38 protein-coding genes (1 of these 38 running past the window's edge) are annotated in these 57,671 nt (G+C 69.9%); 27 read left to right on the forward strand and 11 right to left on the reverse strand.

Annotation, left to right across the window (positions count from 1 at the left end; all coding sequences use genetic code 11):
- Nucleotides 1-1,301: adenosylhomocysteinase (gene ahcY, locus BM199_RS28865; RefSeq protein WP_091678194.1), on the forward strand; the 1,301-nt coding region annotated here is incomplete at its 5' end.
- A gap of 212 nt (nucleotides 1,302-1,513) precedes the next feature.
- Nucleotides 1,514-2,431 carry a methylenetetrahydrofolate reductase gene (locus BM199_RS28870; RefSeq protein WP_177242844.1) on the forward strand — a complete coding sequence of 306 codons (918 nt, stop codon included), beginning with the start codon at nucleotides 1,514-1,516 and terminating at the stop codon, nucleotides 2,429-2,431.
- Nucleotides 2,432-2,449: 18 nt separating this feature from the next.
- On the opposite strand, the gene BM199_RS28875 is transcribed toward BM199_RS28870, so the two are convergent.
- The gene (locus BM199_RS28875; protein ID WP_091678196.1) at nucleotides 2,450-3,463 is read right to left on the reverse strand and encodes a LacI family DNA-binding transcriptional regulator; all 1,014 of its coding nucleotides are present in this window, start codon (nucleotides 3,461-3,463) and stop codon (nucleotides 2,450-2,452) included.
- Nucleotides 3,464-3,775: 312 nt separating this feature from the next.
- Here BM199_RS28875 and BM199_RS28880 point away from each other — a divergent pair, with 312 nt between their 5' ends.
- From BM199_RS28880 to BM199_RS28925, 10 genes are all read left to right on the forward strand, one after another.
- Nucleotides 3,776-5,305 carry a sugar ABC transporter ATP-binding protein gene (locus tag BM199_RS28880; RefSeq protein ID WP_091678199.1) on the forward strand — a complete coding sequence of 510 codons (1,530 nt, stop codon included), beginning with the start codon at nucleotides 3,776-3,778 and terminating at the stop codon, nucleotides 5,303-5,305.
- Nucleotides 5,302-6,354 carry an ABC transporter permease gene (locus tag BM199_RS28885; protein ID WP_091678201.1) on the forward strand — a complete coding sequence of 351 codons (1,053 nt, stop codon included), beginning with the start codon at nucleotides 5,302-5,304 and terminating at the stop codon, nucleotides 6,352-6,354. The genes BM199_RS28880 and BM199_RS28885 overlap by 4 nt, the downstream gene beginning before the upstream one ends.
- Nucleotides 6,347-7,399 carry an ABC transporter permease gene (locus BM199_RS28890; RefSeq protein ID WP_091678203.1) on the forward strand — a complete coding sequence of 351 codons (1,053 nt, stop codon included), beginning with the start codon at nucleotides 6,347-6,349 and terminating at the stop codon, nucleotides 7,397-7,399. The genes BM199_RS28885 and BM199_RS28890 overlap by 8 nt, the downstream gene beginning before the upstream one ends.
- Nucleotides 7,396-8,484, forward strand: a complete 1,089-nt coding sequence (gene rhaS / locus BM199_RS28895) for a rhamnose ABC transporter substrate-binding protein (protein ID WP_091678205.1) — start codon at nucleotides 7,396-7,398, stop codon at nucleotides 8,482-8,484. Before BM199_RS28890 ends, rhaS begins: the two co-directional genes overlap by 4 nt.
- A 316-nt stretch (nucleotides 8,485-8,800) precedes the next feature.
- Complete coding sequence (locus tag BM199_RS28905; RefSeq protein ID WP_281245768.1) at nucleotides 8,801-9,139, forward strand: L-rhamnose mutarotase; 339 nt, start codon at nucleotides 8,801-8,803, stop codon at nucleotides 9,137-9,139.
- A 25-nt stretch (nucleotides 9,140-9,164) separates the two neighbouring features.
- Entirely contained in the window at nucleotides 9,165-10,331 is a 1,167-nt protein-coding gene (gene rhaI, locus BM199_RS28910) for an L-rhamnose isomerase (RefSeq protein WP_091678213.1), read from the forward strand.
- A 1-nt stretch (nucleotide 10,332) separates the two neighbouring features.
- Nucleotides 10,333-10,494, forward strand: a complete 162-nt coding sequence (locus BM199_RS34050; protein WP_177242843.1) for a hypothetical protein — start codon at nucleotides 10,333-10,335, stop codon at nucleotides 10,492-10,494.
- A gap of 94 nt (nucleotides 10,495-10,588) precedes the next feature.
- Nucleotides 10,589-12,634, forward strand: a complete 2,046-nt coding sequence (locus BM199_RS28915; RefSeq protein ID WP_091678216.1) for a bifunctional aldolase/short-chain dehydrogenase — start codon at nucleotides 10,589-10,591, stop codon at nucleotides 12,632-12,634.
- A gap of 50 nt (nucleotides 12,635-12,684) precedes the next feature.
- Nucleotides 12,685-14,091 carry an L-fucose/L-arabinose isomerase family protein gene (locus tag BM199_RS28920; RefSeq protein WP_091678219.1) on the forward strand — a complete coding sequence of 469 codons (1,407 nt, stop codon included), beginning with the start codon at nucleotides 12,685-12,687 and terminating at the stop codon, nucleotides 14,089-14,091.
- A gap of 1 nt (nucleotide 14,092) precedes the next feature.
- Nucleotides 14,093-15,496, forward strand: coding sequence for a rhamnulokinase (locus BM199_RS28925; protein ID WP_091678221.1), 1,404 nt, complete (start codon nucleotides 14,093-14,095; stop codon nucleotides 15,494-15,496).
- Nucleotides 15,497-15,629: 133 nt separating this feature from the next.
- Here BM199_RS28925 and BM199_RS28930 read toward each other — a convergent pair whose 3' ends face one another.
- The 4 genes from BM199_RS28930 to BM199_RS28945 all read right to left on the reverse strand — a co-directional run bounded on the left by BM199_RS28930 (nucleotide 15,630) and on the right by BM199_RS28945 (nucleotide 19,520).
- A complete protein-coding gene (locus BM199_RS28930; protein WP_091678224.1) occupies nucleotides 15,630-16,658 on the reverse strand; it encodes a S1C family serine protease in 1,029 nt (342 codons plus the stop codon).
- Nucleotides 16,659-16,705: 47 nt separating this feature from the next.
- The gene (locus BM199_RS28935; protein ID WP_091678227.1) at nucleotides 16,706-17,068 is read right to left on the reverse strand and encodes a DUF2203 domain-containing protein; all 363 of its coding nucleotides are present in this window, start codon (nucleotides 17,066-17,068) and stop codon (nucleotides 16,706-16,708) included.
- 82 nt (nucleotides 17,069-17,150) lie between these two features.
- Nucleotides 17,151-18,116: a penicillin-insensitive murein endopeptidase gene (locus tag BM199_RS28940; protein WP_091678229.1), complete on the reverse strand. Its 966-nt coding sequence runs from the start codon at nucleotides 18,114-18,116 to the stop codon at nucleotides 17,151-17,153.
- A gap of 183 nt (nucleotides 18,117-18,299) precedes the next feature.
- Nucleotides 18,300-19,520, reverse strand: coding sequence for a PucR family transcriptional regulator (locus tag BM199_RS28945; protein WP_091678232.1), 1,221 nt, complete (start codon nucleotides 19,518-19,520; stop codon nucleotides 18,300-18,302).
- A 207-nt stretch (nucleotides 19,521-19,727) separates the two neighbouring features.
- On the opposite strand from BM199_RS28945, the gene BM199_RS28950 reads away from it, so the two are divergent.
- The 5 genes from BM199_RS28950 to BM199_RS28970 are packed head-to-tail and all read left to right on the forward strand — an operon-like array spanning nucleotide 19,728 to nucleotide 24,691.
- Nucleotides 19,728-20,561, forward strand: a complete 834-nt coding sequence (locus tag BM199_RS28950) for an ABC transporter ATP-binding protein (protein ID WP_425425612.1) — start codon at nucleotides 19,728-19,730, stop codon at nucleotides 20,559-20,561.
- Nucleotides 20,554-21,321, forward strand: a complete 768-nt coding sequence (locus BM199_RS28955) for an ABC transporter ATP-binding protein (RefSeq protein ID WP_091678237.1) — start codon at nucleotides 20,554-20,556, stop codon at nucleotides 21,319-21,321. The genes BM199_RS28950 and BM199_RS28955 overlap by 8 nt, the downstream gene beginning before the upstream one ends.
- Before the next feature lie 51 nt (nucleotides 21,322-21,372).
- Nucleotides 21,373-22,251, forward strand: a complete 879-nt coding sequence (locus BM199_RS28960) for a branched-chain amino acid ABC transporter permease (RefSeq protein WP_091678240.1) — start codon at nucleotides 21,373-21,375, stop codon at nucleotides 22,249-22,251.
- The gene (locus tag BM199_RS28965) at nucleotides 22,251-23,354 is read left to right on the forward strand and encodes a branched-chain amino acid ABC transporter permease (protein WP_091678243.1); all 1,104 of its coding nucleotides are present in this window, start codon (nucleotides 22,251-22,253) and stop codon (nucleotides 23,352-23,354) included. Before BM199_RS28960 ends, BM199_RS28965 begins: the two co-directional genes overlap by 1 nt.
- Nucleotides 23,351-24,691: an ABC transporter substrate-binding protein gene (locus tag BM199_RS28970; RefSeq protein ID WP_091678246.1), complete on the forward strand. Its 1,341-nt coding sequence runs from the start codon at nucleotides 23,351-23,353 to the stop codon at nucleotides 24,689-24,691. The genes BM199_RS28965 and BM199_RS28970 overlap by 4 nt, the downstream gene beginning before the upstream one ends.
- Before the next feature lie 76 nt (nucleotides 24,692-24,767).
- On the opposite strand, the gene BM199_RS28975 is transcribed toward BM199_RS28970, so the two are convergent.
- A complete protein-coding gene (locus BM199_RS28975; protein ID WP_091678248.1) occupies nucleotides 24,768-25,949 on the reverse strand; it encodes a saccharopine dehydrogenase family protein in 1,182 nt (393 codons plus the stop codon).
- 72 nt (nucleotides 25,950-26,021) lie between these two features.
- Nucleotides 26,022-26,843: a PP2C family protein-serine/threonine phosphatase gene (locus tag BM199_RS28980; protein ID WP_091678251.1), complete on the reverse strand. Its 822-nt coding sequence runs from the start codon at nucleotides 26,841-26,843 to the stop codon at nucleotides 26,022-26,024.
- 84 nt (nucleotides 26,844-26,927) lie between these two features.
- On the opposite strand from BM199_RS28980, the gene BM199_RS28985 reads away from it, so the two are divergent.
- Together BM199_RS28985 and BM199_RS28990 are read left to right on the forward strand one after the other, a co-directional pair.
- Nucleotides 26,928-28,703, forward strand: a complete 1,776-nt coding sequence (locus BM199_RS28985; protein WP_091678253.1) for an N-6 DNA methylase — start codon at nucleotides 26,928-26,930, stop codon at nucleotides 28,701-28,703.
- A 37-nt stretch (nucleotides 28,704-28,740) separates the two neighbouring features.
- Nucleotides 28,741-29,649: a serine/threonine-protein kinase gene (locus BM199_RS28990; RefSeq protein WP_091678303.1), complete on the forward strand. Its 909-nt coding sequence runs from the start codon at nucleotides 28,741-28,743 to the stop codon at nucleotides 29,647-29,649.
- A 44-nt stretch (nucleotides 29,650-29,693) separates the two neighbouring features.
- Here BM199_RS28990 and BM199_RS28995 read toward each other — a convergent pair whose 3' ends face one another.
- The gene (locus BM199_RS28995) at nucleotides 29,694-30,323 is read right to left on the reverse strand and encodes a class I SAM-dependent methyltransferase (protein ID WP_245788865.1); all 630 of its coding nucleotides are present in this window, start codon (nucleotides 30,321-30,323) and stop codon (nucleotides 29,694-29,696) included.
- Nucleotides 30,324-30,459: 136 nt separating this feature from the next.
- The gene (locus tag BM199_RS29000) at nucleotides 30,460-31,413 is read right to left on the reverse strand and encodes a methionyl-tRNA formyltransferase (protein WP_091678256.1); all 954 of its coding nucleotides are present in this window, start codon (nucleotides 31,411-31,413) and stop codon (nucleotides 30,460-30,462) included.
- A gap of 244 nt (nucleotides 31,414-31,657) precedes the next feature.
- Between BM199_RS29000 and BM199_RS29005 the strand changes: the two genes are divergently transcribed.
- The 4 genes from BM199_RS29005 to BM199_RS29020 all read left to right on the forward strand — a co-directional run bounded on the left by BM199_RS29005 (nucleotide 31,658) and on the right by BM199_RS29020 (nucleotide 50,003).
- A complete protein-coding gene (locus BM199_RS29005; RefSeq protein WP_091678258.1) occupies nucleotides 31,658-33,046 on the forward strand; it encodes a lysine N(6)-hydroxylase/L-ornithine N(5)-oxygenase family protein in 1,389 nt (462 codons plus the stop codon).
- Between the two features lie 91 nt (nucleotides 33,047-33,137).
- Complete coding sequence (locus BM199_RS29010) at nucleotides 33,138-34,160, forward strand: iron-siderophore ABC transporter substrate-binding protein (RefSeq protein ID WP_091678260.1); 1,023 nt, start codon at nucleotides 33,138-33,140, stop codon at nucleotides 34,158-34,160.
- A 112-nt stretch (nucleotides 34,161-34,272) separates the two neighbouring features.
- On the forward strand, nucleotides 34,273-49,812 hold the full coding sequence (locus BM199_RS29015) for a non-ribosomal peptide synthetase (protein WP_218160462.1): 15,540 nt from the start codon (nucleotides 34,273-34,275) through the stop codon (nucleotides 49,810-49,812).
- A complete protein-coding gene (locus BM199_RS29020) occupies nucleotides 49,809-50,003 on the forward strand; it encodes an MbtH family protein (protein WP_091678263.1) in 195 nt (64 codons plus the stop codon). Before BM199_RS29015 ends, BM199_RS29020 begins: the two co-directional genes overlap by 4 nt.
- A gap of 124 nt (nucleotides 50,004-50,127) precedes the next feature.
- Here BM199_RS29020 and BM199_RS29025 read toward each other — a convergent pair whose 3' ends face one another.
- On the reverse strand, nucleotides 50,128-51,906 hold the full coding sequence (locus BM199_RS29025; RefSeq protein WP_091678264.1) for an ABC transporter ATP-binding protein: 1,779 nt from the start codon (nucleotides 51,904-51,906) through the stop codon (nucleotides 50,128-50,130).
- 73 nt (nucleotides 51,907-51,979) lie between these two features.
- Nucleotides 51,980-53,680: an ABC transporter ATP-binding protein gene (locus tag BM199_RS29030; protein ID WP_245788867.1), complete on the reverse strand. Its 1,701-nt coding sequence runs from the start codon at nucleotides 53,678-53,680 to the stop codon at nucleotides 51,980-51,982.
- A 154-nt stretch (nucleotides 53,681-53,834) separates the two neighbouring features.
- Between BM199_RS29030 and BM199_RS29035 the strand changes: the two genes are divergently transcribed.
- The 4 genes from BM199_RS29035 to BM199_RS29050 all read left to right on the forward strand — a co-directional run.
- Nucleotides 53,835-55,421 (forward strand): amidohydrolase, encoded by a 1,587-nt coding sequence (locus BM199_RS29035; protein WP_091678267.1) that lies wholly within the window; start codon nucleotides 53,835-53,837, stop codon nucleotides 55,419-55,421.
- A 67-nt stretch (nucleotides 55,422-55,488) separates the two neighbouring features.
- On the forward strand, nucleotides 55,489-56,559 hold the full coding sequence (locus BM199_RS29040; protein ID WP_091678269.1) for a FecCD family ABC transporter permease: 1,071 nt from the start codon (nucleotides 55,489-55,491) through the stop codon (nucleotides 56,557-56,559).
- Nucleotides 56,556-57,626: a FecCD family ABC transporter permease gene (locus BM199_RS29045; RefSeq protein WP_245788869.1), complete on the forward strand. Its 1,071-nt coding sequence runs from the start codon at nucleotides 56,556-56,558 to the stop codon at nucleotides 57,624-57,626. The genes BM199_RS29040 and BM199_RS29045 overlap by 4 nt, the downstream gene beginning before the upstream one ends.
- Nucleotides 57,627-57,657: 31 nt before the next feature.
- A protein-coding gene (locus BM199_RS29050; RefSeq protein WP_091678313.1) for an ABC transporter ATP-binding protein crosses the window boundary here: on the forward strand, nucleotides 57,658-57,671 show its 5' portion. 823 nt of this gene lie beyond the right edge of the window; 14 of the gene's 837 nt are visible here — the first part of the coding sequence; it begins with the start codon at nucleotides 57,658-57,660; the stop codon falls past the right edge of the window.

Raw genomic sequence — 57,671 nt, forward strand, 5'->3', positions numbered from 1 at the left:
AGACGGCGGTGTTGATCGAGACGTTGGTGTCGTTGGGGGCGGAGGTGCGGTGGGCGTCGTGCAATATTTTTTCGACGCAGGATCATGCGGCGGCTGCGGTGGTGGTGGGTCCGCACGGGACGCCGGAGGAGCCGAGGGGGGTTCCGGTGTTCGCGTGGAAGGGGGAGTCGCTGGCGGAGTACTGGTGGTGCACGGAGCGGATGTTGTCGTGGGAGGGCGCGGGCCCGGCTGGGTCTGATGATCGGGCCCTGCGAGCAGGCCCGAATATGATTTTGGATGATGGTGGGGACGCGACGATGCTGGTGCACAAGGGTGCGGAGTTCGAGCGTGCTGGGGTGGTGCCGTCGGCGGAGGATGATGATCCGGAGGAGTGGCAGGTTTTCCTGGAGTTGTTGCGGGCGTCGGTGGCGGCGGAGCCGGGGAAGTGGTCGAAGGTCGGTGCGGGGATTCGTGGGGTGACCGAGGAGACCACGACGGGTGTGTTGCGGTTGTATCAGTTGGCGGCGCAGGGGGAGTTGTTGTTCCCGGCGATCAATGTGAATGATGCGGTGACGAAGTCGAAGTTCGATAATCGGTATGGGATTCGGCATTCGTTGGTTGATGGGATCAACCGGGGTACGGATGTGTTGATCGGTGGCAAGGTCGCTGTGGTGTGTGGGTATGGGGATGTGGGTAAGGGTGCGGCGGATTCGTTGCGGGGGCAGGGTGCCCGGGTGATTGTGACGGAGATCGATCCGATTTGTGCGTTGCAGGCGCAGATGGATGGGTATCAGGTGAAGACGTTGGAGTCGGCGTTGGGTGAGGCCGACATTGTGATCACCACGACGGGGAACAAGGATGTGGTGATGGTCGAGCATATGGCGCGGATGAAGCATCAGACGATCGTGGGTAATATCGGTCATTTTGACAATGAGTTGGATATTGCGGGGTTGGCGCGGTATCCGGGGGTTCGTCGGGTGAACATCAAGCCGCAGGTGGATGAGTGGGTGTTCCCGGATGGGCATTCGATTTTGGTGTTGTCGGAGGGGCGGTTGTTGAATTTGGGGAACGCGACGGGGCATCCGTCGTTTGTGATGTCGAACAGTTTCTCGAATCAGGTGATCGCGCAGGTCGAGTTGTTCACGAAGCACACCGAGTATGACAACGAGGTGTATCGGTTGCCGAAGAAGCTGGATGAGAAGGTCGCGCGGATTCATGTCGAGGCGCTCGGTGGTGAGTTGACGAAGCTGTCGAAGGAGCAGGCCGAGTACATCGATGTCGATGTCGAGGGTCCGTACAAGTCCGACCACTACCGTTACTGACGACACTTTCCCGGGAAAGTGCGATGCGTGCGTGTGCACGTAGGTCACTTTCCCGGGAAAGTGCCGGTCACGGGCGCACGCGCCCTCGCGCACTTTCCCGGGAAAGTGCGCGAGGGCAGACCCGTGGCCCTGGGGCCGGGAGCTTCCGGCCCCGCACTTTCCCGGGAAAGTGCGAGGTATGGGAACCGGATACGAGATCAGGGGAGCTAACTGTGCGCAAGGTCGCCGACAGGCTGACCCGGGAGCATCGGCCGACGTTCTCGGTGGAGTTCTTCCCGCCGCGTGACGCCGCCGACGAGCAGATTCTGTGGCGCTCGATCCGGGAACTGGAGCCGCTGGACCCCGCCTACATGTCGATCACCTACGGCGCGGGCGGGTCAAGTCGTGAAGGCACCATCCGCAATATCGCCAGGGTGGCCAGTGACACGACGTTGGTGCCGATGGCGCACCTCACCGCCGTGGGGCATTCGGTGTCCGAGCTGCGCACCGTCATCGGACACTTCGCGTCGGTCGGTGTGCGCAACATCCTCGCCCTGCGCGGTGATCCGCCCGGTGACCCGCTGGGCCCGTGGTCCCCGCACCCTGAGGGACTGAACTACGCGGAGGAGCTGGTGCGGCTCGTCCGGGAACTCGGAGACTTCTGTGTAGGGGTGGCGGCCTTCCCCTACGGGCACCCGCGATCGGCCGAGCTGGACACGGACACGGCGCACCTCGTCCGCAAACTGCGGGCCGGCGCGGACTTCGCCATCGCGCAGCTCTTCTTCGAGGCCGACGACTTCCTCAGACTGCGTGACCGGATCTCCGCGGCGGGCTGCGACAGTCTGCTGATCCCGGGAATCATGCCGCTGACAACCATGCGCACCCTGCGTAAGACCATCGAGCTGTCCGGCGCCAACCCACCGCAGTGGCTGCTGGACAGGCTGGAGCCGCTGTCCGACGACCCGAAGGCGTTCCGGGCCGAGGGCCTCGACATCGTCACCGAGCTGTGTGAGCGGCTGCTGGCCGAGGGAGTGCCCGAGCTGCATTTCTACACGTTCAACCGGGCCAAGGCGACGCGTGAGCTGGTAAGCAGACTCGGGTTGCGCCCGCCTGCGCTCCTGCCCGCCGTCGAGCCACTGGCGCGTGCATGACGGGGTTGTGTCCGACTCTCAGGGCCTGCCTTCGGTGGACTCACGCACGACGAGTTCGGGTTTGAACACGACCTGCTGATGGGCGTGGGTGTCGGGCTGGTCGCACTCCTCGACGAGGAGTTGTGCCGCCGCGCGGCCTATCTGCTGGGTCGGCTGGCGAACCGAGGTCAGTGGGACGGCCGCGTCGGCGGCGAACTCGATGTCGTCGTAGCCGACGATCGCGATGTCCTCGGGCACCCGGCGGCCGGTGCTCACGGCGCCGCGCAACACACCGAGGGCAAGCAGGTCGTTCGCACAGAACGCCGCTGTCGTCGTTGTGCCTTCGGTGAACCGCCGTATCGCGGCGTCGTATCCGCTCCGTGCGTTGAGTGCGGATGCCTCGACCACCTCGATCACCCGCTCCGGATCGCCTCCGGCCGTGGCGACGGCCTGGCGCAGTCCCGCTAGACGGTCGGCGCACTGGCTCAGCACCAGGGGTCCGCTGACGTACAGAATCCGCTCGTGTCCGCCTGCCAGCAGGTGCGCTCCGGCGAGTTCCCCGCCGGCCACGTCGTCCACCGCGACGGAGCAGCAGTTGACGCGCGGATCGTGGCGGTCGACGAGCACGGCGGGGGTGCCTCGCCTGCGCATGGCGTCGAGCCGCTGTGAACTGACCTCGATCGGTGTGATCAGCACGCCGCGGATCCGCTGCTCCTCCAGTACCTGCAGGTAGCGGTTCTCCCTTGCGGCCTGTTCGTCGGAGTTGCACAGGACCACGGCGTATCCGAGCTCGTCGGCGACGGCCTCGACCCCGCGTGCGACGTCATGGAAGAACGGGTTGGCCAGGTCGAGGACGATCAGCCCGAGTGAGCGGCTGGTGCCTGCCCTGAGCTGGGCCGCGGAGGAGTTACGCACGAAGCCGAGCGCGGAGATCGCCGACAACACCGCTGACCTGGTGTGCTCGGAGACGCGCTCGGGGTGGTTGAGCACGTTGGACACGGTGCCGATCGACACTCCGGCGCGTTCTGCGACGTCCTTGATCCCCGGTGACATACCCTGCCCCTTCACGTCGGACCGCTGGACGAGCGTTTTGCTGAGGCGGCCCTACAACCTTCTGAAACGATTTAACCAGCCGTGGTCGTCTTTGGTGACCCAGGCCACCTTTGGCTCCCCGTGTTGCCGCCAACGTTACCGCACGCCAACTCTCCCCATCGCGCTGTAGTTGCCGGAATTGTTACGTAACCGCACGTGGGTAGCTGCCTTGACGGTCGAGTGTGACCCGGCTAACTTGAGCGCCAATCTTGATGAAACGTTTCACCCATCAATGTTCAGCCGCTCGGCTGGCCTCCAACGAAGGAGGACATCGTGGAAGCACGGGAGCACGGTCCCGTTCCGCTCCTCGAGCTCCGAGACGTCAGCAAGTCGTTCCAGGCCGTACGGGCGTTGCGCGAGGTCTCGCTGGCACTGCGAGCCGGAGAGGTGCACGCGCTCGCCGGGGAGAACGGCGCGGGAAAATCGACCGTGGTGCGGATCATCGGCGGGGAGCACCGGCCGGATTCGGGTGAGGTGCTGCTCGACGGGGCTCCCGTGCGGTTTTCGGCGCCGAGGGAGGCTCAGCAGCGCGGGGTCGCGGTCATCCATCAGGAACCCATCCAGTTTCCGGACCTCTCGGTGGCCGAGAACGTGTACATGGGTCGCCAGCCGCTGCGCCCGGGACGCCGGATCGATCGCAGGGAGATGCATCGGCGGGCCGTGGAACTGTTCGACCGGCTCGGTGTCGCCATCGATCCCGCACGCCCGACCCGTGGACTGTCCATCGCGGACCAGCAGATCATCGAGATCGCGAAGGCGCTCTCGGGCGACGCTCGGATCATCGTCATGGACGAGCCGACGGCCGCGCTGTCCGCTGTGGAGGCGGAACGACTCTTCCGGGTCGCCAGAGGACTCGCCGAACAGGGCGCGGCGCTGCTGTTCATCTCCCACCGCCTCGACGAGATGTACGCACTGTGCGACCGGGTGACCGTGTTGCGCGACGGCGCCTTCGTCGCCACCGAGCGGATGACCGAGATCGACCAGAACACGTTGGTCCGGCGAATGGTCGGCCGGTCGGTCGAACAGCTCTTCCCGCGCAGGGACCACGTGGCCGGGGCGGAGGTGCTCGTGGTCGAGGGGCTCACCAGCGCCGGAGTCTTCAGTGACATCTCGTTCTCCGTACGGCGCGGTGAGATCGTCGGTCTCGCCGGACTCGTCGGCTCAGGAAGGTCCGAGGTGGCCCGTGCCGTGTTCGGAGTGGACGGACGGGATGCGGGCACGGTGTCCGTCGACGGTAGGACCGTACCCCCCGCGGATCCGCGCGCTGCGATCGACAGCGGTATCGCGCTCGTGCCGGAGGACCGCAGGGAACAGGGGTTGGTGCTCGAACTCTCCATCGAACGCAATGCCAGCCTGCCCCGGTTGCGCGCGGTGTCTCCCGCGGGCATCACGAGGAGTGCCCGCGAGCGCGAACTGGCCGTGAGCTGGGGCGAACGCCTTTCGCTGAAGTACGGGCGGCCGGGCGATGCGGTGTCCACCCTGTCCGGTGGGAACCAGCAGAAGGTGGTGCTGGGCAAGTGGCTCGCGACGGAGCCCTCGGTGCTCATCGTGGACGAGCCGACACGGGGCATCGACATCGGCGCCAAGGTCGAGGTCCACACGTTGCTTTCCGATCTCGCCGCCGAAGGAATGGCCATCCTGATGATCTCCTCCGAACTGCCCGAGGTCCTCGGGATGTCCGACCGGGTGCTGGTCATGCACGAGGGACGGCTGGCCGCGGAGTTCGCCGGTGCGGACGCGACGGAGGAGGCGGTGATGCGAGCGGCCACCGGCAGCGACGCGTCCGGGGGGAGTGCCGCATGAATCGGCTGCGCGACCTCCTCTCCGGCAGGGAGATGAGCATCGTCGGGGTGCTGGTCGCGGTGGTCGCCGTGACCACCGCGGTGAACCCCGGGTTCCTGAGTCCGCAGGGCGTGCACGATCTGTTCCTCAACGCCTCGATCATCGCCCTGCTGGTGATCGGGCAGACACTGCTCGTGATCACCCGGAACATCGACCTCTCGGTCGGCTCGGTGATGGGGTTGACCGCGTTCCTCTCCGGTCAGCTGTTCATCTCCAGCCCCGGCACCCCGGTGATCCTGGTGCTGCTCGCGGGGATGGCGCTCGGCGCCGTGTGCGGAGCCTTCAACGGGGCGCTCGTCGCGATCGCGAAGGTGCCCGCGCTCGTGGTGACGCTCGGGACGCTTTACGTGTTCCGTGGGGTCAACTACGGATGGGCCAGTGCGACCGACACCCACCAGGTGAACGCCGACCAGATGTCGCCGGATTTCCTCGCCTTCGGCAGTGGTTCGGTGTTCGGCATCCCGAACCTCTCACTCATCGCGCTGGCGATGCTGGTCCTGGTCGGCTACGCCCTGCACAACTGGCGCAGTGGCCGCGAGTTGTACGCGATCGGGTCGAACCCGCAGGCCGCACGTCTCGCCGGAATCCCGGCGGGCAGGAGGGTCTTCACCGCCTTCGTGATCTCCGGCGCACTCGTCGGGCTCGCCGGGGTGTTGCACGCCTCGTACTTCGGGACCATCAACGCCTCCGTGGGAACCGGTAAGGAACTCGCCGTCGTCGCGGCGGTCGTGGTCGGCGGTGTGGCGATCTTCGGTGGCAGCGGGTCGGTACTCGGTGCGGTGCTCGGCGCCCTGCTGCTCACGACCATCACCAGCGCGCTGCCGATTCTCGGTGTGCCCGCCTTCTGGCAGCGCGCGGTCGACGGCGCCGCGCTGCTGCTGGCCATCTCGATGGACAGGGCGGTGATGCTGCGGATGGCCGAACGGCTGCGCAGGGAGCGAAACGCGAAGGCAGGGCCCCCGCCCGCGGACACACCTTCCGGCTCGGAGAGGAGCGTGCCTCGTGCGTGACAAGATCTTTCGCTGGGAGACGATCCTGCTGGCGCTCGCCGTCGTGGTCTTCGTCTTCGGTGCCACCGGAACGCCGGGCTTCGCCGAGCCCGACAACATCAGCTTCCTGCTGCTCGACTACACCGAGATCGCGCTGCTCGCGCTCGCGCTGCTGCCGATCATCCTCACCGGGGAGATCGACCTCTCCGTCGCCTCGGTGCTCGGGTTCTGTTCCGCACTGACCGGAGCGCTGTGGAACGCGGGGGTGTCGTTCGAGACGATCGTGCCGCTCGTCCTGCTAGCCGGGGCGGTGCTCGGGTCGGTGAACGCGGGCCTGATCGTCAAGTTCGGCCTCCCCGCGCTCGCTGTCACGATCGGCACCCTCGGGCTGTACCGGGGACTGGCCTATGTCGTACTCGGTGACGGGGCGGTGACCGGCTTCCCCGAGGCGTACCGGCCGCTGGCCACCGAGACCGTGGCGGGCACCTTCCTGCCCTACGCGACGGTCCTCGTCCTGGTCGTCGGCGTGATCGTGGCGCTCGTCGTGCATTTCACCCCGGTCGGGCGCTCGCTCTACGCGATCGGCCTCGGCGAGCAGACGGCCCGGTTCTCCGGTATCCGGGTCGACCGGATCAAGATCACCCTCTACATCGTGTCCGGACTGCTCTGCGCGGTCGCCTCGCTCGTGTACACCCTGCGCTACAACAGTGCCAGGGCCGACAACGCGAACGGACTCGAACTGATCGCGGTGGCCGCCGTACTGCTCGGGGGCGTCTCGATCTTCGGTGGCCGCGGCACGGTCATCGGCGTCGCGAGTGCCCTGCTGCTGATGGCGGGTCTGCGCAACGTCCTCTTCCTCAACGACGTGACCAACGAGATCCAGAACGTGATCAGTGGGCTGCTGCTGATCATCTCCGTGCTGGTGCCGGTGGTCGCGGGCCTGCTCCACCGCAGGCGCCGCCATCCGGTCGCCGCCGTCCCCGCGACGCGGGCGCCCGACGAGCCCCTTCCCGACCCCGTGGGTGCGTCCGCAACCCATGGTTCCCCACAGGAGGACCAACGATGATCCGCTCCCGTACACGATGGAACCGGGCCGTGCGTGCGGCCACCGGCGCCGGGCTGGCCCTCGCCCTGATCGCGGGCTGTGGCGGCACCACGAAGGACTCCGCTTCGGAGGACACGGGGAACTCCGGCGGTACCGAGAAGGTCGCCGACCCGAACGCGCCCATCAAGGAGAACCTGAAGGTCGCGTTCCTGCCAAAGGAAATCGACAACCCCTACGAGAACATCGTCGACGAGGGTGGCATCAGCGCGATCGAGGAACTGAAGGGAACGGCCAAGGAGGTCGGCCCCTCGGACGCGTCGGCATCCTCGCAGGTCTCCTACATCAACACACTGATCCAGCAGAACCAGGACGCGATCGTCATCGCGGCAAACGATCCCAACGCCGTCGCCCCCGCGCTGAAGGAGGCGATGGCCAAGGGCATCGCGGTGGTGAGCTACGACTCCGACGCCGCTCCGGACGCGCGCCAGGTTTTCGTCAATCAGGCGAACTCCGAGGACATCGGTCGCTCGCAGATCAAGCTGATCTCCGAACAGATCGGTGGCAAGGGCAAGATCGCGATTCTCTCGGCGACCCCGAACGCGACCAACCAGAACACCTGGATCGAGTTCATGAAGGACGAGCTGACCAAGCCCGAGTACTCCGGCATCGAGCTGGTCACGGTCGCCTACGGGGACGACGACGACCAGAAGTCGTTCCAGGAGACCCAGGCGCTGCTGCAGTCCATTCCGGACCTGAAGGGGATCGTCTCGCCGACAACCGTGGGTATTTCCGCCGCGGCCCGCTACATCTCCTCCTCGCCCTACAAGGGAAAGGTGGCGCTGACCGGTCTCGGCACACCGAACCAGATGCGGCAGTTCATCAAGGACGGCACCGTCAAGGAGTTCGCCCTGTGGGACCCGACGCAGCTCGGCTACCTCGCCGGCTACGCGGCAGCGGCCCTCGCATCAGGACAGATCACCGGCGCCGAGGGTGAGGTGCTCAAGGCCGGTGAGCTCGGCGAGCGGACGATCGGCAAGGACGGCGAGATCATCCTCGGACCGCCCACGACGTTCAACGCCGACAACATCGACGACTACGACTTCTGATGGCAGGAGACGTGAAGCGGAGCTATGTGGCAATGGCGACCCGGAGAACGCGCGCGGCGGAGCCCACGAGCGAGGAGGCGGGGCGTATGACGTCCGGTGGTGCTGTTCGCACTACAGTTCCGAGCCCCGCCCACCCGTCTCCCGCCCACCCGTCTCCCGCCCACCCGTCTCCCGCCCACCCGTCTCCCGCCCACCCGTCTCCCGCCCACCCGTCTCCCGCCCACCCGTCTCCCGCCCCCGCCCAGACGGAGGCGCTTCGCGCCGCTGCCCCCGCCGAGTCGAACGTGACGCGCGTTTGTGACAAACACTGATGGCAGTGGGCGGGAACGGTGGCAAGGAACAGCGGGTGTGTTTCCTCCTCAAGGTCAGACCCGACCGGATGGAGGAGTACCGCAGGCGGCACGCCGAGGTCTGGCCCGAGATGCTGGCCGCGCTGCGGGAGACCGGCTGGCGGAACTACTCGCTGTTCCTCGCACCGGACGGCCTGCTCGTCGGATATCTCGAGACCGACGACTTCGACGCCGCGCTGGCCGGGATGGCGGCCACCGAGGTGAACGCGCGGTGGCAGGCCGAGATGGCGCCGTTCTTCGAGGACCTCGACGGCAGGGCGGACGCGGGAATCGCGCCACTGACCGAGGTCTTCCACCTCGACTGACGAACCCTCAAGGGAGGACCGCACGATGCCCGACCGATCCGCCGTGAAAGGGGTGCTGCGCACGCAGCACATCGAGACCCCCTCGTGGGCCTTCGGCAACTCCGGTACCCGATTCAAAGTGTTCGCACAGGAGGGCATCCCGCGGGACGCTTTCGAGAAGATCGACGACGCCGCGACCGTGCACCGGTTCACCGGTGTGGCGCCGAGCGTGGCAGTGCACATCCCGTGGGACGCGGTGTCCGACTACGCCGAACTCGCCCAGCACGCGAAGAACGCCGGGGTGACCATCGGGGCGGTCAACCCGAACGTGTTCCAGGACGACGACTACCGGCTGGGCAGCCTCTGCAATCCGGACCCGGCCGTCCGCCGAAAGGCGGTCGGCCATTTCCTGGAGTGCATCGACATCATGGATGTGACCGGTTCCCGCGATCTGTCCGTCTGGCTGGCCGACGGCCTGAACTATCCGGGTCAGGACTCGATCTCGGCACGGCAGGAGCGGCTCGAGGAGTCGTTGCGTGTGGTGTACGACCGGCTCGGTGAGCAGCAGCGGATGCTCTTGGAGTACAAGTTCTTCGAGCCGGCTTTCTACGCCACGGACGTGCCCGACTGGGGAACCAGCTACGCACACTGTTTGGAGCTGGGTCCGAAGGCACAGGTACTCGTGGACACCGGGCACCACGCCCCCGGCACGAACATCGAGTTCATCGTCGCCCTGCTGCGGCGCAAGGGCAGGCTCGGCGGCTTCCACTTCAACTCGCGGTTCTACGCCGACGACGACCTGATGGTCGGCGCGGCCGACCCCTACCAGCTGTTCCGGATCATGTCGGAGATCGTGTTCGGCGGCGGACTCGACCCGAACTCGGGCGTGGCGTTCATGCTCGACCAGTGCCACAACATCGAGCCGAAGATCCCGGCGCTGATCCGCTCGGTGATGAACGTGCAGGAGGCCACGGCCAAGGCGCTGCTGGTCGACACCGACGCGCTGCGGACGGCACAGCAGGCCGGTGACGTGCTTGACGCCAACGCCGTGCTCGTCGACGCGTTCGCCACCGACGTGCGGCCACTGCTCGCCGAGCTGCGCGAGGACATGGGGCTCGACCCCGATCCGATCGCCGCGTACCACCGCAGTGGGCACGCCGCGAAGATCCGTGCGGAACGAGTCGGCGGCGCGGCCGCCGGGTGGGGAGCCTGACGTGCGACGGACGCTGTTCCTCGCGATGGTTCTGGCGCTGCTGGACACCTCGGCGCTGTACTCCAGAGTCGCCGTTGACTGTGCGCTGTCCGTGCAGTACCAGCAGGCCTCGAGTGGGACCACGCCCTCGCCCATGCGGGTGGCCGACTTCCGTCTCGGCTGACCTCCCGCGGGCGCGTCCGCCGACGGGCGCGACCTGCGGGCACCACCGGGCCGATACACCGCCGAACATTTCGCGTACTCGGAAGGAGTCTCCAATGACCAGCCAGTCTCATCCGGCCGTGGCCGAGCTGCTCGCCCGCTCGCACGAGCTCGGCGCCGACCGGAGGAACACGAACTTCGCGGGCGGCAACGCCTCCGCGAAGGGCACGGCCGTCGACCCCGTCACCGGTACCGATGTCGAACTGATGTGGGTCAAGGGATCCGGTGGTGACCTCGGCACCCTCACCGAGCCCGGGCTCGCGGTGCTGCGCCTCGACCGAATGCGGGCCCTCGTCGACACCTACCCCGGCGAGGCCCGCGAGGACGAGATGGTGGCCGCGTTCGACTACTGCCTGCACGGCAAGGGCGGTGCCGCGCCGAGTATCGACACCGCGATGCACGGCCTCGTCGACGCCGCGCACGTCGACCACCTGCATCCCGACTCGGGAATCGCGCTGGCCACGGCGATCGACGGCGAAGAACTCACCCGGAAGGTGTTCGGTGACCGGGTGGTGTGGGTGCCGTGGCGGCGGCCGGGCTTCCAGCTGGGACTGGACATCGCCGAGGTGAAATCGGCGAACCCGGAGGCGATCGGCTGCGTTCTCGGTGGCCACGGCATCACCGCATGGGGGGTGGACAGCGAGGGGTGCAAGCGGAACTCGCTGGAGATCATCCGGTCGGCCGAGGCGTATCTGGCCGAACACGGGGCCGCCGAACCGTTCGGGGCGGTGCTTCCGGGTTACGCGCCACTGCCCGAGCGGGAACGCAGGGAGCGGGCGGCCGCACTGTTCCCGGTGCTGCGCGGCCTGGCGTCCACCGGTGACGCTGTGCTCGGGCACTTCACCGACAGCCCCGGGGTACTGGAATTCCTGTCGCGAACCGAGCATCCCCGGCTCGCGGCGCTCGGCACCTCGTGTCCTGATCACTTCCTGCGGACGAAGGTCGCTCCACTGGTGGTGGACCTGCCCGCCGGCACGCCGCTGGAGCGGGTGATCGAGCGCGTGCGGGAGCTGCACGCCGCGTACCGCGAGGAGTACGCCGCCTACTACGCGCGTCACGCCACGCCGGACTCACCGCCGATGCGCGGCGCCGACCCCGCGATCGTGCTCGTGCCGGGCGTGGGCATGTTCAGCTTCGGCAGGAACAAGCAGACAGCGCGGGTCGCGGGTGAGTTCTACGTCAACGCGATCAACGTCATGCGGGGCGCCGAGTCCGTCTCGTCCTATGCCCCCATCCCGGAGTCGGAGAAGTTCCGCATCGAGTACTGGGAACTCGAGGAGGCCAAGCTGCGTCGGATGCCGGCAGCCAAGCCGCTGGCCGGGCGGATCGCGCTGGTGACCGGCGGGGGATCCGGGATCGGCAAGGCGATCGCGCACAGGCTGGCCGCCGAGGGCGCCTGCGTCGCGGTCGCCGACCGCGACGACGAGGCGGCGGCCTCGGTCGCGGCGGAGCTGGGCGGCGCTGACACGGCCATCGCGGTCGCGGCTGACGTCACCGACGAGACGGGTGTCGCGGGTGCGGTCGCCGACTGTGCCCTGGCGTTCGGCGGGTTGGACCTCGTGGTGAACAACGCGGGGCTGTCAGTGTCGAAGCCGCTGCTGGAGACCACCGGCGCGGACTGGGACCTGCAGCACGACGTGATGGCGAAGGGGTCCTTCCTCGTCTCGCGCGAGGCGGCGCGGGCCATGATCGCGCAGGACATGGGCGGTGACATCGTCTACATCGCGAGCAAGAACGCGGTGTTCGCGGGGCCGAACAACGTCGCGTACGGCGCGACCAAGGCCGACCAGGCGCACCAGGTGCGGTTGCTGGCGGCCGAACTCGGTGAGCACGGAATCAGGGTCAACGGGGTGAACCCGGACGGCGTGGTCCGCGGATCCGGCATCTTCGCCTCGGGATGGGGAGCGAAGCGCGCCGCGGTCTACGGCGTGCCGGAGGAGAAGCTCGGCGAGTTCTACGCCCAGCGGACGCTGCTGAAGCGGGAGGTGCTGCCCGAGCATGTCGCGAACGCCGTGTTCGTGCTCACCGCGGGCGAACTGTCCCACACCACAGGGCTGCACGTCCCGGTCGACGCGGGCGTCGCGGCGGCATTCCTGCGGTAGGCGGGGTCGGCAGAAGCGCTGGTCCGCAACGACGAGGAGAGGCAGGATTCATGACCGACACACGGCGCAGGCCGAAGATCGGGCTCGTCGCGGGCGGGCTCGGGGCGTACTGGCCACAGTTCCCGGATCTGCTGCCGACGCTCGAGAAGTCGTCGGCCTATGTCAGCGAGCGGATCTCGGCGTTCGACGCGGACATCGTCGACGTCGGGTTCATCTCCGACGCCCGCGACGGCGCGGCTGCCGCCGAACGGTTGCGTGCGGCGGGTTGCGACCTCATCGTCGGATTCCTCACCACCTACATGACGGCCACCATGCTGATGCCGGTCGCGCAGCGCAGTGGGGCACCGGTGCTGCTGATCAATCTGCAGCCGACGGAGTCGATGGAGCATGCCACAGTGGACACCGGCCAGTGGCTGGCCTACTGCGGGGCCTGCCCGCTGTCGGAAATGGCGAACGCGTTCCGCAGGGCGGGCGTGGAGTTCCGCAGTGTGTCCGGCTACCTGCACGACGAGCGCGCGTGGACGAAGATCGAGCGGTGGATCTCCGCCGCCACCGTCCGGACCGTCCTGCGGCATGGTCGACACGGCCTGATGGGGCACCTCTACCCGGGCATGTACGACGTCTCCACCGACCTGACCATGGTCAGCGCGCAGCTCGGCGGACACGTCGAGGTGCTGGAGTTCGACGACCTGCGGATGCGGGTGGAGCAGGTCACCGACGCCGAGGTCGCGGCCAAGGTCACCGAGGCAGAGTCGGTCTTCGAGCTGGACGAGTCGGTGAACCCCGATTACCTCGTCTGGGGCGCGAAGGTGTCGGTCGGCCTCGACCGGCTCGTCGCCGACTTCGACCTGGACAGTCTCGCGTACTACCACCGGGGTCTTGACGGGGAGATCCACGAACGCCTCGGCGCGGGCATGATCCTCGGCGCGAGCCTGCTCACCGCGCGGGGCATCCCGGCGGCGGGGGAGTACGAACTGCGCACCAGCATGGCGATGCTGATCATGGACGTGCTCGGCGCGGGCGGCTCCTTCACCGAGCTGCAGGCACTCGACTTCGAGCGCGGGCACGTCGAGATGGGCCACGACGGGCCCGCGCACCTTGCGATCAGCGCGAAGAAACCGTTGCTGCGTGGTCTCGGCGTCTATCACGGCAAACGCGGCTGGGGCGTCTCGGTGGAGTTCGACGTCGCGCACGGTCCGGTCACGCTGCTCGGCGTGGGCCAGGACCGCGAGGGGCGGTACTCGCTCATCGTGGCGGAGGGCCAGGTCGTCGACGGTCCGCTCATGCGGATCGGCAACACCACCAGCCGGGTGGACTTCGGGCGGGATCCGGGGGAGTGGACGGACGACTGGTCGGCCAGCGGTGTCGCGCACCACTGGGCGCTCGGTCTCGGGCACCGGGTCGGCGAGCTACGTGCGGTGGCGAGCCTGCTCGACCTCCCGCTGACAGTGGTCTGACATGGACTCGTTCGTCGCCGTCGACCTCGGCGCCTCCAGTGGCAGGGTCATGCTCGGAGAGGTCACCGACGGCAGGATCGCCCTGTCGGAGGTCCGCCGGTTCGCCACCGGACCGCGCGAGCGGCCCGAGGGCGGGTTGCGCTGGGACGTCGGGGAGATGGAGGCCGAGATCCGCGCCGGTCTCGCCGACACCGCCTGCGCCCGCCCCGTGTCGGTCGGGATCGACTCCTGGGCCGTGGACTACGGTCTGCTCGGTCCGGACGGGCAACTTTCCGGGGACGTGCGGTGCTACCGCGACCCGCGGACCGACGGCATGGCCGAACGCCTGCGCGCGACCGTGGACGACGCGACCCTGTACGGGATGACCGGCCTGCAGTATCTACCGTTCAACACGATCTACCAACTGCTCGCCGAGCCGCCGGAACGCCTCGCCGATGCGCGGATGCTGCTCCTGCCGGATCTGCTGGCGTACCGCCTGACCGGGAGGATCGGCGCCGAGGTGACCAACGCGTCGACCACGGGACTGCTCGACGCGTCGACCCGCCGCTGGTCAACGGAGCTGCTCGCCCGAACCCCGATCCCGGCACCACTGCTGCCCCCGCTGCGCGGACCTGGTGAGCGGATCGGGGTCGGTCCTGGCGGTATTCCGGTCGTGGCCGTCGCCTCGCACGACACGGCGTCAGCAGTCGCCGCCGTTCCGGCGTCCGGTTCGGACTTCGGCTACATCTCCTGTGGCACCTGGTCCCTCGTGGGACTCGAACTGCCCTCGCCGGTGCTCGATGAGCGAGCGCGAATGGCGAATTTCACGAACGAGGCCGGGATCGACGGCACGGTTCGCTTCCTGCGCAACACGATGGGCCTGTGGCTACTGAGCGAGTCCCTGCGCGTGTGGAACGGACGGGGCCTCGACGTGGACCTGGCGCAGGTGCTGACCGCGGCCGAGGCGGAGCCCGCCTTCGGGTCCGTTGTGGACCCCGACGATCCGGTGTTCCTCACCCCGGGGGACATGCCGGAACGGATCGCTGATGTCTGCGGACGAACTGGACAGCCCGTGCCGAGGACCCCACCCGCTGTGGTGCGGACGATCCTGGAGTCACTTGCTCTCGCGCACGCCCGTTCACTCGACACCGCCGCCCGCCTTTCGGGACGCCGGATTCGCACCGTGCACCTTGTCGGTGGCGGCGCGCGCAACGAGCTCCTCTGCCAGTTGACCGCGGACGCCTGTGGACTGCCCGTGCACGCGGGGCCCGTTGAGGCGAGCGCTATCGGCAACATCGGTGTTCAGGCCCGTGCCGCGGGCATGCTGCAGGACATCAGGTCCAGCAGCGCGCCCATCGCCACATACTTCCCACGCGGACGGCGGAGTCGCTGGGACGCGGCCGCGCGCCGGGCGGGACTACGATGAGCGGGCCGCGTGTGGCGTTGTTCGCCACCTGCCCCACCGACACGCGGTACTCCCGCCCGGGCCGTCGCGGTCGCCGAGACGGGCATCCCCGAGGTGATCGTCGTGGACGACGACAGCGGCGCGTGACGCGTGCTCAGCCCTCGCGTTTGCCGACGGCTACGGTCAGCTGCTGCGACTCACCCCCGCGCGACACGGTCAGGCCGGTCTCCTCGCCCGGTTCGATATCGCGCAGCGCGGCGAGCACGTCCTCGACCGCGGCGATGTCCTGACCAGCGAACGAGGTGATGACGTCACCGGCCCGGACACCGGCGGAGGTGGCCGGGCCGTTCTCGTCGACCCCGGTGACGAGGGCGCCGCTTTCCGCCTGCACATTGAGCTGTTCACGGATCGCCGGGGTGAGCGGGCGGAGCGAGACCCCGAGGTAGGGATGGGTCGCCGTGCCGTCGGCCAGCAGCTCGTCCGCGGTGTCGACGACGGTGGCCGCGGGGATCGCGAAGCCCAGTGAGACCGCTCCCTGGTTGGGCGGGATGTACGCCTCGTTCACCCCGATGATGCGGCCCTGTCCGTCGATGAGGGCGCCACCGGAGTTGCCGGGGGAGATGGAGGCGTCGGTCTGGATCAGGTCCACCAGTGACTGGGTCTTGGCGGCCGAACCCGGGATCTCCCGGTGCAGCCCGGAGATGATGCCCGCGGTCACGGAGTTCTCGAAGCCGAGCGGGCTGCCTATCGCCAGCGCGGTCTCGCCGGGCCGGGGCAGTTGCGTGCGGTACTCGGGTACCGGCAGATTCTTGCGTTCGGTCCGCACCACGGCGAGGTCGGTGACGGTGTCGGTGGCGAGCACCTCGCCGGGGGACACGGTCCCGTCGGCGTAGGTGAGCTGCACGTCGGTGTGATCGCCGACGACGTGCTGGTTGGTGACGACCACGTCGGGTCGCAGTACCACTCCGCTGCCCACTCCGGAGCCGGTACGCACGGTCACCACGCTCGGCGCCAGCCGTTCGGTGATGTCGGCCAGCGGTGCCGATTCCCCGGGCGGTGCCGTGACGCTGGACTGGTTCTGGTTCTGGTTCTGGGGCTGGGAGTCTCCGCCGGTGCATCCGCCCGCGAGGAGCAGGGCGCAGGCGGCGGCGACTCCGGCCGCTCTTGCTCTCGTGGTCCGCACGGTCGCAGGGGTACCCGGGATGCGGGTCGCCAATCACCCGTCGGGTGTCAGGGGAGCGGCCGCCGCCCCGCGAACCCGAGGTCGGCGCGGTGATACCAGTTCAACCCGGCGTCACCCTCCAGCCAGCACAGCAACACCGGCACGCCGTCGATGTCGGCAGGGAAGTCGACGAGCAGTGGCGCGAATCCCTTGAGTTCGGCGCCGGTCTCCTGCACGATCGCCATCAGTTCGTCCAGCCGCGCCTGGGCGGCCTTGAGTTCGGCGAGTCCACCGAGTGCGCTCGGAGCGCCACCCGGAGTCTGCGCGAATGCGAGTTCGGCCGCATCCGCCCGCAGTGTCACGATCTCGTCCAGTACCGGCCGCAACGCCGTCAGCTCGGCGCGTGCCTCCTCCACCGTGAACAGTCCCATCTCAGCAGCGTCCCATGCCCGGCGGTGCTGCCGGTGACTGGTGGCCGCGGTCGGCGACCCACCAGCACACCGCCGGAGGCTGTCAGCACTGGTACAGGGAGTTCGGGTGGACTCGCTCGCAGTAACGCACGTGCAGGTGATTGTCGTGGTTGGCGTACTGGCTGGTGAGGCCTTCCCTGATCAGGACGGGGTCGTTGAAGAAGATCAGTTTGACGTGCCCAGGCGCGGTGGCCCGGATCTCCTGGACGAGCTTTCGGGTGGCGGCGCGGTCATAGGTCGAGGACTGCCACGTGATCCGGCCCGCGGAGCATTGGGCGGAGTCCGTGCGGATCGGCCACAGGTCCACGTCGAGGCCGAGTTGATGGCTGGAGTGGCCGTTGAGGGAACCGCCGTGTTCTCTGGAGATGTCACCGAGCGGCACCTTGCCGTTGCCGCTCGGAACGAACCGCCGCACCGCCTCCTCGAGTTGACCGACCGTCGCACCGGTGCCCCAGTTCACCGTGCCGTTGTTGTCCGGGTCCTTGTCACACAGACCGCTCGACATCGCCGGATAATCGTAGTGCCACAACAGGTTCTTCCAGGTGGCCGGACCGGTGATCCCGTCGACCCCGATCCCGGCGTGCCGCTGGAAGTTCGTGACGGCGGTGCGGGTGGCGGTGTCATAGGTGCCGGAGACACCGAGCTTCGCGTTGTGCTTCGCGTTGAGTTGCACCTGCAGCGCCCGCACCGCGTCACCGGTGTCGCCCTGGCGAGTGGTCACCGCCAGCCTGGCCCAGGTGTTGGGGCCGATGATGCCGTCCACGTCGAGGGACCGCGCCTTCTGGAAAGCCCGGACGGCGGTGTCCGTGCCGGTGCCGAACACGGAGTCCGCGTCGGCGGACTGCCGGTGATGGCGCAACAGATACTGCGCGGCGAGCACGTCCACGCCGCGATTTCCCTTGCTCTGCGTCGGAAAGAAGGCGCCGGAGTAGGCCTGCGCGGATCCGGCGAGCAGCACCGTGCTCACCAGCATCACCACCGCCATGGCGAACCGAAGGAACGTTCTCATCTGGGGACCTCCTGCGCCGCACGTCGGCGGTGTGAACAACCCGAATTCCGAACAGAAAACAGTGTTCAGAAGATAGGTGCACCGAGCTCTACCCGACCAGCGTTCGGTCGTGCGGGAAAAGTTCCTGACGGCAATTGGGAAAAAGTGAGAAATGCGTATGGTTTCTATTTCCCGTGCACCGGTTCACCGCTGACGGAACGCCATGAGGCCGAGGGTGAGCAGAAGCCGGTCGCGCGGATCGGCGATCTTGCGACCGGTCACCGTCTCGATTCGCTGGAGCCGGTAGATCACCGTGTTGCGATGACAGTAGAGCCGCTGTGCGGCGTGCGTGGGTGACCCGCCACTGTCGATCACCGCGTCCAGAGTCTCCAGCATGGTCTGCCGCTCGGCCTCCGGGAGGTCGAGCAGGTCCCCGAAGGCCACTTGTTCCAGCCGGGGAACCAGATGCGGGCTGCCGACGAGCAGCGCCTCCGGCAGCCGTTCGTCGAGTGCGGCGACGCCCGGTTCGGCCAGTGTCCGGGCCGCGGTCTGTGCCATGCCGTACGCCACCCCGATCTCCGCGAAATCGGTGATCACCGGTGCGGCGCCGACGCGCCCGGCCACCGCGGGGCCGAGCGCCTCCAGCACTTCGGCCGGGGTGCGTTCACCGAGTGCCACAAGGCCGACGATGTCGGCGGGACGGACATGCCACGAGGAGACGATCCCGTGTGAGCCGAGCGCGTCCTGCGGAGAGCGCAGCGGGTCGTCGCGTGGGCTGTCGACCGGGGCGACGATACAGATCAGTGGCCCCGTCGGTGGCAGGCCGAGCGCCGCGGCGGCCTCTGTGGCGAGTGCCGGGTCTCCTCCACGGCCCTCCAGCAGCGCGTTCAGAAAGGCATGTTTGCGGCTGAGCTCGTGACTGCGCAGCCGCGCCTCCTCCAGCCGGTAGGCGTCCACCAGCGCCGAGGAACTCGAGTCGATCACCCGCCAGACATAGCTGGCCGCCTCGAGCAGGTCGTGGTCGTACTTTCCGCCGAAGCGCTCCCTGGAGGTGGACAGCAGTGCCTCCCAGATCACCCGGCCACCCAGGCGATAGGCACGGAGGACGGCCTCCAGCGGAATGCCCTGCCGTACCCGGATGCGGCCGGTCTCCCGTGAGGTGTCCTGTGGATCGTCCCCGTCGGGAACCGCCTCGCCGAGCGACTGGATGCCGCGCTCGAGGTTGTCCCGCAGGCTCAGCCGGAGTTCTTCCGGTGCGGCGACACCCAGTTCGGCGTAGGAGGGTTCGCGCTGCAGGACGACCAGCGTGAGCCGGTCGGCCAGACTGTCCAGTTCGCCCAACAGCACCCGGCTCAAAATGTGCAGTGCGCCCTTCGGCGGCTTCGTCAACTCCGGTTTCGGCTGACCAGGTGCCGGTGCTTGCATCGGCCGACAATCGCACGGCACCTGGTGCGGCGTCCACCAGTCCGGGCGCCGAGCCCAGAAATCGCCTGCATCTTTGGGCGCTCCGCCTATGGCCCAGATTGGGCGCCGCGCATCAGTCTTATGGACCTATCGGGCCGGGGTGTTCCACGACACATCGCACCCCTGGTGTCCGTGCCAAGTGACTCACCAATGGCGGGAGGCGCGGCTGTGACGTTGCCGGATCGATCCGACACGCAGACCTCGACCACGGTGCGGGAATCCCCGCCACTCTTCGAAGCACGTGGGATCAGCGTCCGGTTCGGTGGCCTGACCGCACTCGACGATGTGTCACTCGCCGCCTCGCCCAGCGAGATACACGGCGTGATCGGACCCAACGGCGCGGGAAAGACCACCCTGTTCAACGTCTGTTGCGGCTTCGTCGCGCCGGATTCCGGAACGTTGTACCGCGGTGGGCGGGAGTTGGCCGACCTGCGGCCACACCAGCTCAGCGGGATGGGAATCGCGCGGACCCTGCAGGGGGTCGGGCTGTTCGCCGGGCTCACGGTGCTGGAGAACGTGATGGTCGGCGCGGACCGGTTCCACAGGTCCGGCTTCACCTCCGCGTTGTTCGCCCTGCCCCGCTCCGCCGCTGACGAGCGCGGGCTGCGCGAGTCCGCGCGCGGTGCGATGCGGGAGGTCGGGGTCGAGTCCTACGCCTCCCGGATGCCGTCGAGCCTGCCCTATCCGGTGCAGAAGAAGGTGGCACTGGCCAGGGCGCTCGCCGCGGCGCCCGATCTGCTGCTGCTCGACGAACCGGCCAGCGGGCTCGGCCACGACGAGATCGTCGAGCTCGGCGAGTTCGTCCGCGCACTCACCGACAGGATGGCGGTGATCCTCGTCGACCACCACATGGACCTGGTCATGTCGATCTGCGACCGGATCACGGTGCTCGACTTCGGCAAGGTCGTGGCGCACGGCTCGCCCGACGCGGTTCGCAACGAGCCCGCAGTCATCGATGCCTACCTGGGCGAGCAGGCCCGGCGGGGAGACCAGGATGAGTGAAAACGCGACCGGCACCTGGAACGCGCCCGCGACTTCCGGCAATCAGCACGGCGAACTGGAGATTCGCGACCTCAGCGCTTCCTACGGCCCGGTGGTCGCGCTGAACCACGTGCACATCACAGCCCGCCGCGGGCGCATCACAGCCGTGCTCGGAGCCAACGGCGCGGGTAAGACCACGCTGCTGCGTACCGTGTCCGGGCTGGTCCGCGGCAGCAGCGGCGGTGTGTTCCTCGGCGGCCGTGATCTCACCGGACTGTCCGCGGAGGCCATCGCCATGGCGGGGGTCGCCCATGTCCCGGAAGGGCGGGGAGTGATCACCGAACTCACCGTCGAGGAGAACCTCCGGCTCGGTGAGCTGCTCGGCACCGCGCGGGGGGATGGTGCACACGACCTGGACTCGGTCTACGAGATGTTCCCCGCGCTGGAGCAGCGACGGCGGCGCGAGGCGAACTCGTTGTCCGGCGGGGAGCGGCAGATGCTGGTGATCGGTCGTGCGTTGCTGTCGGCGCCCGAGGTGCTGCTGCTCGACGAGCCCTCACTCGGGCTCGCACCACGGATCGTGGCCCAGATCTTCGGCCTGCTGCGCGATCTGGTCGACCGTGACGGCGTGACGGTTCTGCTGGTCGAGCAGAACGCGCGCAGCGCCCTTTCGATCGCCGACGACGGATTCGTGCTCAACCTCGGCGAGGTGGTCGCGGCGGACGAGGCCTCGACACTCGCCGCCGACGACGACTTGCGCCACGCCTATCTCGGTTTCTAGTGCTCGCCGGCACGGCTCGGTGATGCGAGCTCAAGGAGGACACGGCAGACGATGCAACAGTTCCTGAACGTCACCCTCGGCGGGATCAGCCAGGGCGCGATCTACGCGGCCTTCGCGCTGGCTCTCGTGCTGATCTGGCGCTCGACGAGAATCATCAACTTCGCCCAGGGATCCATGGCGATGTTCACCACCTACCTTGCGCTCACCCTGGTGGAGAACGGGATGTCGTACTGGGTGGGGTTCGCCGTGGCGCTGCTCGGCGGACTGCTGCTCGGCGCCGCGGTGGAACGGGTGATCATGCGGCCGGTCGAGGGCGGTCCCGAACTCAACGCCGTGATCGTCACGCTCGGTTTGTTCGTCGCCTTCCAGGCGCTGGCCGCCATCCTTTTCGGAGCCTCGTTCAAGTCCTTCCCCGCACCGTTCGACCTCCGTGGCTTCACCATCGGTTCGGTCAACATCGCGTTCACGCCCTACAGCATCTTCGTCATCGCCTCGGTGGTCGCCGTGATGGCGGGGCTCGTCGCCCTGTTCCGGTTCACCGATGTCGGTCTGCGTATGCGGGCCTCGGCGTTCAATCAGGAGGTCGCCCGGCTGCTCGGGGTCAAGGTAGGCCGCATGCTCACCCTGGGCTGGGCGCTGGCCGCTGTGGTGGGGTCACTGGCCGGCCTGCTCATCGCAGGCGGGAACCTGGTCTTCCCGGCCTACATGGACGCGGTGATCGTCTACGGTTTCGTCGCCGCGGTGCTCGGCGGTCTGGACAGCCCGGTCGGAGCCGTCGTCGGCGGACTGATCATGGGACTGGCACTGTCCTATGTGAGCGGCTATCTCGGAAGTGAGCTGGTGGCCCTGGCGGCACTGGCGATCCTCGTGGCCGTGCTGCTGGTGCGGCCAAGGGGACTGTTCAGCAGCACGGCAGCGAGGCAGGTGTGATGGGCCCCGTCATCACGGCCGTGCGCCGCCGCCTCCCGTCCTCGGTGCTCGGACGGCACCTGTTGCTGGTGCTCGTCGGTCTGCTCCTCGTGATCGTCGTGCTGGAGACGACCACTCCGTTCCGGAACTCGCAGTTCGCCACGATGTCGTACTACGCCATCGCGGCGGCCGGTCTTACCGTCCTCACCGGACTCAACGGGCAGATCTCACTTGGTCACGGTGCGCTGATGGCAGTGGGCGCTTACACGACCGGGTTGCTGCTGGCCACCGGATCGATCCCGTTCCCCCTGGCGATGTTGCTCGCCACCGCGGCTACCGCGATCGTGGGCATCGTCGTCGGCGCGGCGGCCTCGCGGCTGCACGGTCCCTATCTCGCGGGAGCCACGCTCGCGCTGGCCGTCGGCGTGCCGGGAATCGCGATCTACTTCGACGGGACACTGGGCGGGGAGCAGGGACTGCGCGTCGACGCCCCGCGCACCCCGGACTGGTTCGCCGACGCCGTCTACTTCCTCTCGGCCAACGAAGCGGGCCCGGCGAAGTACCTCGCCTACATCGGCTGGATCACCCTGCTCGTCGTCCTTCTGCTGCTGGCCAACCTGATCGCGAGCAGGTACGGGCGGATGTGGCGCGCGGTGCGCGACGACGAGATCGCCGCCGAACTATCCGGGATCCAACTCGGAAAGGCCAGGGTGCTCGCGTTCGTGGTCAGCGCAGCCTGCGCCGGGCTCGCCGGATCGGTGCTCGGCATGGTGGTCAGGCTGGCCGCGCCGAGCGGATTCACGATCGTGCTCTCGCTGGCCCTGCTCACCGCGGTCGTGGTGGGTGGACTCGGAAGTCTCACCGGAGCGCTGCTCGGCAGCGCGCTGCTGGTCTTCCTGCCTCCCGCGGTGACCGGAATCGGCACCGGCGCCGGGCTCTCGGACGTACAGGCGGCGCAGCTGGCTCCCCTGGTCTACGGCGTCGTGCTGGTGGCGGTCATGGTGCTCGCGCCGGGCGGAGCCGTCGGAATGTTGCGGCGGCTGCGCGGAAAGCCGGCCAGCCGGGGTGGGACAGCCACAACCACTGAACCCGTCGGGGACGTTGAATCAGGAGGTAGCAGATGAGCAGAGTCGTGCGACGTCGTGGCCGGTGGGTGGCGGGCCTGATCACCACAGCCGCGGTGGTCCTCGCGTCCTGTGGCGCGGGCGGCCGCCCCGATGAGGGAACGGGGGGTGGAAGAGAGGCCTCCGACGTCGGCATCACGGCCGAGTCGGTGAAGGTCGGCGCCCACTTCCCGCTGACCGGGGTCGCCGCGCCCGGGTACAGCGAGATCCCGACCGGCGCGAAGGCGTACTTCGACTACGTCAACGCCAACGGTGGTGTCCACGGGCGGACGATCGAGTACGTCTACAAGGACGACGCCTACAACCCGACGAACACCACGCAGGTGACCAACGAGCTCGTGCTGCAGGACGAGATCTTCGCGATGGTCGGCGGCCTCGGCACGCCCACGCACAGCGCGGTGCTCGACTTCCTGAACAGCTCCGGAGTGCCGGACCTCTTCGTCTCGTCGGGTTCGCTGCTGTGGAACCAGCCGCAGGAGAATCCGCAGACGTTCGGCTGGCAGCCGGACTACGAGGTCGAGGGAAAGATCATCGGTCAGTACGTGCGGGAGAATTTGCCCGACGCCAAGGTGGGACTGTTCCTGCAGGACGACGACTTCGGCGACGACGGCGAGAAGGGGGTGCGACGATACATAGACGACCAGATCGTCGCGGCCGAGCGTTACGCGCCGGGAAACACGGACGTCGCACCACAGATCGCGGCACTGCAGGCGGCCGGGGCGGATCTCGTCATCGGCTTCAATGTGCCGTCCTACACCGCACTGAGCCAGCTCACCTCGTTGCGCCTCAACTACGATCCACAGTGGATCTACAGCAACGTCGGTTCGGACCCGGCTCTGGTCGGCTCGCTGCTGAGCAAGTTCTCCGAGGGGAAGGTCACCGACTCCGCAATGCTCGACGGTGCGATCACCACCGAATACCTGTCCGGAGTGGACGCGACGGACGATCCGTGGACCCAGCTCTGGCAGAAGGTATGGGACGCTCACGGCGGAGAGGGTGAACTGACCAACTACCGGATCTACGGAATGGCCGAGGCCTACACGTTCGTGCAGGCGCTGCAGGCGGCCGGAGCCAACCCGACGAGGGAAGGAATCGTCAACGCCGTGGAGCAGGCAGGCGGTGACTTCCAGGGGCCCGGCCTCGCTCCCTTCCGGTACTCGGGGGAGTCCCATGCCGGAATATCGGGTGTGAAGGTCGCGCGGATCAAGGGTGTGACGACCGAGGAGCTCACGCCGGTGCTGGTGACCGGGAACGGTGACGCCGAGATCACCGAGCACACCGCCGAGCACGCGCCGCCGCCGGAGAACGGAATTCCGGACGTGCAGCCGGTGGGCTGACCAGCCAGGGAGGGGCTGTGGCCGGGCCGCTTGCCGGTCACAGCCCCGGCTGCGGGCTTCTTGTTCATAAGTCGGATCAGCGGTTGTCGTGGAGTACGCGGATGCTGAGCCCTGCCTCGGTGAGTCTGCGCAGCAGCGCATCGCCCATCGCTACCGCTGTGGTGACCTGTCCCGCGGTCTCGGGCAGGTCGTCGAAGGCCAGACACAGCGCCGACTCGGCGAGCATCCGTGCGGTCTCGTCATATCCCGGGTCGCCGCCCGAGACTTCGGTGACCACGCGGGTGCCACCTGCCTCCCCGGTGAACCGGACGGAGAACCAGGATCTCGCCCTGCGCTCGGGGCTCGGGCCCGCACCGGGCTTCCGGATTCTCGCGAGAGCGTCCCGCGCAGGCGGGATCTGTGCGAGCAACGCCAGCGCGGCAAGGCCCGCCCCGGCGAGCGCCACCGTCGGCAACCGCTTGACCGAGGCGTACTGGTGGTAGGTGAAGTCGGGGCCGTAGCGTGGCAGCGCCCGAGCCGAGCGAGCGACGATTCGCGGGTCCAAAGAGGACATCGGGACCACCCAGCGGCCCGTCGTGCTGTCACGGTGGAGCTTGCCGAGCGGGGTCCGCACGCGGCGCCGGTCGGGGCGGGGTTCGACGCGCGCCCGTTCCCGTGCCGCCCGAACCATTGCCAGCGGCCGGGAGAACGCGGTCAGCGCGGATGAGTAGGTGCCGCCGGAGAACTCCGCGTTGACCCGCACCTGACCGCTCACGGTGATCGGCACGTCCTGCGGCAGGTAACCGACCGTGAACAGCACGCCGAGGTCGTAGGGGATCGAGTCGAAACCGCAGGCGTGCACGATGCGGGCGCCGCTGCGGCGGGCTGTCGCGTCATGGCGCAGGTACATGCGGTCGACGAACTCCGGCTCCCCGGTGAGATCGACGTAGTCGGTGCCGGCTGCCGCGCAGGCCGCCACCAGTGGCTCGCCGTGGTCCGAGTAGGGACCCACCGTGGTGATGATCACCTTGGCCGCCTCGGCGACCGTCCGGAGTGACGCGGGCTCGCCGGTGTCGGCGTGCAGCAGGGGCAGATCCGCGCATGCGGGATCGATCGCGGTGAGGCGGTCGCGCAGGTGCTCGAGCTTGGTCCTGTTGCGCCCTGCCAGTGCCCAGGCCGCCCCGGCAGGGACCGTGCGGGCGAGGTACTCGGCGGTCAACCCTCCGGTGAACCCCGTGCCACCGAACAGAACCAGATCGTAGGTGCGGTTGTCGGGCATGGAGTACGGCTCCTTGTGTCTCGAGGGCGTCCGCACCCGGATCGTAGGCTGTCGGGGCTTGGCCCCGCATGATCACCGGCCGGGAATGGTCACCTCGGTCACGGCACCGGCCAGCAGCGTGGGACCGGACGCCGAGGGTCCGGCCGTCGCCTCCCGCACATCGGCCACCACGGCGGTGATGTTGTCCGGGCCGCCGAGTTCGTTCGCCCGCTCTATCAACCGCCGCAGTGTGGGCTCCGGCTCCGCGCCCTCGGCCAGCGTGTCCTGGATCGTGTCGTCGGTGAGCACGCAGGTCACCCCGTCGGAACACAGGAGAATGCGATCGCCGGGAACGCAGTCGTGCACCGACACGTCCGGTTCCCCGCCGTCACCCGCGAGCAGTGCCCGCATGAGCATGGACCGCCGGGGATGGTGGGCGGCCTCCTCTGCTGTCACCTGGCCGTCCGCGACCAGCTGTTCGACCAGCGTGTGATCCCTGGTGAGTCGTCGTAGCTCGGCGCCGCGAAGGAGGTATGCGCGGGAGTCGCCGATGTGCGCCAGCACGAATCCCGATCCGTGCCAGAGCAGTGTGGTCATGGTGCAGCCCATCCCGGTGAGGTCCTCGTGCTCGCGCGCGAGGTCGGTGAGGGTGCCCGCGATGCCCGACACCGTCTCGGTGAGCAGCCGCGCCCCCGCGTCGGCGGTGATGCCGTCCGGGATGGACGGAACGGCTCTGCCCGCGAGCTCGGTGATGGCCACAGCGCTGGCGATCTCTCCGTGCGGCTGACCGCCGATACCGTCGGCCACGGCCAGCAGGCGAGGAGTTGCCAGGGCGGAGTCCTCGTTGCGGGACCGCCGTCGCCCAGGGTCGGAGGCGGCGGCGTAGTCGAGCCGGGGAACGCGGGGAGGTGTCATGCATGCAGTAAATCAGTGGTTGATTCTGTTCACAAGCAGAAGTGCTGTGGAAAGTCTGAGACTTGTGAACTAGGCTCCTGTGTCATGGGTCAGGACGGGACAGTGAACGCCGGCGAGATCGCTCGGCTGGTGGACGTGGGGCGGGCGGCGGTGAGCAACTGGCGCCGCAGGCACGAGGATTTCCCGCGGCCCGTCGGGGGCACCGCGTCCAGCCCGCTGTTCTCCCTGACCGAGGTGGAGACCTGGCTGCGGCGCAACGGCAAACCGTTCCAACTCTCGGCCGCGGACCGCGCCTGGCAGGAGATCCGGGCGGCGGGCGACGACCTGCGGCTCGGCGAGCTCGTCGCCGAGGCCGGTGAGCGGCTACGCGCGGGTGCGCCCGGTGCCCGCGTGGACGGCGCGCTGGGGGACCTGTCGGCCGAGCGCGGTCCCGCCATGGCGTTCGAGGAACTGTGCGCGCGCTACTTCCGGGCGCACTCCCGCGGGCTTGACATCACCAGGCACGAGGTGGCCGTGCTGATGGCGCGGCTGGCGTGTGCCGAAGGGGCGACAGTGCTCGACCCGGCCTGCGGTGTCGGCACTCTCCTGCTGGCGGCGGGCCGGATCACCGCGCTGGGTCAGGAAGTCGGCGGAGCGGCCGCGCGCATCGCCGCGACCCGCCTCGAACTCCGTGGGATTCCGGCGCGGATCGTCGACGGGGATTCGCTGCGAGCGGATGCGTTCGCGGGCACGCTCGCCGACGCGGTGCTGTGTGATCCGCCGTTCAACGAGCGGTCCTGGGGATTCGACGATCTCACGGGAGATCCACGCTGGGAGTACGGGATGCCGCCCCGGGGTGAGCCGGAACTGGCGTGGGTGCAGCATTGTCTCGCGAAGGTGCGTCCCGGTGGGACGGTGGCGATCCTGATGCCGACCGCCGCGGCGAGCCGGCGGCCGGGCAGGCGTATCCGGGGCAACCTCCTGCGCGCCGGTGCGCTGCTCGCCGTTCTCGGCCTCGGTGCGAGCGGGCCCGATCTGTGGCTGTTGCGCAGGCCCGAGCCCGGGGCGCCACCGCCCTCGCGGATCCTGCTCGGTGAGTACGACGGAGACCTGCGGGCGGTGGAGCACGCGTGGGTCCGGTTCCGGCAGGATTCCGCGGCGGCGGGTGCGGTGCGGATCATCGATCTGCTGGACGAGGACGTCGATCTGAGCCCCGCGCGCGCGATGAGCACACGACGCGACGGCGAACTCGTGCGGGAGTTCAACACGGCGGCCGACCGGCTCAGGGGAGCGACGCGACCCGCCGTACCGGAACTCGAGCAGCTGCAGGGACCCGGGCCACAGGCCTCGACGACCGTCGCGGACCTCATCGCGGCCGGACACGTGCGAGTCCGGTACGCCCCGCCGGGGACGGCGCCCGTGGCCGGGCATGGTCCGATGCTGACGGCGGGGGACGTGGCCGTGGGATGCGCGGCCAGCGGGCGGACCGGCGCGGGGGACGGCACGGACAGCGATGTTGTCGAGGTTCGCGCCGGGGATGTCGTCGCTTCGCCCTCCGGTGCGGTCCGGGTGGTGTCGGAGGCGGCCGTGCTCGGTCCTTCGCTCGCGCGCTACCGCGTCGATCCCCAGCGGGTCGACCCCGAGTTCCTCGCGGGAGTGTTGCGGACCGCGACGGCGAAGTCGCCAGGTCTGTCGAGCAGGATCGATCCGAGGCGGATTCGGCTGCCCAGCCTTTCGCTGGCGGAGCAGCGAAGGTACGGCGCGGCGATGAGGGAGCTGCAGGTCGTGGCCGACGCGACCCGGGAGGCGGCTGAGGCGGGGCAACGGCTGCTCCGGCTAGGCTGCGAAGGCCTGGTCACCGGACACCTCGGCCCACAATGAGCATGGTGCGGTCCCACCGGCGAGTGAGGTGTTTGTGCTGCTGATCGCCGAGCGATACGAACTCGACGAGCTTCCCCTCGGCAGGGGCGGGATGGGCACGGTGCACCGGGGCCACGACCGGCATCTCGACCGCACCGTCGCGGTGAAGTTCCTCGCGCTGCCCGGTGGACCGGACGGTGACCTGGAGCGGCGGTTCATCCGGGAGGCCCGCATACTTGCCCGCCTCGAGCATCCGGGTGCGCCGGTGCTGCACGACTTCGGGACGTTCGAGGGCAGGCCGTTCCAGGTGCTGCAGTTCATCGAGGGTGTCACCATCGACGATCTGGTGGGGGAGCACGGTCCGGTGCCGGTGGCGTGGTCCGCGGCGATCGCCGCCCAGGCGTGCGCCGTGCTGGCGGCGGCGCACGAACTCGGTATCTGCCACCGCGACCTCAAGCCGACCAACCTGATGCTCTGCCCCGACGGCGGTGTGAAGGTGCTCGACTTCGGTCTCGCGATCCTGCGCGAGGTCGACGTCGCGCGCTTCACCAGGGCGGGACAGATCCTCGGCACGCCTGCCTACATGCCGCCGGAGCAGATCCAGCGTGGTGTCTCCGGCCCCGCGGGTGACCTGTACGCACTCGGCTGTGTGCTGTACGAACTGCTGACCGGCGAGCAGTTGTTCACCGGCCCCACGGCGTTCTCGGTGTTCGAGAAGCAGGTACACGAACCCCCGCCGGACGTCCCGGGGCTGCCCGCCGGGCTCAGTTGCGTGCTGCGCGAGCTCCTGGAGAAGGACCCGGCGAAACGGCCGCGCGATGCCACCGAGCTGTACCGCAGGCTCGCGCCGTTCGCCGTGGAGCTGCCGATGCTGCCCGGCTTCCTGCATCCGGTGGCGCGGCCCAGCCCCGCCCGGATGTACACGCACATGGCGGGCAGGCTGCTCGACCCCGGTCTCGACGGCTGAAGCGGAAACCGTCGACGAGTTTCCTCCGGTGTGACTGCCGTGCTTCACGGTCCCGGTTTGCGGGCGACAAGCCGTTCGACGATGCCGAGCTTGAAGCGCTCCTGGCGTTCCACCGCGAAGCCCTGTGCCGTCACGTCGTTGATCGGCCTGCGCCGGAAGTGCTCCCCGCCGAGTGGAATGGAGACCAGTTCGAGCAGGCGCTGGATCAATCGGACGGGTGCCGAGGTGCTCACCACGTGGTCGGCCAGCACCAGTCGTCCACCAGGGCGCAGGACCCGCCGCATCTCGGCGATCGCGACCCGCTCGTCGGGGATTGCGCACAGCGAGAAGGTGCTCACCACGGTGTCGAAGGAGTCGTCCGGGAACTCGAGCCGCTGTGCGTCACCTTCGTGCAGGTCGACCGGGCGTCCGAGCTCCTCGACCCGCAGGCGGGCCTGCTCCAGCATGGCCGGGCTGAGATCGACACCGGTCACCGTCGCGTCGTCACTGTAGAACGGCAGGTTCAGGCCGGTTCCCACGGCGACTTCGAGCACGCGGCCGTGTGCCTGCCCGCAGACCCACTGCCGGGTGTCGCCGAAGAACTTCCGGTCGGCGAATCCCATCTGCCGGTCATAGTTGCGTGAATGCTTGTCCCAGTAGCGGCGTAAGCGCGCCAGTTGCTTCGCGGAGGACACCCGGCAGCTCCTTTCGGTCGAGAGGAATTCATGCCGATTCTGCTGCCGGACGGTAGTGGGCGCGAGGGGTGAGCGAGCGCCCGGCGACGCCGACCAGCCCTCGCACCCGGAATTGATCGAGACAGACGAATTCCGGTCAGGGGCGGGGGTGGGTGGTGAGGTAGCCGCCCATGGTGGTGAAGTAGTCGGCCGCGGCGTACTCGGTACCGTCCTCCGTGCGGACCCGCTCGATCGCCAGGCCGTGGTTGCGGCCGAACCGAGCGTCGGCGCCCGCGACGATGACGACCGCGTCGCCCTCCTTGATGAAGATCCGGCCCGGCGTACCGCCGTAGCGGCCTTCGGACACCGAGGCACGAACGATCCGCAGACGCTCGCCGCGATGGAAGGTGAACGCGTTGGGATAGGGGTCGGACTGGGCGCGGACCAGCCGGTCGATGTCCGCCGCGGGCCAGGACCAGTCGATCCGGCTGTCCTCGATGGCACGCTTGTGGAAGAAGCTCGCCTTCGACCTGTCCTGCGGGGTCCACTCGGCCCGGCCCGAAGTGATCAGGGCGAGGGACTCGGTGACAACGGGCTCGATGAGGTCGACGGTCTTGTGGAACAGGTCGGTCGTGGTGTCGCGCGGGCCCACCGCTACCGCGCGCTGGAGGACGATGTCGCCCGCGTCGAGTTCGGCATCCATCATGTGGGCGGTCACGCCCACTTCGGACTCGCCGTTGATCAGTGCCCAGATCAGCGGCGAGAATCCGGCGTAGGCGGGCAGCAGCGAGTCGTGCACGTTCAGCGTGCCGTGGCGGGGCATCGTGAAGATCTCCGGCGGGATCCAGGTACGCCAGTTGTTCGCGACGATCAGGTCCGGGTCTGCCTCCTTGAGCCTGGACATCAACTCCTCGTCGTCGGGCCGGTTGCGCAGCAGAACCTCGACGCCGTGCTCCTCGGCCAGATCCGCGACCGAGTCGGACCAGATGCGCTCGTAGGCGTGCTCGGACTTCGGGTGGGTGACCACCAGCACCACCTCGTGCTCCGAGTCCAGCAGCGCACGCAGGGTCCGATGCCCCCACGTCTGGTACCCGAACATGACGACCCGCATGGGCCCCTCCTCATCTCGCGATCACGGCCCCGGCAAACCGGGCTAGTAAAGCAAGGCTTGCCTTCTTAAGCAATGTTCGCCGTGGGGACGAACATCACCCTCGAAAGTACTAACTGAGGGCGCACTAAGTTAGGTTAGGGTTTCCTCGGTCTGAACGGCGTGTGCTGCGCGGGAGCCGTCCGTGCGAGGCCGCCGGGGCAGGCACCGAGACGGACAAGCGGCGCTGCCGCGCGATGGGACAGGTATGGCACAGGTATTTCTCGACCACGAGACACCGGTATACGACCTCGTCGGGGTGGGGTTCGGGCCCTCGAACCTCGCGCTGGCGATCGCGCTGACCGAGCACAACGCGGCCGCGGGCCCCGGCAGCAGCGACACGGTGACCGCCCACTTTCTTGAGCGTCAGCCGTGTTTCGGGTGGCACAGAGGAATGCTGATCGAGGACGCCACCATGCAGGTGTCGTTCCTGAAGGACCTCGTGACGCTGCGCAACCCGGCCAGCCGGTTCAGCTTCCTCTCCTACCTGCACAGCAAGGGCAGGCTGGTCGACTTCGTCAACCACAAGAACCTGTTCCCGCTGCGAGTCGAGTTCCACGACTACTTCGAGTGGTCGGCCGCGCAGGTGGACGATCTCGTCTCGTACGACCAGGAGGTCGTCGCGGTCCGGCCGGTGCGGGCCGACGGCGACGACGAGGTGCTGTACGTCGACGTGGAGACCAGGACCCCCGGCGGGCGCAGCGAGGTGTTCCGCGCCCGCAATCTGGTGGTGGCCACCGGTCTGCGGCCGAACCTGCCCGAGGGGGTGACCACCTCCGACCGGGTGTGGCACAACCGGGAACTCATGCACCGGGTCGACGGTATCGACGAGGACACGGCGTCGCGGTTCGTGGTGATCGGCGCGGGCCAGAGTGCCGCCGAGGTGACCGCCTTCCTGCACGGCAGGTTCCCGCGTGCCGAAGTGTGCTCGGTGTTCTCGAGGTTCGGCTACAGCCCGTCCGACGACAGCGCGTTCGCCAACCGGGTCTTCGACCCGGACGCGGTGGACGAGTTCTACGGGGCGCCGGAGGACACGAAACAGCGGATCATGGGCTACCACGCCAACACGAACTACTCGGTCGTGGACCTCGAACTGATCGATGACCTGTACCGCCGCATGTACCGGGAGCGGGTGCTCGGCCGGGAGCGGTTGCGTCTGTTCAACGTGTCCCGTCCGGTCGAGGTGGCCGAGACCGGGGACGGCGTGCGAGTCACCGTCGAATCACTCACGTCGGGTGCGCGGACGGAACTCGAATCGGACGTCGTGGTCTATTCGACCGGATACCGGCCGGACGACTCGCTGCCCCTGCTGGGCGAACTGGCAGGCCGCTGCCTGCGCGACGAGCACGGCAGGCTCGACGTCGAACGGGACTATCGCATCCGGACCGACGCCGCTGTGCGAACCGGTATCTACCTGCAGGGTGGCGGCACGGAGCACACGCACGGCATCACATCCTCCCTGCTGTCCAACAACGCGGTGCGATCCGGAGAGATCCTCCGGTCCATTCTGTACAGCAAGCGGGCCGCGGTGCCCGGGGTCCCCGAGACACGTGGGCCACAGGCGCGCTATGCGGTGAGCGGTAGCGCCTCCACCTAGGAGGTATCCCCGTCCCCTCCGCGCGGCGAGGGCAGGCGGGTGTCGGAGATCTGTTGTCCACGTCGCGTGAGTTTCCCCGAAAGGTTGAACCATGTCCCCGAAAACCCACTTCCGGCTGTTACGGAGCCTGCCCGCGGCTCTGCTGGCGTTCGTGCTCGCCGCGGTACTGGCCGGCTGCGGCGCGTCCGGCGAGGAGCCCGCTGACGCGGGTGCGCCCTCCGGCGACGCCACATTCCCCGTCACTGTCGAGCACAAGTACGGCAGTACGGAGATCCCCGCCGAGCCGAAGCGGGTCGTCACCCTAGGACTGTCCGATCAGGACGCCGTGCTCGCGCTCGGCGTCAAACCGGTCGGCGCTGTCGACTGGTTCAAGGAGCAGCCGTACGGGAAATGGCCGTGGGCCAAGGAACTCTGGGGCGACCAGCCACCTGAGATCGTCGGTGAGCGCGACGAGTACAACATGGAGAAGATCGCCGAACTCGATCCTGATCTGATCATCGCCCAGTACTCGGGGATGACCAAGGAACAGTACGACACCCTCTCGCAGCAGTTCCCCGTCGTCGCGCAGCCCAAGGGTTTCGAGGACTACCAGGCGCCGTGGCAGGACATGACGCGGGCGATCGGCACCGCCCTCGGCAAATCGGCGGAGGCCGAGGAACTGATCAACGGCATCGACCAGCGGTTCGCGCAGGTGCGCGAGAAGCACCCGGAGTGGGCCGAGCTGACCGCCGTGGTGGGTGAGCCCTACGAGCCGGGCAAGTTCTCCGCCTTCTCGCCGAACGACCCGAAGATGGTGTTCCTCACGGAGATGGGCTTCACCTCCCCGGAGCCGTTCACGAAGGCCGTCGGTGACCAGACCGTGGCGGACTTCAGTTTCGAACGGCTGGACCTGATGAACGCCGACCGGCTGCTCTGGCTGGTGGCGACACCGGACGCGGAGCAGATGCTGACCGGCGACCCGCTGTACTCGCAGCTGGAGGTCGTGCAGGAGAACCGCGACCTGTTCCTGCCCTACGAGAACCCGGACATCGGCGCGGCACTGTCGTTCAACACCGTGCTGAGCATTCCCTACGCCATCGACGAGGTGGTGTCGATGCTCGAGTCCGTGAAGTAACGCGTTTTCCGAGATCTCCGCACCGGCCGGTCACCGTGGTGGCCGGCCGGTGATCGCGGAGGCGACGCGGATCGTGATCCCGCGCCCTTGACCGGATGGAAGGCCTCTCGACATGTCCAGCGTGATCAGCACGCCCGGTGATCGCACACCCGGCGTGGCTCTCACCCGTGCGCAGACCGGGATCTGGCTCGCCCAGCACCTGGAGCCCGGCACCGCGGTGTTCAACATCGCCGCCGAGACGGAGTTGCGCGGCCGGGTCGACACGGACAGGCTCGCCGATGCGGTTCGCACCGCGGTTGGCGAGGCCGAGTGCCTCCATGTCCGGTTCCTGCCCGACGGCAGGACCGCGCGACAGACGCAGACCGTCCGGCCGTTCGAGCTCACCGTGCTCGATCTGAGCGAAACGGCGGACCCCGACGCGGCCGCGGCCGAGTGGATGTCCGCGGACCGGGCGCGGCCCGTCGATCTGGTGAGCGACCCGTTGTTCGCCCACGCGTTGCTGCGCCTCGGACCGGACAGGGTGCTGTGGTACCAGCGCTATCACCACATTCTCATCGACGGGCACGGCATCGCGACACTGACCCGCAGGGCGGGTGAGCTCTACTCGGCGGGTGCGCACACTCCCGCCGGAGTGGACTGGCCGTTGACCGGGTTGGTGGTCGCCGACGAGCGGTACCGCGAGTCCGCCCGGTACGCGGAAGACCGGGAGTACTGGGGCCGCCGGATGGCCGGGGCGCCAGAACCGGTCAGGCTGCTGCGGCCGGCGGAGGAGCCCGCGAGCGCGATGCTGCGCCGGACCATCCGGCTGGACGCGCACGAGGCGGCGACGATGCGTGCGACGGCCGCCGCCACCGGGGCCAAGCTCTCCCGGCTGCTCATCGCGGCAGCGGGAACGTATCTGCACCGGGAAACCGGGGCTACGGACGTGACGCTGGCGCTGCCGGTCAGCGCCCGTCCCCGTGCCGAGCGGGGTGAGATTCCCGGAATGCTGTCCAACGTCGTTCCGCTGCGCCTGGACGTGCGTCCGTGGCACACCCCGGCGGACGTCATCACGCAGGTGGCGGCGCAGGTGCGCGCCGCCGCAAGCCACGGCAGGTACCGCGGTGAGGACATCGCCTCCGACCGCGGTCTGGAAGGGGGGATCCGGGACCTGGCGGGCCCCACGGTCAACGTGCTGCCCCACCACGGCGATGCCGGCTTCGCCGAGCACGAGGTCGACGTCAACTACCGGTGGACCGGTCCGCTCGACGACCTCTCGGTGACCGTGTACGACGGCGGCTCCGGCGCGGACCTGCGCATCGATCTCGACGCCGATGCGGCCGTGTGCGGCGAGGAGGAGCTCGACCGGCATCGCGACGGGTTCCTCAGGGTGCTGCGCGCGGTCGTCGCGCATTCGGACCGGCCGATCGCCGGTATCGACCTACTGGACGAGGCCGAGCGTGTCAGGGTGCTGGACGAGTTCGGCGCCGACCCCGTGGCCGCCCCCGAGCTGTCCTGGCCTGCCGCTGTGCGGCGACAGGTCGCCGAATCGCCGGACTCGGTCGCGCTGGAGTTCGAGAACGAGCGGATGACCTACGCCGAACTGGACGCCGCGGCGAACCGGCTCGCCCACCTGTTGCTCTCCCGCGGCGTGCGCCGGGAGGACGTGGTCGCGGTCGCGCTGCCCCGGACCCCCGATCTCGTCGTCGCGCTGCTGGCCGTGCTGAAGACGGGCGCCGCCTACCTGCCACTGGACACCGACCACCCGGCCGAACGGCTTGAGTTCATGCTCACCGACGCCTCGGTTCGTACCGTGGTGAGCACCGGAGCCTCGGCAGCCGAACTGCCCGCCGTGCCGGGAATCGGCGCCGTGCTGCTCGACGACGCCGGCGTGCGGGCCGAACTCGCCGAGCAGCACACCGGTGCACCGGACGTGCGCGTGGACCTGGCCCAGGCCGCGTACGTCATCTACACCTCGGGTTCCACTGGCCGCCCCAAGGGCGTCGTGGTGTCGCACGACGGCATCGGCAGCCTGATCGTCACCGCCACCGAGCGGATCGGCGTGACCCGCGACAGCCGGGTCGTCCAGTTCGCCTCCGCGGGTTTCGACGTCGCCGTCTGGGATCTCGTGATGTCGCTGTGCGTCGGCGGCACGGTGATCCTGGTCCCCACCGAGCGCAGGGTCGCGGGCACGGCGCTGACCGATTACATCGCCGAGCACAGGGCGACGCACATGATCCTGCCGCCGTCGCTGGTCGCCGCGCTGCCCGCTGGCGCGGAACTGCCCGAGGGCGCGGTGCTGATCGTGGGCACCGAGACCGTGCCCACCGAACTCGTCGCCCGCTGGTCACGACGGCTGCGGGTCGTAGCCGCATACGGGCTCACCGAGGCGACGGTGAACTCCACCCTCTGGCTGGCGGAGCCGGGATGGCAGGGGAGGGTGCCGATCGGGCGGCCGGACCCGAACAGCCGGTGCTATGTGCTCGACGCGTCACTGCGTCCGGTCGCGGTCGGCGTCGAGGGCGACCTCTACGTCTCGGGACGTGGTCTGGCGCGGGGCTATCTCGGGCGGCCGGGGCTGAGCGCGCAGCGGTTCGTCGCCGATCCCTTCGGCCTGCCGGGCGAGCGGATGTACCGCACCGGTGACCGCGCCCGCTGGCGTGCCGACGGCAATCTGGATTTCCTGGGCAGGACCGACGGCCAGCTGAAGATCCGCGGCCACCGGATCGAGCCGGGCGAGATCGAGAGCACCCTCATGGGGTGCCCCGGCGTGACCCAGGCCGCGGTCGTGCCGGGGAAGGATCAGCGCGGAGCGACCCGGCTCCTGGCCTACGTCGTGGGCGAGGTGGACCGCGACCGGCTCAGGGAACAGCTCGCGGCCGCGCTTCCGGAACACATGGTTCCCTCGGCGATCGTGGTGCTGCCTGGCGAGCTGCCGCGCACACCGAACGGCAAGCTGGACGTCGCGGCGCTGCCCGCTCCGGACTGGCGGGGGCTCGCGGGCTCCGCCCGGCCCGCCACTCCCGGCGAGCGCACGTTGGCCCGGCTCTTCGCCGAGGTGCTCGGACTGCCGTCCGTCGGCGTGCACGACAGCTTCTTCGAACTCGGTGGCGACAGCATCGTGGCCATCCAGCTGGTCACACTCGCCCGCCGCGCGGGAATGGCGATCACCGCGCGGCAGATCTTCCGCCACCGCACTGTCGCCGCACTGGCATCCGTCGCGGGCGACGCACTGGCCTCGGGTGACCGGCTGCCCGCACCGTTCTCGCTGGTCGCGCTGGACGACGCCGAACTCGCCGAACTCGCCGCCGTGCCCGGCGGCCTCGCTGACGTGCTGCCGTTGACCCCGCTGCAGGAAGGCTTCTACTTCCATGCCGCGTTCGACGGCGGAGACGCTGCTGGTGACGGCGCCGACATCTACACCGTGCAGCAGTCGCTCGACCTGGCCGGTGCCGTCGATCCCGCGGCCCTGCGCCGGTCACTGCGGGGCCTGCTGCGCAGGCACCCCCTGCTGCGGGCCGGTTTCCGGCAGCTGCGCGCCGGCCGCGTGGTGCAGTTCGTCGCGGCGGGAGTGGACCTGCCGTGGCGGGAGGCCGACCTCTCGGCGGCAGGCGAGACGGAGCGGGCGGCGCTGGCCGACGAGATCGCCGAGCGGGAACACGCCGCCGGGTTCGACCTCGCCGCACCGCCACTGATCCGTGCCGCACTGGTGCGCCTCGAGTCCGAGCGGTACCGGTTGGTTCTCACGCTGCACCACATCGTCGCCGACGGCTGGTCCGTCTCGCTCATGCTGCGCGAACTCCTCGACGGGTATCGCTCGGCCGGGGAGACCGCCGAGGCCGAGAACACGGCGCACCGCGCATACCTCGCCTGGTTGGGGGACCGGGACCGCGAGGCGGCACGGCGCGCGTGGCGGGACGCGCTCGACGGAGCCGGGGCCACCAGGCTGCCCACCGTCACAGCGGGGAGCGGACGGAGCCGGCGGGCCGCACCCGAACGGGTCGAGACCGGCCTCGACGCGGGAGAGACCGCGGCCCTGACCGCTCGGCTGCGTGCATCCGGCCTGACCCTCGCCAGCGCCGTGCAGGGGTGTTTCGGGTTACTGCTCGGCGGACTGACCGGCACGCGCGACGTCGTGTTCGGCAGCACCGTCTCCGGGCGCCAGGCCGATGTCGACGGCGTCGAGACCATCGTCGGCCCACTGATCAACACGGTGCCCGCCCGGCTGCGCTGGCGCGAGGACGCCACACTCGCCGAGGTGCTCACCAGCTTCCAGGGGCGGCAGGCCGCGCTGTTCGAGCACCAGCACCTCGGCCTCGCCGACATCCAGCGGGCGGTGGGCGGCGAAGGTGGTGAAGGGCCAGGCCTGTTCGAGACGCTGGTGGTGGTGGAGAACCTGCCGAGCCCCGGGGAGCTGCGGGACGAAACCGGCTCGGTGCGGATCACCGGCACCCAGACACGCGATGCCGTCCACTATCCACTCGCGCTGACCGCGGTGCCGGGCGAACGGCTCGGCCTGTTGCTCGACCACGACCCCACGCGCCTCGGCATCGCCGTCGCGGGGTGGGTGGCGCGGCAGTTGCGCGAGCTGCTGCGTGTGTTCGCCGACCGTCCCGCCTGCCCCGTGTCCGACCTCGACACCCGGCCCGCCGGGTCGTTCGACGCGGACGGCGCGCACCTCATGGGCGACCGCAGGCCGATCCACGGGACGACACTGTCCGCCGCCTTCCAGGAGCAGGTCACCCGTACCCCCGACGCCGTCGCGGTGGTGGCCGACGGCGAACGGCTGACCTACGCGGAGCTCGATCGGCGAGTCGCCGGGCTGACCGGGCGGATCCGCCGCCATGGCGCGGGTGCCGGAGATGTCGTCGCCGTCGCGCTGCCCAGGTCTGCGGAGTCGCTGGTCGGCATTCTGGCCGTGCTCAGGGCCGGAGCGGCGTATCTGCCGATCGATGTGGAGCTTCCGGCCGACCGGGTGAAGTTCCTGCTCGAGGACTCCGGCGCGCCGCTGGTGCTGGTCACCACGAGTGCCGAGGGCACGGTGCCCGCGGTCGATGGGGTGGTGCGTCTTGTCCTCGGCACCGAATCCCCCGATGCTGGTAGTGGTGATCCCGGCCCGGCCGACGGGGCGCCGGCCGGGCCGGATCATCCCGCCTACCTGATGTACACCTCCGGTTCCACCGGAACACCCAAGGGTGTGCTGGTGTCGCATCGTGCCGTGCTCGGCCAGCTCGCCTGGCTCACCGAGTACGCCGGACTCCACACGGACGACCGGGTGCTGCATCAGTACTCCGCGAGCTTCGACCCCTCCGTGCAGGAGCTTTTCGGCCCGTTGTTGTGCGGGGCCACGGTGGTGCTCGCCCGCCAGGGCGGGCAGCGCGATCCGGAGTACCTGACGGCCCTGATCCGGGACGAGCGGGTGACGACGGTGGACCTCGTGCCGTCCATGTACCGGGCGCTGTTGCGGCCGGAGAACACCGTCGACGGCCCGTGGTGGCGAAGCCTGCGCAGGGCGTTCAGCGGGGGCGAGGCGCTGACGCACGCACTCGCGGCGGGCTGGCACGAGCTGACCGGGGTTCCGCTGTACAACGTGTACGGCCCGACCGAGGCCGTCGTCCAGGTCACCGGCGCGCGGTTCGACCCGGACTCAGACGGGGAAGCGGACACATCGGTCCCGATCGGACATCCGGTGTGGAACACCCGGCTGTCCGTGCTGGACGGTGCGCTGCGGCCCGTTCCGCCCGGGGTCGCCGGAGAACTGTACATCGCGGGTGAGCAGCTGGCCCGCGGCTATCACCGCAGGCCCGCGCTGACCGCCGAACGGTTCGTCGCCGATCCGTATGGAGAGCCCGGTGCGCGGATGTACCGCACCGGCGACCTCGTTCGCCGTGCGGCGGACGGCGCGCTCACCTATCTCGGCCGGACCGACCAGCAGGTCAAGATCCGCGGCAACCGGATCGAGCTCGGCGAGGTCGAGACGCGCCTGCGCGCGGTGGCGGGCGTCGACGGAGCCGTCGCGGTCGCGCACGGCGCGGCGGGACGGGACAGCCGACTGGTCGCCTACCTCACCCCCCGCCCGAACGTGGACCTCGACCCGGCCCGCGTGCGGGCGGCACTGGCCGAACACCTGCCCGAGGCGATGGTGCCGGACGACGTCGTGGTGCTCGCGGAACTGCCGCTGACCCCTGGCGGCAAGGTGGACCACAGGGCATTGCCCGACCCGTCCTCGGCGCGGGCCGGAGTACGCGGTGCGGAGAGTGAGCGGGAGCGGCGGTTCTGCGAGATCTTCGCCGACGTGCTCGGTCTCGACGGCGCGGGCACAGTCGGCGCCGACGAGGACTTCTTCGCGCTGGGCGGGGACAGCATCCTCTCCATCTCCGTTGCCGGAAAGGCACGCAGGGCCGGACTGCCGGTCTCTCCGCGCGACGTGTTCGAACACCGCACGCCCGCGGCGCTCGCCGCCGTCACCGGTGCCGCCGCGCCCGCCGCCGGACCGGACGGCACCAGGGCCGGCGCCGAGGTCAGCGGCATCGGCGAGGTGCCACTGCTGCCGATCGTGCACCAGTTGCGCGAGGACGGCGGGCCGATCGGCCGGTTCAACCTCTCGATGTTGCTGCGGGTACCGGCCGGTGCGGACACGGAGTCAATCGCGGCGACGCTAGACACCGTGCTCCGGCACCACGACGCCCTGCGTCTGCGCCTGCGCCGCATCGGCACGGACGGCACCCCGCCGGTCTGGGCGCAGACGGTCGAGCCCGCGCCGGAAACCCCGGCGGAACCGCCGCACCGGGTGCCCGCGGAGGGGCTGGACCAGGCCGCGCTGCGCGAGCTGATCGCCACCGAGTCGGACCGGGCCGTCGGCCTGCTGGACCCGGAAACCGGACACGTCGTGCGGGCGGTGTGGTTCGACCGCGGACCGGACGAGCCCGGCAGGCTGCTGCTGGCCGTGCATCACCTCGCGATCGACGGAGTGTCCTGGCGCATCCTGTTCACCGACCTCGCCGCGGCCTGGCGGGCCGTGTCGGCGGGGCAGCGGCCCGTGCTCGACCCGGTGCCCACCTCGCTCCGCGGATTCGCACTGGCGGTGGCGGACGAGGCGGGTACCGCCCGGCGGCTCGCCGAGCTGCCGTACTGGATGCAGGTGCTGGCGCCGGTGGCGGAGTTGCTTCCCGGCGCGGATCGGGACGCGACAGCAGACGAGGCTCAGGAGCACCACGTGCGCCTGCCCGTCGCGGTGACGGCGGCACTGCTGACCACGGTGCCCGCCGCGGTCGGCGCTGATGTCACCGAGGTCCTGCTCGCCGCACTCCGGCTCGCCGTGACGCGCGCCTGCTCCACCGAAGGGGGGATCGGTGGTGGCGCCCGTGACGCGGACCTGCTGGTCGACCTCGAACGGCACGGCCGCGAGCAGTTCCGCGACGACCTGGACCTGTCCAGGACCGTCGGCTGGTTCACCAGCCTGCACCCGGTGCGACTGCCACCGGCGAGCGAGCCGGTGGCGGTGCTCAAGCGGGTCAAGGAGGCAGTGCGTTCGGCGCCCGACGGCGGCCTCGGCTACGGCATGCTCCGCTACCTCAACCCGCAGACCGCGCCCGTGCTCGCCGGTGCCGCGCAGGCACAGGTGCTGCTCAACTACTTCGGCAGACTGGAGTCCGGTACCGGCACGGACTGGACGCCCGCCGAGGAGGCCGGGGCACTCGCCGTCGAACCCGACGCGGGACTGGCCATGCCGTACCCGCTGCAGATCAACGCGATCTGCGCCGACACCCCCGAAGGGCCGGTACTCGAGGCCAGCTGGACCTGGCCCGCCCATCGGGTGAGCGGCAGGGTGATCAGCGACCTCGCTCAGGGCTGGGTCCGAGCGCTGCACGACCTCGCCGACGCCGCCGGATCCGTCCCGCGGGCCGGGCTGACCCCGTCCGACCTCACCACCGTCCGGCTCACCCAGGACGAGATCGACAGGGTGGAGCAGACCAGCCCCGTGCCGGTTGCCGACATCTGGCCGCTGTCGCCACTGCAGGAGGGCCTGTTCTTCCACGCCAGCTACGACAACAGTGCGCTGGATGTCTACACGGCCCAGGACACCTTCGACTTCGACCGCACCCTCGAGCGCTCCCGGCTGCACCGCGCCGTGGCGGCGCTGTTGGCCAGGCACCCGAGTATGCGGGCCGGATTCACCAGCGACGGGGTTCCGCGGCCGGTGCAGTTCATCGGCGCCGAACCGCGGGTCCCGCTCACCGAACTCGACCTGACCGGGCTCGGCGAGGCGGAACAGCGGGAACGGATGAACCGGCTGCTGGACGCGGACCGAAGGCAGCGGTTCGACCTGGCGGACCCACCGCTGTTCCGGCTGGTCCTGGTCCACCTCGGACCGGATCACGACCGGCTCGTCCTGAGCCACCACCTGCTGTTGTGGGACGGCTGGTCGCAGAGCATCGTGCTGGAACAGCTGCTCGCGCTGTACGAGTCCGACGGTGACGACGCCGCGCTGCCCGTGGCCGGGTCCTACCGCGACTACCTCACCTGGCTCGGCGAGCGTGACCCGGAGCAGTCGATGGCCGCATGGCGCCGGGCACTGTCGGGACTTGCCGAACCGACCCTCCTGGCCCCGCCGGAGTCCGGCTCGGAGCCCTCGATCCCGCGCAAGCTGCACCTCGAACTGCCGGAGGACTTCAGCGAACGGCTGCGCTCCACGGTCCGGGCCAGGGGCCTGACGCTGAACACCGCGCTCAGCACGGCGTGGGCGCTGGTGCTCTCGGCGGCCGTCGGCCGGGACGACGTGGTGTTCGGCGCGACGGTGGCGGGTCGCCCACCGGAGATCGAGCGCATCGAGCACGCCGTCGGCATGTTCCTCAACACCGTGCCGGTCCGGGTCGCGCTCGACCCTCGCGAGTCCCTTGTGGACCTCTTGCGGCGGGTGCAGGCCGAACGGGCGGGGCTGATGAACCACGAATACGCGGGCCTCGGCGAACTCCAGCGGATCAGCGGGCACACCACCCTGTTCGACACGTTGTACGTGTTGCAGAACTTCACCGACGAGAACGCCTTCACGACCGTGACCGAGCGCCACGGCATCACCGACGTCGGCAGCGTCGACGCGACGCACTATCCACTGACCCTGGTCATCACCCCGGCGGATGCCCTGCGCGTCGCGCTGGACTACCGCCCCGAACTCGTCACGCGGGAAGCGGCCGCGACCGTCCTGCGGCGGTTCGAGCTGGTCCTGCGGCGGCTCTGCGACGATCCGGCCGCACCGATGGCGGAGCTCGACCTGCTCCTGCCGGACGAGCGCGCCGAACTGGTCGCCGAATGGGACTCCACGATCCGGCCGGTGCCGGACGAGACCGTGGCGGACATGCTCGCCGCCCAGGTCGAGCGCACCCCGGACGAGACCGCCCTCGTCTTCGGCTCGCACTCCCTCACCTACGCGGAGCTGGACGCGCGGATCAACCGGCTCGCCCGGTTCCTCCTGGCGCGTGGCGCTGGTCCGGAACGTGTGGTCGCGCTGGCGCTGCCCAGATCGATCGAGATGGTGGTGGCGCTGTTCGCCGTGCTGCGCACGGGGGCCGCCTACCTGCCGCTGGACCTTGATCACCCGGCCGAGCGACTGCGGCTGATGCTGGCCGACACCGACCCGCTCTGCCTGCTCTCGGTCTCGGCCGTGGGGCTCACCGAGGACGCGATCTGCCTCGACGCCGCGGGGGTGGTCGCCGAACTCGGCGCACTCGACGCCGCCGCGGTGACGGACGCGGAACGACCCGAGTTCGCCCACGGCGTGCCCGGCAGGCTGGAGCACCCCGCCTACGTCATCTACACCTCGGGGTCCACCGGGAAACCGAAGGGTGTCGTCACGCCGTACCGCGGGCTGACGAACATGCAGCTCAACCACCAGGAGGCGATCTTCGGCCCGGCCATCGCCGCGGCGGGCGGGCGCAGGCTGCGCATCGCGCACACCGTCTCGTTCGCGTTCGACATGTCCTGGGAGGAGCTGCTCTGGCTCGTCGAGGGCCACGAGGTGCACGTCTGCGACGAGGAGCTGCGCCGCGACGCGGAGGCGCTGGTGGCCTACTGCGACGCGCACCGGGTCGACGTCGTCAACGTGACCCCGACCTACGCCCAGCTGCTGATCGAGGAGGGCCTGCTCGAAGGGCACGTGCCGCCGCTGGTGCTGCTCGGCGGGGAAGCCGTCTCCGACGACGTGTGGTCCCGCCTCGCCGAGACCGAGGGGACGTACGGCTACAACCTGTACGGGCCGACCGAGTACACCATCAACACCCTGGGTGCGTCCACGATGGACAGTGCAACGCCCGCGGTGGGCAGGCCCATCTGGAACACCAGGGCGTACGTGCTGGACTCGAGACTGCGCCCGGTGCCGCCGGGCTGCCCCGGCGAGCTCTACATCGCGGGGATCGGCCTGGCCCGCGGCTACCAAGACCGGGCGGGCCTGAGCGCCCAACGCTTCGTCGCCGACCCGTTCGCCGCCGAGCCCGGTGAACGCATGTACCGCACGGGTGACCTGGTCCGCAGGCGCGCCGACGGCATACTGGACTTCCTCGGCCGCACCGACGACCAGGTGAAGATCCGCGGCTACCGGGTCGAGCTCGGCGAGATCACCGCCGCGCTGACCGCGTGCCCCGAGGTTGCCAGCGCCGCCGTGGTGGCCGCCGGTTCGGCGGGGGCGCGGCGGCTCGTGGGGTACGTGGTGCTGGACACCGCCACGGGCACGGAGCCCGGCGAGGCGGTACTGACGCGACTGCGTGCCAGGATGAAGGCGTCCCTGCCGGACTACATGGTGCCCGCCGCGCTCGTCGAGGTGGCGAGCCTCCCGCTGACGGTCAACGGGAAGCTCGACGTACGCGCGCTGCCCTCGGCCGCGCCGAGCACCGGAACCGGCCGCGCTCCGCGCTCGGCCGAGGAGGAAACGCTCCGCGCGCTGTTCGCGGACCTGCTCGGCGTGCCCGATCCCAGCACTGTCGGCATCGACGACAACTTCTTCGACCTGGGCGGGCACTCCCTGTTGGCAACCCGCCTGGTCAGCAGGGCACGCACGGCGTGGGCCTCGGAGCTGACGATCCGTGATCTCTTCGAGGCGCCGACGGTGGCCGAACTCGTCGAGCGGATCGGCCGGAACCGAGGTGCCGCCCGGCCTGCGCTGGTCGCGGGTCCCCGGCCCGACGAGCTACCGCTGTCGCACGCCCAGCAGCGGCTGTGGGTGTTGCAGGAGATGGAGGAGACGTCGGCGGCCTACAACTTCCCGCTGGTGATGCGGGTGCACGGCGCGCTGGACCTGGACGCGTGGCGCGGCGCGCTCACGGACGTGACGACCCGGCACGAGGCGCTGCGCACCGTGTTCGAGGTTCGCGAAGGCACGCCTGTGCAGCGGGTCGTCCCGGCGGCGGACGCGAATCCGATGTGCGAACTGCGCGATCTCACCGGGCACGGGGCCGACGCGGTGGCGGCGGCGATCGGCGAGTTGGTCACCCGGCCGTTCGACCTCGCCACGGAGCTGCCGCTGCGGGTGACCCTGCTGCGCGTCGCCGAGCGCGAGCACGTGGTGGTGCTGCTGTTGCATCACATCACCACCGACGAATGGTCCGACCGCCCGTTCCTGCGCGACCTGGCCGAGGCCTACGACGCGCGGTTGCGCGGCACCGCACCGGGCTGGGAGCCGCTGGCCGTGCAGTACGCGGACTACGCGCTATGGCAACGGGAACTCCTCGGCGACACGAGCGATCCGGACAGCCTCGCGGCCACGCAACTCGACTACTGGCAGCGCACACTGGACGGAGCTCCCGAGGAGCTCGAACTGCCCGCCGACCGGCCACGACCGGCCAGGCCGAGCTTCGCCGGCGCGGAACACGAGGTGGAGCTGGACGACGAGACCTGCGCCGCGCTGCGGGAGCTGGCCCAGAACAGTGGGGCCAGCATGTTCATGGTGCTGCACGCCGCTGTCGCCGCACTGCTGCACCGGCTCGGCGCCGGCACGGACATCCCGCTCGGCGCGCCGATCGCGGGACGCACGGACGAGGCACTGGACGAGCTGGTCGGGTTCTTCGTCAACACGCTCGTGCTGCGCACGGACGTAACCGGGGACCCCGCGTTCGGCGAGCTGGTGGACCGGGTGCGCGAGCTCGATCTCGCCGCGTTCTCCCATGCGGACGTGCCGTTCGAGGCGGTGGTCGAGCGGCTGAACCCGGTTCGTTCGCTGGCGCGAAACCCGCTGTTCCAGGTGATGATCGGCTACCACCACCGCTCCGGCGAGCCACTCGAACTGCCGGGGCTGCGCGTCGAGGACGTGCCGCACGAGGCGGGGACGGCGAAGTTCGACCTGGTGTTCAGCTTCACCGAGTACGCCGCAGGCGGCCGGATCAGCTGCCGCCTCGAGTACGCCACGGATCTGTTCGACGCGGACACGGTTGTCCGCCTCGGGGCCCGCCTGGTGCGCCTCACCGCCGCGCTCGCGGCGGACCCGGGGCGTCCGGTGGGCCGGGTGGATCTGCTCACCGACGCCGAACGCGCGCTCGTGCTCCAGGACTTCAACGCGACCTCCCGGCGGGTGGAGGAGGCCTCCCTGCCCGAACTGTTCGCGCGGCGGGCCGCCGAACGGCCGGACGCGGTCGCCGTGACCGAACGCGGGCGGTCGGTCACCTACGCCGAACTCGACGAGCAGGCGAGGCGGGTCGCGCGACTGCTGGCGGCGCGCGGCGCGGGCGCGGAGAGCGTCGTCGGCATCGCCGTGCCGCGCTCGGTCGAGATGGTGGCCGCCATCCTCGGTGTGCTCAAGCTGGGCGCCGCGTATCTGCCACTGGACCTCTCGCACCCCGAGGACCGGCTGGCGTACATGGTCGAGGACTCGGACGCGCTGCTGATCGTCGGAACGGAGGCGGTTGCGGGCAAGATCCCGGCCACCGACGGCACCGCCTTTCTGGCGCTGGACGCCCCCGCGGTCTCCGCCGAACTGGCCGCCCCGCTGTCCGAACCGGACCGCGCGGGCCAGGAGGCCGCCGCGGTCCGCTCACTCGATCAGGCCGCCTACGTCATCTACACGTCGGGATCCACCGGACGGCCGAAGGGCGTCGTTGTCCCGCACGAGGGAATCGCGAGCCTCGTCGCCACCGCCGTCGACCGGATGGGTCTGAGCCGGGACAGCACGGTGCTGCAGTTCGCGTCGATCGGGTTCGACGTCGCGGTGTTCGAACTGGCGATGGCGCTGTGCCACGGTGGCACCCTGGCCCTGATCCCGGAGGAGGCGCGGGTGGCTGGTCCCGCCCTCACCGACTTCCTCCGCGAGCAGGGGGTCACGCAGATGATCCTGCCGCCGTCGCTGGTCTCCGCGCTGCCGCCGGAGTGCGAGCTGCCCGCGGGATCGACGATCCTCGTGGGTACCGAGACCGTGCCACCGGACCTCTTCGAGCGGTGGGCGGGCCGGGTCAATCTGATCGCCGCATACGGACTGACCGAGGCGACCGTGAACTCCACACTGTGGAACTCGGGGGAGTGGCACACGCGGGGGTGGCAGGGACCGGTTCCGATCGGGCAGCCCGACCCCAACACCGTCTGCTACGTCCTCGACGCCGGGCTGCGGCCGGTGCCGCCCGGCGTGACCGGCGAGCTCTACGTCGGCGGGCGCGGGCTCGCCAGGGGCTACCTCGGCAGACCGGGACTGACCGCGCAGCGGTTCGTGCCGGACCCGTTCGGCCCGCCGGGCGCACGGATGTACCGCACCGGGGACCGCGCGCGCTGGCGCCGCGACGGCAATCTGGACTTCCTCGGCCGGGTGGACGGCCAGGTGAAGATCCGCGGGTTCCGGGTGGAACTCGGCGAGGTGGAGGCGACGCTGACGGCACACCCCTCGGTGCTGCAGGCCGCGGTCGTCGCCGACCGCACCGGGGACATCGTCCGGCTGGTCGCCTACGTGGTCCCCGGATCGGGACCGGTTTCGAGCGGCGACCTGCGGGCACACGCCGCCCGGCTCGTGCCCGAGCACATGATCCCCGCCCTGGTGATCGAGCTGGACGGTCCGTTGCCGCTGACCCCCAACGGGAAGCTGGATCGGCGCGCGCTGCCCGCACCGGACTGGAGCGAACTGACCGGCGACGCCCTGCCTGCCACCGCCGAGGAGCGGAAGCTGGCCCGGCTGTTCGGCGAGATCCTGGAGCTGCCGGAGGTGGGTGTCCACGACAACTTCTTCGAGCTCGGCGGGCATTCGATGTCGTCGATGCGGCTGCTCGGCAGGATCCGGTCGGAACTCGGCGCGGAGCTGACCATCCGGGACGTCTTCGACGCCCCGACCGTCGCCGGCATCGCCGTCCGGCTGACGTCCGCCGGAGGCGACCGGCCGGCGCTCGAGGCGGGCACGCGACCCACGGACCTGCCGCTGGCTCCCGTGCAGCGATGGCTGTGGACGCGACTGGCTGAGGACGCCGCGCACGGCGCGGACGCGTTCGACCACGCGCTGGTGCTGCGATCCTCCGGCGGCCTCGACACGGAGGCGCTGGCCGCGGCCGTGCGTGACGTCGCGCTGCGGCACGAACCACTGCGGACGTTCTTCACCGAACGAGCGGGGGAGATTCACCAGGAGCTGGGCGAACCGCCGTCGCTGGAGATGGAGCGTTGCGAGTCGCTGGAACCACGGCTGGCCGAGCTCGCCACGGAGCGGACCGGACTGCCGCGGCTGCCGCCACTGCGGGTGCGCCTGCTGACCGGGGACGACGGCGCGCAGGCGCTGCTGCTGCGCGCCCACTACCTCGGCGTGGACGAGTGGTCCGTGGTGCCGCTGTGCCGGGACCTGAACACGGCGTACGAGTCGCGGCTGCGTGGCGCCGCGCCTGGCTGGGATCCGCTTCCGGTGTCCTATGCGGACTACACGCGCTGGTCGTGGCGGCTCCTCGGCGATCCGGCCGATCCCGCCGGTCTCGGTGCGAGGCAGCTGGATTACTGGCGGCAGGCGCTGCGGGGGATCCCGGCCGAACTGGCCCTGCCGGTGGATCGGCCGCGCCCCGTGGACCATGACGGACGCGGACAGGTGCACGAGTTCGTCCTCGACGAGCGGGTGCACGAGGCCGTCGACGCGCTGGCGCGGCGCAGCGGCGCGAGCATGTTCATGGTGCTGCAGTCCGCACTCGCGGCCGTGCTCACCGCACGGGGAGCGGGCAGCGATCTGCCGATCGGCACGCTGGTGGCAGGCCGCGGCGAGGCGGAACTGGCCGATCTGGTCGGCTGCTTCGTCAACACCGTCGTCCTGCGTACCGACACGTCCGGCGATCCGGCCTTCGCGGGACTGCTGGCGCGGGTCAGGGAGACAACCCTGAGCGCACTCGACCGCCAGGACGTCCCGTTCGCCGAGGTCGCCGCCGCGACGGGACTGGCCGAGCGGGGGCCGCAGGTGCTGGTCGTGCACCACGAGCAGGCCAGGCTGACCGAACTCGGCGGCGGCGCGGGCGCCTTCGACTCGGTGCTCACCGGTGCGCTGCGGGCCGAGCTGACGCTGAGCTTCTACGAACCGAGGGGCGAGGGCCCGGTTCGGTGCGAGCTGATCTACGCGGCCGGACTGTTCGAGCAGACGACGATCCGGCGACTCGCCGAGGAGCTCCTCGCCGTGCTCGCCGCGGCGACCGCGAACCCCGAGTCACCCCTGAGCGAGTTGACGACAACGAGGAGGAACGACCCATGACGAACCCGTTCGAGGACCCCGATGGCCGTTACCTGGTCCTGGTCAACGACGAGGACCAGCACTCACTCTGGCCGTCCTTCGCGGAGGTCCCCGCCGGCTGGCGCCAGGTCTTCGGCGAGGACACCCGCGACGCGTGCCTGGCCTACGTCGAGGAGCACTGGACCGACCTCCGCCCCCGCAGCATCCGCTAGATCGCGCTCTACGCACATGAGTGCGCATTCTGTGCACACTCATCTGCGATCTGCGGCGCGAACAGTGCCTTGGATTGCCAACTCACGTGCGTGGAGCGCAATCACGAGTGCGTGAAATGCACACTCAGGTGTCGGAAGGGCGCGTGTCGGACCAGGCTTGCCAGAGGGTGGCGTAGCGACCACCCGCCTCGACGAGTTCGGCGTGGGTGCCCGACTCGACGACACGGCCCGCGTCGAGGACCACGACCCGGTCGGCGGCCGCGGCCTGGGTGAGCCGGTGCGCCACGATCAGCCCCGTGCGGCCGTGCAGGGCGCGGTCGGCGGAGGCCTCCAGTTCGCGTGCCCCAGCACTGCCCGCCTCCGCGGTGGCCTCGTCGAGAATGGCGATCGGCGGATCGGCGAGCACCAGGCGGACCAGAGCGAGTTGCTGGGCCTGGGTGACGGTGAGGCGGTGCCCGCCGTCACCGACGACGGTGTCCAGCCCGTCGGGCAGCGCGATGACCCAGTTCAGCGCGCCGACACGATCCAGGGCGTCCCGCAGTTCCGCGGCCGTCGCCTCCGGCCGGGCCAGCCGCAGGTCCTCGGCCAGCGGGCCGGCGAACACGTGCACCTCCTGGCTGATGAGCGCGACCGTGCCGCGGACCTCCGAAGGCCCGAGTTCGCTACCGGGCACACCGCCGAGGAACACCGATCCGCTCGTCGGCCGGTGGATCCCGGCGATCAGCTTCGCCAGCGTCGTCTTTCCCGCGCCACTCGCGCCGACCAGTGCGACCCGCTCACCGGCGGCGACGTCGAGGTCGATGTCGGTGAGCACCTCGTGCCCCTCGACGTAGGCGTGGCTCAGCGCCACCGTCTTGATCGAGGCGTCGGCCGGAGCGGCCGAGCCGCCCGACACCGGTTCGGCGGGCAGGTCGGCCACCCCGACGAGCCGGGTCAGGCTGGCACCCGCCGCCTGCGCGTCGTCGACCAGCGCGAGTGCCGCGTTGATCGGATTGAACAGGCTCAGGAAGTACAGCGCGGCCGCGGTCGCCGTGCCGATGGTGACGACGTCCGCACCGACCAGCACGAACCCGGCGACCAGGACCGCGCTCAGACCGATGAACTCCGCGAGGTTGAGCCGCGCGAAGAATCTGGTCATCAGGCGGATTCCGCGCAGTGCGAGATCCACCGCCTGCCGGGAGCGGGTACCGACCCGGGCGATGTGCTCGTCGCCGAGCCGGAACGCACGCACTGTCCTGGCGCCGCCGACGGTGTCGAGCAGCTGGTGCTGTTGTGCCCCGACGGCCACTCGCTGGGCGGCGTAGAGCGGGATCGCGCGGCGGACGTACCACCGCACGGTGTGCAGCTGGATCGGCACCGCGAGGAGCACGGCGAGCAGGAACCGCCAGTCCAGCACGCCCAGCGCGCCCATGGTCAGCACGATCGTCAGCACCGACCTGCCCAGCTCGGGCAGCGCGTCGCGGACCGACTTGGCGATGACCGACACGTCGTTCGTGACCCGTGCGGTGAGGTCGCCGGACCCCGCCCGTTCGACGAGTTCCAGCGGCAGCGCCAGCGCGCGTTCGACGAACCGTTCGCGCAACGTGGCGAGCATTCCCTCGCCGAGCCGGGCGACCATGGCCAGTCCCACCGCGGTCAGCAGCCCCGCGGTCACGGCGACGAGCGCCAGCAGGACCACCGGCGTGGTCAGCGCCGCGGCACCCCGCTGCTGGGCGACCACGTCCACGATGTGGCCGAGTAGCGGGGCCGTGAGCAGGCTCGCCGCGGTGGCGGCCACGAGCACGGTGAGCGACACCGAGGCGAGCAGCCGGTGCGGGCGCAGCAGTTCGCCGATCACGGCGCGCACCCGCCTGCCGTCGGCGGTGGGCAGGAGTTCTCGCTCGGATTCCATGGCCCCGCTCATGTCTTTTGCCTCATTCGCCTGCGGGCTGCACATCGCTCGGGGCCGTACCCGACTCGTTCACGGTGCCGGTCGCTCATGACAACACCGCCGACCGGTAACCGGGATGGGAGTGCACGAGGTCGGCGTGTGCGCCATCGGCCGCGACGCGCCCGTCCTCCAGCAGCACCACGCGGTCCGCGGCGGCCAGCAGCGCAGGGCTGGTACCGACCAGGACCGTCGTTCGGCCGCTGCGCAACCGCGCGATCTCGGTCGCGATCCGTGCCTCGGTGACCGCGTCCACGGCGGTGGTCGGATCGTGAAGCACGAGCACCGGCGGATCGGCGGCGAGCGCCCGCGCGAGCGCGACCCGCTGACGCTGCCCGCCGGACAGCGATCGTCCGCGCTCGGCCAGCACGGTCGCCACGCCATCGGGCAGGCTCCGGGCGACCTCGTCGGCCGTGGCCGCGGCCATCGCCGGCGCGACGTCCACCGTGTCGCCGCCTCGACCGGCCAGTACGTTGTCCAGGACGCTCAGCTCGAACAGGTCCGCATCGTGCGCCGCGACCACAAGTACTTCCCTGATCCGTTCCGGGTCCATATCGGACAGGTCAACGTCGTCGAGTTCCACCGAGCCGGAACCGGGCTCGGCCTCCTTGGCGAGGCAGTCGAGCAGGTCGGCAGCGGCGGCGGGATCCGTGGTGACCACGCCGAGGAGTGTGCCGGGGGCGATGTCGAGGTCGACTCCGCGCAGTGCGCCGTATTTGAGCCCGCGCAGCCGGACCCCGCCGTCCGCCGGCAGCACCGGGCTCGCGGTCCCGGTACCGACGGCGTGCGGTGCCGCGAGCACCGAGGCGATGCGGGCCGCGGACGCCCTGCCCTGGGCGAGTTCGCCGTTGACCCACGAGAACATCTGGAACGGTGTGAGCAGGAACTGCGCGAGGCCGACGGCGGCGACCAGTTCACCCACACTGATCGTGCCCGCTACGGCCAGCTGCCCGCCGACGAGCGCGACGACCGCGATGAACACGCCGGTCAGAGCCAGAATGACCCCGTCATGCCAGGACTGGGCCTTCGCGGCGCGCAGGGTGGCCGCGAGCGAGACCCTGCTGGTGCGGCGATACCTCGCCACGGCAGCGGGTTCGGCCCCGATCCCCTTCAGCACACGCAGGCCCGCGACGAGGTCGGCGGCGATCCCCGATGCGTGCGCCGCCTGCTCCTGCTCCACGCCGCTGCGCCGTTCCAGCGGACGGCCGACGAGATGCGTGAGCAACAGCAGCGGTGGGGTGCCCAGCAGTACCAGCAGGCCGAGCGGAACGGAGATGCGCAGCAGTGCCACGGCGCTGACCAGCAGCCCGGCCACGGCGGCGATGCCGAAGGGCAGGACCCCGTTGACCGCGCCGACGCGTTTGGCGTCGCCCGTCGCGATGTTGACCAGCGCTCCGGGCAGCCTGCCCGATTCAGCGCCACCCCTGGCGTGCAGCACGCGGGAGCTGAGTTCGACGCGCAACCCGTGTGCGGCCTGCTCGGCCGCACGCTCGCTCGCTCGTGCCGCGAACCGGAAGCTCGCCGAGAGACCGGCGAAGACGACCGCGAGGACGACGAGCCAGCGCAGCAGGGCGGGCACCGAGCCGGTGGACACGGCCTGGTCGATCACCACACCGACGACCACGGGCACGAGCGCCTCGCCGGCCTGATGGCAGGCCGCGAGCAGCGACGCGCCCGCGACATACCGCCGTTGGCCGCGGACCGCACCGCGAAGAACACTGCCGCCGGTCGCCACGTCGTGCCCGCTCACCCCGTCACGGTCCGCCGGTCTGGCAGCGCACACCCCGAAACACCCTCTCTCGCTGAACCGGTAAACCGGAAGGTAAGGCTACTCTAACTTCGCGACACGGCGATGTGATCTCGCCCCGAAGAACGACCGGACGCCCTCGAACACAGGAGAGTGGATGCTCGACACCCGGCTGGTGAACGCCGACTTCGTCACCATGGACCCGGCGCGGCCCGGCGCGCGGCAGCTCGGCATCTGGCAGGGAAGGGTGGTCGGACTCGACGAAGAGGTCGCCTCGCTGCCCGCCCGCGAGGAGATCGACCTCGGCGGAGCGACGGTGCTGCCGGGCTTCATCGACGCCCACGTGCACCTGGCCTGGGCGGGCCTGAGCGCCCGTAGCCCGAGGATCGACTCGGCAGCGGGCGTCGAGGACGCGCTCACCAGGATCGGCGCCACGGCGGAGGACACCGCGCCCGGCGAGTGGGTGGACATCAGCGGCTACGACCAGCGCCCGTACGGCAGGCACCTCACCGCCGCGGAGCTGGACAGGGTCAGCGCGGGCCGCAAGGTCTTCGTGGTCCACGACTCCGGACACGCGTGCGTGGTCAACAGCGCCGTGCTGAACCTCCTTCCGGAAGGCATCGATCACGAGGACGGCGTACTCGCGGAGAGCGGGATGGCCGCGGTACGGGAACTGCGTCAGCCCTACTCGGTCACCGAACTGGTCGACGCCATCGAGCACGCGGGGCGAACCTGCCTCGCCGAGGGCATCACGGCGTGCGCCGAGGCGGGCATCGGTGGCGGCCTGATCAGCCACAGCCCGGTGGAGCTCGCCGCCTACCAGCGAGCGGCGGACACCGGACGTCTCCCGCTGCGGGTACAGCTGATGGTCGTCGGCGACGCGTTGCGCCGGGCGTCGGCGCATCCGGACGACGGCATTCCCCGTGCGCTGGACCTGGGCCTGCGGACGGGATTCGGCGGTGACCGCCTCGGCATCGGAGCGCTGAAAGTCTTCACCGACGGCGGCATGATGCCGCGCACCGCGGCGCTGACGGAGCCCTACGTCGGGCTCGAGCACAACGGCGAGCTCTACGCCGACCCGCGGGCGCTCACCGAGCTGATCGTCGACGGGCACCAGGCAGGCTGGCAGCTGGCGGTGCACGCCATCGGGGACCGCGCCGTGGACGTCGCGCTCGACGCGCTGGAGCGCGCGCAGCGCGAGTACCCCCGCTCCGATGTCCGGCACCGGATCGAGCACGCGGGCCTGGTGCGTCCGGACCAGCTGCGGCGTTTCGCCGACCTCGGGGTGACCGCGGTGGTGCAGCCCAACTTCCTGTGGTTCCTCGGTGACGACTACGCCGCGATCATGGGGGAGGACCGCGCACCCTGGCTCTATCGAGGTCGTGGCTTCCTCGATCACGGCGTCGCCCTCGCCGGGAGTTCGGACCGGCCGGTCACCGAGGGCGCGCCGCTGCGGGCCATCCAGTTCATGGTCGAGCGCAGAACCAGCTCCGGCAGGACCGTCGGCGGGGACGAGGGGATCAGCGTCGAGCAGGCCCTGTACGCCTACACCGTCGGCGCCGCCCGTGCGTGCCGGTGGGAGGACGTGCTCGGGTCGATCTCGCCGGGCAAGCACGCGGATCTGGTCGTTCTCGGGGACGACCCCCGCCGGGTGCGGCCCTCGAGCATCGGGGAGATCGAGGTCCGAGCCACGATCAGCGGAGGTGTGTTCGTGCACACCTCAGGCACCAGCCTGCCGCGTTGATCCGGTCCCAGTAGTTCAGTTAGCCTCACCTCACCTGGTCAGGTGGTACGCGTTCGGGAGGTATTCGGTGTCGGTCGCCGCGGACTCGCCTCCCGTAGTGGAGGAGGCACCCGGGAACCCGCAACCCGGTGAACGGCGCGCTGCGCACGCGGTGCGAGCCGTCGGCCTGCTTGCCGCCGTCGGCGTGCTCGCCGTCGTGGTCCTGCTCAGCGTGTGGGTCGGCACGAGGGACATCCCGTTTTCCTCGACGTGGAACGTCCTCTGGCACCACGACGGCTCCAGCGACGCGGTGATCATCCACTCCTACCGGATCCCGAGAACTCTGCTGGGCTTCTTCGTCGGCGCGGCCCTTGGTCTTTCGGGGGCGCTGATGCAGGCCCTGACCCGCAACCCGCTGGCCGACCCCGGCCTGCTCGGCATCAGCCTCGGCGCGTCGAGCGGGGTGGTCGTGGCGATCGGGTTCCTCGGAATCGCGTCGGTGCTCGGCTATGTCTGGTTCGCCTTCGCCGGCGCCGCGGTGGCCTCCGTCGTGGTGTACCTGATCGGGTCGTCCGGGCGCAGCACCGCCACACCCGAGCGACTGGTGCTCGCCGGCATGGCCCTCACCGCGGTGCTGTACGCCTTCAACACCGCGGCGCTGCTGCTCAACCCGTTGGCGTTCAACGAGTTCCGCTTCTGGAACGTCGGCTCGCTCGCCGGTCGCGGATACGGGGTGCTGTGGGCGGTGCTCCCCTTCATCCTGGCGGGCATCGTGCTGGCGCTCTCCCTGATCCGGCCGCTGAACGTCCTGGCGATGGGCGACCAGCTCGGCAAGGCACTGGGCGCGAACCTCGGCCGGACGCGTCTGGTCGGCGCCGTCGCGGTCACGCTGTTGTGCGGCGCGGCGACGGCGGCGGTCGGCCCCATCTGGTTCGTCGGCCTGGCCGTCCCGCACGTGGCCCGGCTGCTGGTCGGCCCCGATCAGCGCTGGGTGCTGCCGTACTCGCTCGTGCTCGCGCCGATCCTGCTGCTCGGGTCGGACGTGCTCGGCAGGGTGGTGGCCGCGCCGAGTGAACTGCAGGTCGGGATCGTGACAGCATTTCTCGGGGCGCCGGTGTTCATCGCGTTGTGCAGGCGCAGGAAGCCGGCCGCCCTGTGAGCACACCGGGAATCAGCGCGGGAGGACCGATCACCGGTCGCGTCCTGCGCGGCAGGCGTGACGACTGGTCGGTACGCGTGAACGGACGCTCGTTCGTCGTCGGCGCCGTGCTGGCGGTGATCCTCGCCTGTGTCGTGGTGGTCACCCTGACCACCGGCGAGTACCCGCTCTCGGTGGCGGAGGTGCTGCGCGCGCTCGCCGGGCAGGGTGACTCCGGTGCCGACTTCATCGTCAACACCCTGCGCCTGCCGCGCGTGCTGACCGCCGTGCTCGTCGGTGCCGCGCTCGCGGTGAGCGGTGCCATCATGCAGACGCTGACGCGAAACCCGCTGGCGAGTCCGGACATCATCGGCTTCACCCACGGGTCGGCGAGCGGTGCCCTGCTGGTGATCATCGTGATGAACGGGTCCATGGCCCAGGTCGCGGGCGGTGCGCTGCTCGGTGGGCTGGTCACCGCGGTGGTCATCTACCTGCTGGCCTTCACCCGTGGCGTGCAGGGGTTCCGGTTCATCCTCGTGGGTATCGGCATCGGCGCCATGGCGCTGGCGCTGAACTCGTACCTGATCACCCAGGCCAGTTTGCAGGACGCCCTTGCGGCGCAGGGCTGGCTGATCGGCAGCATCAACGGCAGGGGATGGGACCACGCCCTGCCGGTGGGGCTGGCGGTTGCCGTGCTGGTGCCACTCGCCCTGCACCACGGCAGGCGGCTGGGCATGCTCGAGCTCGGCGACGACGCCGCGAAGGCACTGGGTGTCGGGGTGCAGACGAGCCGTCTCGTGCTCATCGCCGTGAGCGTGTCCCTCGCGGCCGTCGCCACCGCCGCCGCGGGGCCGATCGCGTTCGTCGCGCTGGCCGCGCCACAACTGACCCGCAAGCTCACGAAGGTGCCCGGAGCCAGCCTGATTCCCGCCGCGCTGCTCGGCGCGCTGCTGCTGGCCGGTGGCGATCTGGCCGTTCAGCGACTGTTCCCGACGAGTCAGCTGCCGGTCGGCACGGCCACCGGCGTCATCGGCGGGCTCTACATGATCTGGCTGCTGGCTCGCGAGTGGCGGCGTGGACGGCCATGAACGGGCACGAACGAGGAGCGAGGACGACACGATGACCAGGCTGCA

The organism is Amycolatopsis marina (assembly GCF_900111885.1).
GTDB classification, from domain to species: Bacteria; Actinomycetota; Actinomycetes; order Mycobacteriales; family Pseudonocardiaceae; genus Amycolatopsis; species Amycolatopsis marina.

Excerpts from the sequence above, each read along its gene's own strand:
- BM199_RS28875 (WP_091678196.1), bottom strand. The coding sequence starts at position 3,463 with ATGTCACCGGGGATCAAGGACGTCGCAGAACGCGCCGGAGTGTCGATC.
- BM199_RS28885 (WP_091678201.1), top strand. The coding sequence starts at position 5,302 with ATGAATCGGCTGCGCGACCTCCTCTCCGGCAGGGAGATGAGCATCGTC.
- rhaS (WP_091678205.1), top strand. The coding sequence starts at position 7,396 with ATGATCCGCTCCCGTACACGATGGAACCGGGCCGTGCGTGCGGCCACC.
- rhaI (WP_091678213.1), top strand. The coding sequence starts at position 9,165 with ATGCCCGACCGATCCGCCGTGAAAGGGGTGCTGCGCACGCAGCACATC.
- BM199_RS28915 (WP_091678216.1), top strand. The coding sequence starts at position 10,589 with ATGACCAGCCAGTCTCATCCGGCCGTGGCCGAGCTGCTCGCCCGCTCG.
- BM199_RS28920 (WP_091678219.1), top strand. The coding sequence starts at position 12,685 with ATGACCGACACACGGCGCAGGCCGAAGATCGGGCTCGTCGCGGGCGGG.
- BM199_RS28925 (WP_091678221.1), top strand. The coding sequence starts at position 14,093 with ATGGACTCGTTCGTCGCCGTCGACCTCGGCGCCTCCAGTGGCAGGGTC.
- BM199_RS28935 (WP_091678227.1), bottom strand. The coding sequence starts at position 17,068 with ATGGGACTGTTCACGGTGGAGGAGGCACGCGCCGAGCTGACGGCGTTG.
- BM199_RS28940 (WP_091678229.1), bottom strand. The coding sequence starts at position 18,116 with ATGAGAACGTTCCTTCGGTTCGCCATGGCGGTGGTGATGCTGGTGAGC.
- BM199_RS28945 (WP_091678232.1), bottom strand. The coding sequence starts at position 19,520 with ATGCAAGCACCGGCACCTGGTCAGCCGAAACCGGAGTTGACGAAGCCG.
- BM199_RS28955 (WP_091678237.1), top strand. The coding sequence starts at position 20,554 with ATGAGTGAAAACGCGACCGGCACCTGGAACGCGCCCGCGACTTCCGGC.
- BM199_RS28960 (WP_091678240.1), top strand. The coding sequence starts at position 21,373 with ATGCAACAGTTCCTGAACGTCACCCTCGGCGGGATCAGCCAGGGCGCG.
- BM199_RS28965 (WP_091678243.1), top strand. The coding sequence starts at position 22,251 with ATGGGCCCCGTCATCACGGCCGTGCGCCGCCGCCTCCCGTCCTCGGTG.
- BM199_RS28970 (WP_091678246.1), top strand. The coding sequence starts at position 23,351 with ATGAGCAGAGTCGTGCGACGTCGTGGCCGGTGGGTGGCGGGCCTGATC.
- BM199_RS28975 (WP_091678248.1), bottom strand. The coding sequence starts at position 25,949 with ATGCCCGACAACCGCACCTACGATCTGGTTCTGTTCGGTGGCACGGGG.
- BM199_RS28980 (WP_091678251.1), bottom strand. The coding sequence starts at position 26,843 with ATGACACCTCCCCGCGTTCCCCGGCTCGACTACGCCGCCGCCTCCGAC.
- BM199_RS28985 (WP_091678253.1), top strand. The coding sequence starts at position 26,928 with ATGGGTCAGGACGGGACAGTGAACGCCGGCGAGATCGCTCGGCTGGTG.
- BM199_RS29000 (WP_091678256.1), bottom strand. The coding sequence starts at position 31,413 with ATGCGGGTCGTCATGTTCGGGTACCAGACGTGGGGGCATCGGACCCTG.
- BM199_RS29005 (WP_091678258.1), top strand. The coding sequence starts at position 31,658 with ATGGCACAGGTATTTCTCGACCACGAGACACCGGTATACGACCTCGTC.
- BM199_RS29010 (WP_091678260.1), top strand. The coding sequence starts at position 33,138 with ATGTCCCCGAAAACCCACTTCCGGCTGTTACGGAGCCTGCCCGCGGCT.
- BM199_RS29015 (WP_218160462.1), top strand. The coding sequence starts at position 34,273 with ATGTCCAGCGTGATCAGCACGCCCGGTGATCGCACACCCGGCGTGGCT.
- BM199_RS29020 (WP_091678263.1), top strand. The coding sequence starts at position 49,809 with ATGACGAACCCGTTCGAGGACCCCGATGGCCGTTACCTGGTCCTGGTC.
- BM199_RS29025 (WP_091678264.1), bottom strand. The coding sequence starts at position 51,906 with ATGAGCGGGGCCATGGAATCCGAGCGAGAACTCCTGCCCACCGCCGAC.
- BM199_RS29035 (WP_091678267.1), top strand. The coding sequence starts at position 53,835 with ATGCTCGACACCCGGCTGGTGAACGCCGACTTCGTCACCATGGACCCG.